The organism is Roseibium sp. FZY0029, from assembly GCF_036350355.1.
Classification (GTDB): Bacteria; Pseudomonadota; Alphaproteobacteria; order Rhizobiales; family Stappiaceae; genus Roseibium.
The window spans coordinates 456,176-512,525 of record NZ_JAZDVZ010000002.1 but is presented as its reverse complement, the minus strand read 5'-3'; the positions used below and the strand labels follow the sequence as shown (position 1 = coordinate 512,525).

Sequence of the window (56,350 nt, the reverse complement as noted above, 5' to 3'; positions counted from 1 at the left end):
TCGGTCAGACGCTTGTCTTCGACAAGGAGCCGACCGATCCGGTGATGATCAAATGCGGCAACATTCCACTGACCGAGGGAACACTCGGCAAAGTGGACGATTCCATCGCCATCCGTGTCGCAAAGAACTTGCGCAAGCCAAAAATGACGCTGGCGGCCTTCGAACGCGCCATGCAAAGCGAAATGGGGGACCAATGAGCTCTTTGCCACTCGGAATGATCATTGAAGGACTGGTCGCGGTTCTTCTCGTGATCACCATCGGCTACTGCTTCACACTCAACAGCCGCCTGCAGCGCTTGCGGGCCGATGAAGAGGTGCTGCGGGCAACCATTTCGGAGCTGATGACGGCAACGGAAATTGCCGAGCGTGCCATTCTCGGCCTCAAGACGACCGCCGCGGAAGCCGACAAGACCCTCGGGAGCCGTCTTAAGCAAGCGGAAACCATGTCTCACACTCTTGCCGAACAAGTCGGCGAAGGTGAGCTAGTATTCACGCGGATATCGCAGATTGCGGAGGCCGCCCGTTCGGCTGCACCGCAAAGAGAAGCGGTGACGAGAAGCGATCCCTATGTGGCTCCGACGCAACCGGAGCCGCAACAATACGCGCATCAGGCTGCAGGCTATGGCCAGGCAGCTCCGGCTGTCGAGCCGGAGCGCCGCAGAAGCAGCCGGGCTTCCGACATCCGCAGTGCTGCGGCGGAAGCGACAGCGCGGCTGGAACAATTCCGTAAAAGGAACGGTGCTGCTGCATGAATGTAAGACTGCTGCCTTTGTTGGGGATTTCGGCAAGCGCTCTGCTGGCCCTGAAGCTGCTTGGCTTCGCGCTGGGGCCGCAGAGCAGCAACCTGCCCATCAACGGCGCAGTCGCGCAGGAAACACCGGGGGACGGCAGCGGCGACGCGGCAGAGCCAACAGCGGAGATGGCCGCGGATGGTCCGCCGCCGCCACCGCCGCCACCAGGCGGTGGGGCCGATCAGCCGGTTTTGCCGGACAGTCTTGAAATCGGTGGCTCGGCCGCCGAACGCGCGGTTCTGGAGAGCCTCGGCAGGCGGCGTGAAACGCTGCAGGAGCATGAAGGCCAGCTCGACCTGCGCGAAAAGCTGTTGCAGGCCACGGAAGAGCGCATCCAGAAGCGGGTCAACGAGCTGAAAAAGCTTGAAGAGCGTATCGAGGCTGCGGTCGGGCAGAAGCAGGAGAAGGAAGAAAGCGAGATCGCCGGCCTGGTGACCATGTATGAGAGCATGAAGCCAAAGGATGCCGCGCGGATCTTCAACCGGCTGAGCCTGCCGGTCCTGCTGAAGGTGGTGCGTCAGATGAAACCTCGCAAGATGGCGGATATCCTCGGGAAAATGGATCCCGAAGCGGCCGAACGCCTGACCGTGGCAATCGCCAGCGCCTCGCCAATTCCCGCCGAGGACGCAAAACCGGTGCAGGCACAGGCGCAGGTGCCGGACACGCTGCCGAAAATTCCGTCAAACTGACCGGAAGGGCCGGATTCCCGCGTATCGCGTAAGGGCACGTTAACAAGACCTGACTAACAATAGTGTGTTGGCGTCATCCGAGGACAGAACATCTTGCCAGGACCTTTCCTGACATCCCAGACCGGCGGAATTCCCGCGTTTGCAGGCAGGGTGCGTGTTTTCGCACATCTGCTGGCTGCAATCTGGCTTGGTCTTGTCTGTCTGACAGGGGCCGCCTCGGCTCAATCCGAAAATCTGGAACCGGTTGATCTGAGCGTTTCTCAGGAAGAAGGCTATGGCCGAATCGTCCTGACGTTCAAGGATCGCACCTTGCTGCCGATCTATGATGCCGTCATTACCGGAGGCGTCCTGCGCATCTCCTTCGAAGATCCGATCGACATCAATGTCGATGATGTTCCGCTGGATCTCGGCAACTATGTCACCATCGCCCGCAGGGATCCGGACGGCAGCGCCATCCGGTTTGCGCTGAAGAACCAGTTTCAGATCAATACGCTGGAAGCTGGTGAAAAACTGTTCGTCGATATCCTGCCGCTGGACTGGCAAGGCCTGCCGCCGGGTCTTCCCGATGACGTTGTGCGCGATCTTGCCAAGCGCGCCGAAGAGGCGATGCGCAAGGTCCGTGCGCTCGAGCAGGCACGGCTGAAGGCACAGGAAGGTCCCGAAGTTACGCTGCATGTGGGCGAACATCCGACCTTCACCCGTCTGGTGTTCGACTGGTCGATCAAGTTCGACACGGCCTTCGTGCGGGAAAACGACATCATCAAGGTGACCTTCAATCATCCGGCACAGCTAGACATTGCCCATTTGCGCGCGCATCTGCCCCAGGGCGTTATCGATGCGACGTCCTTCCTGGACCAGGGCAAATTGAAATTCCTGATGCGTGTCGAGCCGTCCGTCGACATCCGGGCGTTCCGCGAGGAGCAGACCTACGTCATCGACGTGACGCCAGAAAACATGGAAGTCAACGATCCTGCGAATGCGCTGATCAACAAGGAACTGTCCGTCGAGGACAATGAAAACCGCACGAACATGATTACCGCGCCAGGCCTGCGGGACACGCGGGAGGTCAAGGACCCGCGCGGGAACCCGCAGACCGAGGCAGCTTCATCGACAAGCGGCGGGGCGCTGAAGGAATCAAGGGCCGATGAATCGCCGGCCTATATCGTGGTTCCGCTGGGAAGCAGCAAGCCGGACGAAGGCGCACAGGCGCCGCAAGCGCCGCAGTCGTCACCAGGCCAGGCTCCTGGCCCGTCCGCGTCGCTTCAGGCCGAGCCGGACCCGGAAGCGGGCCGGGCGGAAGGACCTGCCGACACACAGTTGGCCATGGTTCCAAGAGCCAAGCCGGTTCCGCAGGAGGATGCACCACCTGGGCCGGGTGAGGGGACCGTGATCGCAGCCGCTGCTGTTGACGACCTCACGACCGCTTCGGCGGTCGAAACGCTTCCTGCACCCGAGCTTGCCGCCGCCGTGCTGCCGGTCTCTGCCGATAGTGCGGCGGAAGTGCTGACGACAGCCGCCATTCCTGCAACAGCACCGGCAGCTGCACCAGCAACTGCACAGGCTGGCGAAACCGAGGCCGCGAACCAGTCCGGTGACGGCGCGGTTATTGTTGCCCAGGCCACCGAGCCCGGTGCTTTGCCGCTCAACGAAGTGCTTCCGGAAGATGGCGAAATCGTCCGGGAAGCCCCGATGCTGGACCTCTCGACCCAGCAGGTCGGTGATCAGCAGCAGGAGGCCGTCCCCGAAAACAACGGTATTCCGACCTTGCAGCCGGTTGAGGCAATCAACCGTGGCAGCCAGCCGAATGCGCCTTATGGCGCGGCGCCGGTGCAAATCCTCAACTCGCCGACACTGGGCGGCAGCGAGGTCCCTGCCGGAATACAGCTTCCAGGCCAGCAGCAATCCGCGCCGGAAACCTGGCGTGCCACCGGCGGTCAGGAATTGAAGGAGCGTCCGTCGCCGGAACAGCCGCCGGAAAATTTCGCCGAAGAAGTTCGCAATTTCGTTTCCGCCGAAGCCCGGCGCATCGGCAACACGGTCCGGGTGGTGTTTCCGTTCTCCGAGCCGGTTTCCAGCGCGGTGTTCCGCCGCAACGACAGTATCTGGCTGGTTTTCGATACTGATGCCACGATCGACACCAGAGGGATGGTGTCTGCGCTGGCTGAAACGGCGGAAACCATCGAGGTTCAGCAATTCGACGATTACCAAATCCTGCGCATGGATATGACCGATCCGGTGCTGGCCACCGTCGGGGTCGATGGAAATGCCTGGTCGCTTGTGATTGGCGATCTGATTCTGGAGCCCTCCATTCCGCTGCAACTGGAACGGAATGTGCGGGGCGACGGCGGCTCCGTGCTGCGCGTGCTCTATCAGGAGCCGCAGAACATCCGGCAGGTGACCGACCCGTTCGTGGGTGACACGATTTCGCTTGTTACCGGTTTCGGGCCGCCACGCGGTCTTTTGAAACAGCAGACGTTTGTGGATCTGGATGCGCTCAGTTCCGCGCAAGGCATCGCTGTCGTGCCGAAGTCCGACGGTCTGAAGATGAAGATTATCGGTGACGACGTGATCATCGAGAAGGAAGGCGGCCTTGCGCTCTCCAGCCAGCATCTGCGTGGCGGCACCGGGTCGAGCAGCACGATCGTCGATCCGGAGGAAAGCAACTTCATCGAATTCGTTTCGCTCAGCACCGAAGGGCCCGGTGCTTACCGCACACGGCTGCAGGAGCTTCAGGACAAGCTGGCGAAATCTCCGGCAGGCAAGCGTCGCAAGGCGCTGATGGCGTTGTCACGGTTCTATCTGGCACATCAGTTTGCCCAGGAAGCACTGGGATTGATGAAGCTTGCGCTGGAGGAAGAGCCGGCGTTGGCCGAAGACAGCTCCTTCAACCTTATGATGGGGGCTGCCCAGACCCTGGCAAACAGGCCCGACATCGCGTTTGCCCATTTGAACCGGCCAGACCTGAAGAACAGTCCCGACGCCGCAGTCTGGCAGACGATTGTCGATGTGAAACTGGGCAACTGGACGTCCGCGCGCATAGCCATGCCCAGAGGGCGGGCCGTGGTTGGCAACTATCCTCCGGCGATCCAGACGGAATTCAAGCTTGCCGCCGCCCAGGCCATGGTTGAAGTCAACGATTTTGGGGTAGCGAACGGCATGCTGGCGGAGATCGAGCCTGCCGAAGTGACGCGGACGCAGGCTGCCCGCTACGATATCCTGCGTGGCCGCGTTGCCGATGCGTCCGGCCGGTCGCAGGAAGCGCTGACCGTGTTCGACCTGGTGACCAGGTCCGATGACAGGCCGCGCGCAGCTGAAGCGGAGTACCGGGCCCTCCGGATCCGCTACCGGGACGGCGAACTTACCATTGATGAAGCCATCGACCAGCTTGCAGGGCTTGCAACGTCCTGGCGTGGCGATGAAATCGAATTGAAGACCTTGCGGTTTCTGGCACAACTCTATGCTGAACAGGGGCAATACCGCGAAGCCTTCGAAGCCATGAAGTCGGCCGTTCAGGCCGAGCCCGATGCGGACACCACGCGGTTGCTGCAGGAAGAAATGAACGGCCTTTTCAAAGCGCTCTTCCTGGACGGCAAGGCGGATGAAATGCCGCCGGTGAAGGCGCTGGCACTCTTCTATGATTTCCGGGAACTGGTGCCGATCGGTCGGCAGGGCGACGAGATGGTCCGGCTTCTGGCCAAGAGGCTGGTGGAAGTCGATCTGCTGGACCAGGCCACGGAACTGCTGCGCCATCAGGTCGATAACCGGCTGAAAGGTGCTGCCCGGGCACAGATCGCCGCGGATCTGGCCGCGATCTATCTGATGGACCGCAAGGCCGAAGAAGCCCTGCGCGTGCTCAACCGGACGCGGCAGGCGAGCTTGCCATCGACACTCGAGCGTCAGCGCAACATCGTTGAAGCCCGTGCGCTGACCGAAAGCGGGCGTCCTGACCTTGCGCTGGAACTGGTGCGCAACATGCGCGGGTCGGATGTCGACCGGCTGCGGGCGGATACGTTCTGGGCAGCCGAAAGCTGGCGGGACGCAGGTGAGCAGCTGGAAGCCATGCACGGCTCACGCTGGTCCGACAACATCCCGCTGGACGACCTGGAACGCCGAGACATCCTGCGGGCCGCCATCGCCTATTCCCTTGCGGGCGACCAGCTCAGCCTGGAGCGGCTGCAGACGAAATACATGAGCAAGATGTCCGACAGCCCGGAGGCCATGTCCTTCGAAGTCGTCACCCGGCCTATCGAGGCGCAGGGCGTCGAGTTTCTCGAGGTTGCCAACCGACTGGCCGACATCGATTCCCTGGAAACCTTCCTGAAGGAATACCGGCGCCAGTACATGTCGCCTGACCGCAGCCCGGATCAGTCCGCGGCTGCTCCGGTAACGGACGAAACGGCTGGTTGACGCGATCGCCTGATTGACGCGGATATGGTCGCGATTGCGGCACTGTCGCCAAGCCGTGGTTGGCCAGTTTCCGGCCAGAGGTTGCATCACAAGGGGCCGCCGACGTCTCCAGTCAGACGCCTGCTCGCAACGTGACGCAGCCGCAGACGACGAGCTGAATGCTTTCGGCGCAGCCCAATACCTGTGGTGAGCACAGGGGCAATGAATATCTTCAAGGAAGTTTAGGCTGCGTCAGGTAACGGCTTTCAGCAGCGCCTGGGATGGCGGCTGGCCGGGATTCTGGCGCGGTTTCTTGAGTTCGGACTTGTAGCGCATCACGAGTTCGGGAATGGAGCGGGTGCTCCGGTCCAGCCACTCGCAGCGTGCCTTCAGGAAATCGCGATAGGTCTTTTCGTGGATGCCGGTTTGAAGCATCAGGCGCATGATCGCACCGTCTGCATCGGACTTCAGCGTGTCGGAAACAACCTCGTCGGCGAGATTGATCTTGCGGCTGATCAGCCAGATGGCGGCATCAAGGCGGCCTTCTTCGAACAGTGTCCGCAGAATTGCATCGAAGGAAAGTTCCCCGTTGGCAATCTGGATGCTGGCCTCGTGGCGCGAATATGTAACGCCGTCGATATCGATGCTGCCGTCGTGCCGTTCTTCGATGGTTTTCGCCAGGCGCTGAAGTTCACCTGTTTCCAGTGCCTTCTTGAGAGGTGGCGGGATCAGCGGACAGTTGCTTTCCAGAATATCCATCTGGGTTTGCAGAAACTCTTCGTCCTCCATCGCGCGTCGTGCGATGCCGGCGAGCACATCGGCCTCGGTGTTCGCGAAAATCAGGAGAGCCAGCGTGCCGCGGACGGAAAAAGGGGCCTCCATATTGTGGAGGAGTTCGTGCACCACATCGCGGCTGGCCCGCGCGATCATGGTGTCGGTCATCTCTTCGGAAAGATCAGATCTCTTTGCAGCTGACTTGCGCTTGTCGTTACCGCCGCTTTTCGCGATCTGTATGAGGCCGTTCTGGCTGATCATCGGCGAGCATTCGATCACCGGCTCAGACAGTTCGTAGTCTTCCTGAGCAAGCCTGTCCGCAAGATCCGGGATGATGCGATCAGTCTTTGCAAGTCGTACCACGAGTTCGTAGCGTGCGGCGCGGTCGAGCTGGTCGAAGACCGAAAGAACAATATGCGAGAACAGTTCCCGCTCCATCTCGGTCGGTTCGTGTTCTTCCGAACGCGCATATTCACCGACGAGGGTGCGGATGAGCTTTGATCTCGCCTCCGGCTCTTTGATCCGGGCGAGCTGTTCTAACTGTTCTCTTAACACTGTCCTGCCGATATAAACGATGGGGCACAGATGTGGCCCGCACGGCTGTAACTATTACAGTCCTATCTTAATTTTCTTCTACTTTTAACGACTTGGCTTGCTGCTTCAGCCGCCGCCAAAGCTCTTCACCAGAGAGCCGGCAACGAGGTTCCAGCCGTCGACGAGCACAAAGAAAATCAGCTTGAACGGTAGAGAGATTACCACCGGCGGCAACATCATCATACCCATGGACATCAAAACGGATGCGATCACGAGGTCGATGATCAGAAACGGCAGGTAGAGCAGGAAGCCGATTTCGAAGGCGCGCCGCAATTCCGAAATCATGAAAGCCGGAACCAGCGTGGCCATGGAGAGATCTTCCGGGCTTTCCGGCGCTTCTTCCGCACCGGACAGTTCCTCAAACAGGGCAAGGTCCTTTTCGCGGACCTGGGACAGCATGAACGTGCGGAATGGATCGGACGCGCGTTCGAAGGCCTGTTCCAGTTCAATGTCCCCGTCTATGAGCGGCTGCACCCCGGCATCATAGGAGGCCTGCAGTGTCGGCATCATGATGAAGGCCGATAGGAACAGCGCAAGGCTGACCATGACCATGTTGGGCGGAGCGGTCTGAAGTCCGATTGCCGAGCGCAGCAGTGACAGCACCACCACGATACGGGTGAAGCTGGTCACCATTACGAGAATGGACGGCGCCAGCGACAGGACGGTCAGAAGGATGACCATCTGGACGGCACGTTCCGTCAATGTGGTGTCTTCGCCAAAACCGACAGAAATTTCCTGCGCGGCAGCCGGCCCGACCAGAACCGCAAGCAGTGCGGTCAATATTAGCATCAGGCGGACAAGGCCACCCGGGCGCCGGAGCGATTGGAAGCGTATCATCCGTTTGACTGTCCACCCAGTTCGTCCAGTATCTTCGCCATTTCTTCCTCGATGGGGTTTCTGTCTCCCAGACCGGCAGACGGCCTGACCGGAGCCTTCACCGGGGGAGCGGAGGTCATCACGGGAGTGCTGGAAACCGGCGCGGCCGGTGCAACCGTCGCGGCGGACGTTACGGTTACCGTCGTGGTTTTTTCCTGGGAGTCTTCACTCGTTTCGGCAGATGGTTCTTCGGACTGCGGCTCTGGCGTGCCGGAGGTTTCCGCCTGTGCCTGCGCTTGCACCGATGCCGGAGCGGGGTCCGGGCTCTGTGCCGGAGCTGGGGCGGAAGGTTCCGGAACATCTTCCAGAAGATCGCCGATATCCAGGGTTATCTCCCTGGACGGGCCATCCCCCTCGGCAGATTGAGCCACGCTCGAAGCGCCGTTTTCGACGGTTGGAGCAGCAGTCTGGGCCGTGTCTTCCTCTTTGTCCGCGCTGGCTTCGACAGCCTCTGCTTCTTCCGTCAACGAAAGCGCGTCGGATGCCTGCTGTTCAGATGCCGTCTGGTCATTCGCGCCTGCTGGTTCTTCCGGCTGCGGCGCGGCGAAAGTCGATTGGTCCGGCGTCGGTGTATTTTCCTCAGAAGGGGCTTTGCTTTCCTCTGAAGGCTGAGGGCTTGCGACTGCCACCGTGGCTGCTGCGAGCACCGGCTCCACCTTGTGGTCCGTCTGGAGCGGTTCAACAGGCTTTAAGAGCGCGGTCTTGGCGCGCGCGGCCGGGCCCGATGCCGGCGGTGAGATGGTGCCGCCATAGGACGGACGGTCCCGGGCAGTGAAAGGACGCGCCAGAGATTTCAGTGTGGAAGCGGCCCTGCTTTCCTGTGGTGCGGAGGCGGCCGAGACGGCAGGGCGCACTTCAGGAGCTTTTGCCATTGCTGCGGCCGGTTCGCTTGGCTGGATGTCTGTCTCCAGAGTCGCGGTGATATCAACCTTCGGCTCACTGGCACTTTGAGGCGCCTGAACCTCCTGAACCGGAGGAACGGGTTCGGCTGCTTTCGGCATTGCCCTGTTGAAGCCGTTCTGGGTCGCGGCGCGCAAGAGGTCACTCGCGCGGCTCAGCCCTCCACCTACTGTTGAACTGACTGCCGCACTGGCTTTGGGCGCGGTCGGCTGTTGAGCGGAGGGGGCGGCGGCGGTTGCCGCTGAAGGGGCAGGAGCTGGTTCCACGGCGCGCGCTGCCATCGGCCGGGCAACCGTGGGTTCAGCGTAGCTGCGTGTTGGTGCTGCCGGAGGTGGTGCTGCCGGAGGCGTGGTGGGGGCAGAAGGCGTTGCGGCTGCAGCGGACGGTGCCTTGTAGGCAGGGGCCACAGGTGTTGAAGCCGGGGCAGGTGCCGGCGAGACGGCTGCGGCTGGCTGCGGTGCTGGTTCGGGAGACTGCACAGGCGCGCGCGCCTGAACGGCGGGAGCAGCAACTTCTTCATCGGGGAGAAGTTCGTCCGGCCGCGCCGGAATTTCCGGCCCGGGGGCGAGTGCGGCCTTCACCGGCATGGGCATGCCGGAGGGAGCCGGGGCGTGGTGCCCTGGCCGGGCCTGGGTCAGGGGCGTGTTGCGGACGATGTTCTGTTCCACAACCACGTCGCTCGGACCGCCGACCAGGATGAGATGTTCAATGTTGTCCCGGCGAATGAGCAGCAACCGGCGCCGGGCATCGACCGTGGCACTGTCCATGATGGCGATCCGGGGTTGCCGGTTGCGGCTTTGCGGGGCGCTGGCGCCCATCAGGCGTTTGAGAATGAAAATGAAAAGGCCGAACAGCAGCAGCACGACGGCCAATGCCAGGATAACTGCGATTGCCTGCGTGATGCCCCCGCTCACGTTAAATGTGGTCTCAATCCAATTGTACATCTTATCCTCGTGCCGCCCCGCTTGCGGTTTGATCGCGTTTGCCGGTTACTCCGGTTTTTGGCCTCAATTGGGGAGGTTGGTCTTTATCCCCAGTAATTCCGGCTGTTGTGCCGGTGCAGGCTCCTATGCCGCAAACCTCTCGGCTTTTTCGTGTTTCCCGGTGACGGCGAGTGTGTTTTGCCCCATCGCCACTGGTTCGGCTGCTTGCTGATCCGCTTCGAATCTCTCTAGGACTTGAAGTTAACAGAAGCAGGCAAATTTTGCCTGTCGGCGGCACTGCTCTTTTTGCGAAATGCAAAGGAATGTTGCCTCCTCCACTGGTTTTTGAAGGGTTCTGGTCGCAAGAGGTAAACGGCTGTTAACTTTTCATTAACCATTTGAGCGGCAATCATTGCCGAGTTGGTTAACGAATGGTGAATCGGAATGGCCATAACGGATCTGCCGCTGTTCCAGGCATTGAAATCCAAGATGCAGTGGCACCAGACGAGACAGAGCGTGCTGGCGCAGAACATCGCCAATGCCGATACGCCCGGTTACATGGCGCGCGACGTGAAGGAGTACTCCTTCAAGGACCACATCGGCCGGCAGTCGCTGAACCTGTCAACGGAAACGACGGCGTCCGGTCATATCCGCGGCAGTCTGGGCGCGACCGGTAAGGCGAAGATCGAGGAAGACGACACCTTCGAAGTCACGCCGAGCGGCAACAGCGTCAATCTGGAAGAGCAGATGATGCATATCACCGAGAACCAGATGGACTATCAGGCCGCAACGACGCTTTACACCAAGGGATTGGGTCTGATCCGGACGGCACTTTCCAAAAGTGTATGAGGCAATGCAGCACAAGCTAAAGGACCGATAACATGGACCTGATCAAATCCCTGTTCATCTCGGCAAGCGGGCTGAGAGCGCAGAACGGGCGCATGCGGATCATCGCGGAGAACATCGCAAACGCGAACTCCACCGCGAAGACCCCGGAAGAACTGCCCTACCGGCGCAAGATTCCGACCTTCAAGAGCCATTTCGACAGGGAAATGGGCGCGGATATGGTCGAGTTGGGCAAGATTGCTGAAGACAACACGGATTTCCGTTCGGTGCTGATGCCTGGTCACCCGGCCGCCGATGCCAACGGCTATGTGCTTCAGCCCAACGTCAATACCCTGATCGAAACGACGGACATGCGCGAGGCGCAGCGGTCCTATGAAGCCAATCTGAACGTCATCGATTCCACTCGGAAGATGCTGCAGCGGACCATCGATATCCTGCGCGCCTGAGCGGCAGTCCTAAACCGGCAAGGGAGCCAAAGTCATGTCTACTCCGTCGATCGCAAATAACGCCTATCAGATGGCCGCCAAGCTGCAGCAGCAGGCACGGGCGATTGAGGACAAGGCGGGCGCTCCGGAAGTTGCCGGTCTCGATTTCGGTGCGTTGGTGAATGAGGCTGTCGGCGGCGTTGTCGACAAGGGTCGCGTGGCCGACGACAAGGCAGTCGGCCTTGTCGAGGGCAAGGCAGATGTGGTCGACGTGGTTACCGCCATCGCCGAAACGGAAGTTGCCCTGGAAACCATGGTCGCCGTGCGCGACAGGGTGATCTCCGCCTACGAGGAAATCATGCGGATGCCGATCTGATATGAAGCGGCATGGGGGCCTGTCATGACCGGTGGTGAAGTTCTCGATCTCGCCCGGGAAGGCGTCTGGACCATGATCCTGGTGGCCGGGCCCGTCATGATTGTCGGCCTTCTGGTGGGCGTCGTCATCGCCCTGTTCCAGGCGCTGACGCAGATCCAGGAAATGACGCTGGTTTTCGTGCCCAAGATCCTTGCGATCTTCGTGACAATCCTGATCTCGCTGCCCTTCATGAGCCAGGTTCTGGAAGCCTTCATGAGCAGGGTTGCCGAAATGATCCTGACCACAGGTTAGGACGTGGCCCTTCATGACCATTCAGCTCGATTATCTGCCGAACGTCGCTGCAATCTTCATGCTGATGTTCGCGCGTCTGGGCACGATGGTCATGCTGCTGCCCGCCCTTGGCGAAAGCACGATCCCGACCCGGTTCCGGCTGACCATCGCCCTGGCGCTGACCATGGTTCTTTATCCTGTCGGATCGCAGTATTATCCCGCCGACGTCACGTCAAACACCTACCGCATGATTGCGCTTCTGTTCGGGGAAGTAGCCATAGGCCTCGGCATTGGTCTGTGTGCCAAGATGATCACGTCCGTTCTTCAGATCGCGGGCATGATCATGGCCAACCAGTCGGGCCTCGCATTCGCGCTTGGCACCGATTTCGCCAACCAGGGCCAGCAGGGGGCGCTGTTCGGCAATTTCCTGTCGATCCTCGGCATCACGCTCGTTTTCGTCAGCGACAGCCATTACCTGGTGATTGCCGCGCTCCACGACAGTTTCACGATCTTTCCTCCTGGACTGGCGCCGCCTGTGGGCGACTTTTCCCAGAACGCGACGGAAACCGTCGCGCACGTGTTTTCCATAGCGGTGCGCATGAGCGCGCCTTTTCTGGTTGTCGGTCTGGTTTTCTATTTCGGCCTCGGCTTGCTCAACAAGCTGATGCCGCAGATGCAGATCTTCTTTATCGCCATGCCCGTGAATATCGCGATCGGGCTGTTCATGCTCATGGTGCTGATCACGACCCTGATGATGTTCTATCTGGACCATTTTCAGGAAGCGCTCGGCAAGTTCATCGTGGGGTAGCGCTGCGCAATGGCAGACGATAGCGACGACTCTGAAAAAACAGAGGACCCCACGCACAAGCGTCTGAAAGAGGCGCATGACAAGGGGGACGTACCGAAATCGCAGGAAGTCAGCACCTGGTTCACCCTGGCCGGGGCAACGCTGATGATTGCGATTTTCGCACCCAGCACCGCCGTGTCGCTGGGAGAGATGATGAAAGGCTATCTGGAGCATGCGCACCAGATCGCGGTGGACGGCTATGCGCTCAAAGCCTTGTGGCGGGACACCGGTCAGTCGGTCGCCCTCATCGTCGGCATTCCGCTTCTGGCGCTGGTGATCATGGCCGTTGCGGGAAATCTTGTGCAGCACCAGCCACTTCTGACGGCTGAGACGATCAAGCCGAAACTGTCCAAGGTCTCGCCGGCATCCGGGTTCAAGCGCCTGTTTTCATCCGAGAGCCTGGTGAACTTCGCCAAGGGCATGATCAAGATTTCGGTCGTCGGCGCCATCATGGTGGCCGTGATGTGGCCGCACCGCGACGAAGCGGAAGTGATGGTGTTTGCCGATACGAACATCATTCTGGAGGAAGCCAGGATCCTGATCCTGCAACTACTGTCTGCCGTACTGGCGGTGATGACGGTCGTTGCAGGAGCCGATTTCATCTACCAGCGCCACAAATGGTTCAACAAGCAGAAGATGTCGCTGCGCGAGGTCAAGGAAGAATACAAGCAGACGGAAGGCGATCCGCAGATCAAGGGCAAGATCCGTCAACTGCGCATGGAGCGCTCGCGCAAGCGCATGATGTCCGCCGTGCCGCAGGCAACGGTGGTGGTGACGAACCCGACGCACTATGCTGTGGCACTGAAATACGAAGAGGGCATGGGCGCGCCGCTCTGTCTTGCCAAGGGAACGGACGCGATCGCGCTTAAAATGCGTGAAATTGCCAAGGAAAGCGATATTCCGATCGTCGAAAACCCGCCCCTTGCACGCGCGCTTTATGCGACGGTCGAAATCGACCAGGAAGTACCAGAGGAACACTACAAGGCGGTTGCCGAAGTCATCGGCTTCGTCTTCCGCATGCGCAAGCGCGCTTCCTGGCGCTCCAACTAAGTTGCTCTCAAGGTAAGCGGACTGAAAAAGTCAGCCGCAAACAGGTGAATTTCAACAGGACTTGGTCGCATATCAGTTGAAATCGGTTATTAAGCACAGAATGCTTATGAACGGCCCCTTCAAGAACCGAATCGGGCCCGGGAGACAGGATTGATGAGTGACATGGACGGGGCACCGAGCGGGCCGATGATCAGCCGCCCGGAACGTTCCGGGAATATAGGCCTTCTCATAGGTCTCGCACTGCTGCTCGTCGGCGCTGCTGCTGCCTTTGCGGTCATGGATCGCGAAGTGGCGCAGCCATTTATTCTTGCGCTGCTCGGTATCCTGGCCGTCGTGGGTGTTTTCTGCCTGTTTGCCGGAGCCATCGGGTTTCTGCGTCTGTCCGCCCGCCCGGGCGAAGCCAACCCTCTGGCATCCGCTTTTGTCGATACGCTCGAGGACGGGGCCCTCATTACCGACCTGGACGGCCGGCTCGTCTATGCCAACAAGGCCTATGCGGACCTGACCGGCGCTGAAACCGCTGCCGACATCCGTGTGGTCGAGCGCGTGTTCTCGTCCGACCCGGATGCCACCGACGCGATTTTCCGCCTCTCCCAGGCCATGCGCGACAGCCGCAGGGCACAGGAAGAAATTCGCATGCCGTTCCCGCTCGGCCGGTCAGACGGCGCGGCGCGTTGGTACCGGGTGTCGGTGCGGCCGCTGCAAGTGCCCAAGGAGCGCGGTGGCGGCAAGCCCATGGCGGTGTGGCAACTGGCCGATATCACTCGCGACCGGGCCGAACAGGAAAACTCGTTCCAGGAACTGCAGCGCGTCATCAATTTCCTGGACCATGCACCGGCCGGTTTCTTCTCCTGCGATGCGGAAGGCCGCATCGTTTATCTGAACGCAACGCTTGCTGACTGGCTTGGCTATGATCTTGCCCAGTTCGATGCGGGCGATCTGGACCTGTCGAGCATCGTTCGGGGCGACGGCACCGAGCTGATCCGCTCCATCAAGGGGCAGGCGGGGGAGGTCAAGAGCGAAACCTTCGATCTCGATTTCGTCACCCGAAACGGCCGTGGTCTGCCGGTGCGCCTGCTTCACCGTGTGCCGTTCGGGGAGAACGGCCAGCCGGGCGACAGCCGCACGCTTGTGCTCAACAGATCACGCGGCGAGGAAGCCTCCGAGGCGCTGCGGGCGGCGGAGGTTCGTTTTGCCCGTTTCTTCAACAACACGCCGATTGCCATTGCCTCGCTCGACAAGGAAGGTCGGGTTCTGAGAACCAATGCGCCGTTCCTGAAACTGTTCGGCGCGGTCGATACGGACGACGAATCCCCCAAGCTGGAGGCCTATGTGGCCGAAAGCGGGCGCCAGGAACTGGCGAAGTCTCTGCAGGCAGCCGCAAACGGCATCGGCGAGATCGCGCCCATCGACATTCCGCTGGTCGAGGGCAACGATCCACGCTCCGCGACCTTCTACGTCTCCGCCGTTCAGGAAGGCGAGGGCGACGGCGAAGCGGCCATCGTCTACGCGCTGGAAACCACGCAGCAGCGGGCGCTGGAAGCCCAGTTTGCCCAGAGCCAGAAGATGCAGGCCATCGGCCAGCTTGCCGGCGGCGTCGCGCATGACTTCAACAACGTCCTGACCGCGATCATCGGGTTCTCGGATCTGCTGTTGGCCAGCCACCGGCCGACCGATCCGTCCTTCCAGGACATCATGAACATCAAGCAGAACGCCAACCGTGCTGCCGGCCTCGTGCGCCAGCTCCTGGCCTTCTCGCGCCGTCAGACCCTGCGTCCTCAGCAACTGGAGCTGAATGACGTTCTGGCGGATCTCTCCATCCTGCTCGACCGCCTGCTGGGCGAGAAGGTGGAGTTGAAGGTGATCCATGGCCGCGACCTGTGGCCGGTAATGGCCGATCTCAACCAGCTTGAGCAGGTGATCGTGAACCTGGCGGTCAACGCGGGCGATGCTATGTCCGACGGCGGCCGTCTGACCATCCGCACGCGCAACGTCAGCGAAGCCGAAAGCACTCAGTTCGAGAACATCCGGGGCATGCCTCCGGGGGAATATACCCTGGTGGAGGTCGACGACACCGGCCATGGCATTCCGCCGGACGTGATGGAAAAGATCTTCGACCCGTTCTTCTCCACCAAGGAAGTGGGCAAGGGTACTGGCCTCGGTCTGTCGACGGTTTACGGCATCGTCAAACAGACGGGCGGGTTCATCTTCTGTACTTCCGAGGTCGATGTCGGCACCACGTTCCGCCTGTTCCTGCCGCGCCACATCCCGAAGGTGGTGGAAAAGAAGAAACCGGAGCCGAAGGAAAGCGAACCGGAAAAGGTCAAGGATCTGACCGGCTCGGCGTCCATTCTGCTTGTCGAGGACGAAGAGGCTGTGCGGGCATTCGGTGCCCGCGCCCTCGCTTCACGCGGGTACACGGTCTACGAGGCGGGCTCGGGCAACGAGGCGCTGGAGGTCATGGAAGAGACCGACGGCAAGATCGATCTCGTCGTCTCCGATGTGGTCATGCCGGAAATGGACGGACCGACGCTCCTGGTCGAGCTGCGCAAGACACGGCCGGATCTGAAGATCATCTTCGTTTCCGGGTATGCAGAAGACGCCTTCGAGGAGAACCTCCCACCGGGCGAACAATTCTTCTTCCTGCCCAAACCGTTCACGCTGAAACAGCTTGCAACGACCGTGAAGGATGTCTTGAACGGATAGGACGCGATGGTCCAGACTTGCCTCGACATCAACATGCTTGAGGCAGGTCTTTCATGCAGCTCCCCGACTTCATTCGCAAATTCCCGTCGCTGGAAATCCCTTTTCCTGACGACGTGGTCAAAACCCACGCGGTGCGCTCCGATGCCGGGCTGGTGGTGTTCTTCGATTTCCAAAAAGACATGGTCCTGCCTCCGCATTCCCATCTGGCACAGTGGGGCACCGTGTTGAGCGGCGAGATCGAGTTCACCATCGCCGGCGAAACCAGAACGATGGGGCCGGGTGCCATCTACGATATTCCCAGTGGCGCCGAGCACAGCGCGGTCATCAAGGCCGGAACCAAGGTTATCGATGTCTTCGAGGAGCCTGACCGCTATCTCATAAAAGGGTGAGGACAGGCACTGGTTTGCGGCATGCGCCGGGAGTGCGCCTTGGGCTTCGCTGTCCGACGGCGGTCACGGCACAATTACGGTTACCCTTCCAGCCCGGATGCGCTAGAGGAAGGTCGCAACAGGGTGTCTCCGGGAAAAAAGGGCTGACGCGGTGACCGCACATCATGCATCTGGCGAAAGCGCTCCGGGCAACGATGCACCCGCTTTCGGCCAAGGGACCTCCTGGCGGCGGCTGATCTCCATCTTTGGCAGCATTGGCCTCCTGTCCTTCGGCGGTCCGGCCGCCCAGATTGCGCTTATGCACCGGAAGCTGGTGGATGAGACCGGCTGGCTTTCGGAAAAAAGCTACGTCAATGCTCTCGGGTTCTGCATGTTGCTGCCGGGGCCGGAAGCCATGCAGCTTGCAACCTATTGCGGCTGGAAACTGCGCGGGGTTGCCGGTGGGCTGCTGGCGGGCCTTCTTTTTGTCGTGCCCGGCGCACTCGCAATTTTCGCCCTTGCCGCGGTCTATGGGGCCTTCGGCAATGTGCCGCTGGTCAGCCAGCTCTTTCTTGGCATCAAGGCTGCCGTTCTGATCGTGGTTCTGGAGGCGTTGCTCCGTCTTTCCAAACGTGCGCTCACCATCAGGCGGCAATGGGCCATTGCAGCGCTCGCCTTTGTCGGCATCTTCTTTCTGTCGCTGCCATTCCCGCTAATCGTTCTGGCCGCCGGGCTCTATGGGGCGGCGTTCGGCGGGGCGCAGATGGCAGGTCACAGGGAGGCCGGTGTCGCGGTTGGCAGGCCGTTTGCGAAAACGCTTCGAACGGTTTGCCTCTGGCTGTTCATCTGGATCGCGCCGCTGGTGCTGCTGGATCTGGCTGGCGGCGTGCCGTTGCTGGCCGATATCGGCTGGTTCTTTTCCAAGCTCGCTGTCGTCACCTTTGGCGGCGCTTATGCGGTTCTTGCCTATATGGCCCAGGATGTGGTCGCCATTCACGGCTGGCTGAGTGCCGGGGAGATGATGGACGGGCTCGGCCTTGCGGAAACAACGCCGGGGCCGCTCATTCTGGTAACCCAGTTCGTCGGCTTTCTGGCGGCCTTTCACGAGGGAGGCCTGTTGCTTGGGATGGCAGGAGGGCTGGTCGCACTCTGGGCCACCTTTGCGCCCTGCTTTCTCTGGATCTTTGCCGGCGCGCCCTACATCGAATGGATCTCGGCGCAGCCAAGGCTCAAGTCGGCGCTGTCGGCCATCGTTGCGGCCGTGGTCGGTGTGGTTCTCAATCTTTCGGTCTGGTTTGCGCTGCATGTTTTCTTCAAGGAGGTCACTGCCTCGAAGTGGGGTGTCGTGACGCTCTGGATACCGGACCTTGCCAGCCTCGACTGGCGCGTGCCGGTGCTGGCAGTGCTATGCGGCCTGTTGCTGCTGCGCTTTCATTTCGGTCTGATCTGGGTGCTGCTGACGGCGGCACTTGGCGGGGTGCTGTTGTCGCAGGTGGGCTAGAGTGTTGACCCATTAATGAAGAGGACAGGCGGTAAAGCCATTTTCATGTCTTTCGGATTTGACCGGAATGGCCCGCCTCAAACCATTTCATCTTCATTTATGCGTCCCCACACTGGCGCTATTCCCAGGGCGCGAAAGTCTTTTCGGTCGAGAGCGCGTTAAAGCGCTCCTTCAGGTCGGTCATAAAATGAGTCCGGTTTCCGTCCCAAGTGACTGGTTCCCCGACAAAAATATCGCAGAAGAACGGTACCAGCAGGAACGAGCCCTTCGGCAAGGCCTTGCCAAGGCCGTGGGTGAAGACGGGGACCACCGGTGCGTCGGGAAACCGTTCTGCAAGAAAGGAGACACCTTTCTTGAGATCCGTCATCTGCTCGGGTTCACCGCGTGACCCTTCTGGAAACAGGATCAGAACCTTGCCCTGCCGCAGCACCTCGTAACAGCCGTCCAGCGGATCGGTGGTCCTATCCTTGCTGCCACGCTCTACCGGGATGATTCCAAGGACATGTTCCGACAGCCAGGCCTTGAGCGGTGAGGAGAAAAAATAATCGGCTGCGGCTACCGGCTTAATGTCCTTCAGTTTCGACAGCGGCATCAGGGCCATCAGCACCATCGTATCCAGATGGCTGTTGTGATTGGCTACGATGATGGCCGGACCATCCGCCGGCAGCAGCTCCTTGCGGCGCACGTTCAGCCCGAGCAGGAACAGGACCGTGATCTTGACGAAGATGTAGAAGATCTTCTGGAGCATCAATGGAGGTTCCCGGTCTTGGTCTTTCCTAAAACGCCAAGGCCCATTTCCGTCATCCCGGCCAAACGTAGCGCGAGCCGGGATCGGGGAGCCGCCGGACTCATCGAATTGAACGAAAGCAGTCTCGACGCTCTGGCTCGCCGGCCCCGGATCTCCGCTTCGCTACGTCCGGGGTGACGATGGAGAGGAGATTGACTGCGGTGACGAAGAGGCGACTGTGCGCGCAGCGTGAAGGCGGTCATCCTGACATCCCCTTCAGTAATAGAAATAACGGGTGAAGTGGAAGAACAGCGGTGCGGTGTAGGTCAGGCTGTCGATGCGGTCGAGTATGCCGCCATGGCCGGGGATCAGGCTGCCGGTGTCCTTGACGCCGAGATCTCGCTTCAGGGCGGACACGGTGACGTCACCGACAAAACCGGCCACCGGGATCAGCAGGCCAGCGGCAGCCGCGTGGATCATGTCAAAGGGTGTCACCAGCGGGGCGGTCAGAAGCGCCAGCACGAAGGTGGTCGCGACGCCGCCGACAAAGCCTTCCCAGGTCTTGTTGGGGCTCACGCCCGGGATGATCTTGTGCCGACCGAACAGCTTGCCCCAGGTGTATTGGGCAACGTCGTTGAACTGGGTCAGGAACAGAAGGAACAGCAGCAGGCCCGGCCCACCGGTGCTGTTGGTCTCCGTTGCCGGCAGGATCAGGAGAAAGGCTGCGTGGCTGATGGAGAAGACGCACAGCATCAGGCCCCAGTTGAGTGTGCCGACGGCTCTCAGAAACCCTACGGTCTGTTGGGTCAGCAGGCTGACAAAGGGCAGAAACAGGAACATGTAGACAGGGATGAACACGGCAAACATGCCGTAGTAATTGTCGTAGACCCAGAAATACTGCACGGGGATCGACAGATACGCCCAGAACAGCACCCGCCTGTCGGCCCGGCGGGTGGGGATCATCGAAAAATATTCCTTCAGCGCCAGGAAACTGATGAGGGCAAACACGATGATCGAGACCGTGTTGCTGACAAGAAACGAGACGGTAAAGATCGCCACCATTACCCACCAGCTTACGGTGCGCTGAACCAGTTCGTTCATGTTCTTGGCGGAGCGTTTCGAAATCACGAAGACAATCATGCTGGCAAGGCACAGCACGCCCCAGATGCCGATCAGGGCCCAATGGATGGTCAGGAGGTTCATGCGGATTGTTTCTCCCTGATCGCGGCTCTTGCACGGTTGAGGACGGTCGCGGCCGACAGCACAAGTCCGGCACCGAAGAGGATCTGGTAAAGGAGGGGGGCAGTCAGCCCAAAGGCGATCATGAACCCGCAGAGGCCGAAAAGGGCCGCGCGGTCGCTCTTGCCGAAGGGGCCGTCATACCGGCGGCTTGCACCAATCTGGACTGCGATCACGCCAGTCATTTCACCGATGAGGGCCAGCACCACCAGGCCGACGACAATCGCTCCTTCAACGAAGGGCAAGAGCGCAAAGGGCAGGTAGAGCGCGGCATCGGACAGAACGTCACCCAATTCGTTGAGCACCGCACCCAGGTCGGATTTCTGATCGTGCTCGCGCGCCAGCATTCCGTCGATGGCGTTAAGGCCCATGCGGATGAACAGGACCAGTGGCAGCAGGATCAAGGGCAGGAAAGCACCGGGAAAGACCCACAACAGCAAACCTTCGCCAACCGAAAGGCCGAGAGCTGCCAGCGTCACCTGATTGGCAGTCACCCCGTTTGCCGCGAGCGATCTGCATAAAGGGCGAAGCAGGTGCTGAAAGCGGGATTTCAGTTGGTAAATCGTTGGCATTGCGTGGACTTTCCCGTCTGGTTCCGGGAAAGATATAGGGACACGCCCGCAGACGCACGCCAGAATTTCAGTGACCTGCTGTCGGTTGCTGACACGGCTTTGCCATAGCAGGCGGTTCGGCTTTCTCGTTTCCTTTGGCTTGCTCAGGCATCGCTTTCTTCTGCGGAGGCGAGGATTGTCCGGGCGCGGATGCGAACGGGCTCATCAACCATCGCGCCGTCGACAGTAGCAGCGCCGTCTCCTGAGGCGAGAACACGCCGGGCCCACGCGATTTCGTCTTGGTTCGGGGCGAAGGCGCGTTTGATCTCGGCAATCTGTTTCGGGTGAATGCACAGCTTGCCGGTCATGCCGAGATCGCGCGCATGGGAGGCGTCTTCAAATGTCTGCACAGGGGCGTCGAGCTGAGCCGTAACGCCATCTATCGGGGCGGCAATGCCGGCTAGCCGGGAGGCCAGCACCAGTTCGCAGCGGACCGGCAGCAGCACGTCTTTCAAGTGCGCGCAGCCAAGATCCGCACAATAATCGATGGACCCGAAGGCCAATCGAACCACCCCATCAGCGCTTGCAAGGCTCCGTGCATTGGCAAGCCCGCGGGCGCTTTCAATGAGGGCGATGACCGGGACAGTACCACCGAGGGATGAGAGGAGGGTGGAAATCTCTCCGACGTCTTCCGCTTTCGGCAGCATGACCGCGCTGGGCATCAACTGGCGAACAGCAACGACATCTTCCGGGTACCAGGAGGATCCTGCCGCGTTGATGCGGACGATGACCGGTTTGCCTGTGAAGCCGGTCGTCATGTTGGTGCGGGCTGCGTGCTTTTCGGACGCGGGGACCGCGTCTTCCAGGTCCAGGATGATCGCGTCGGCTTCTGTCGCGGCAGCTTTTGCGAACCTGTCCTGCCTGTTTGCCGGCACGAACAGCGGTATTCTGACTGCCGTTACCATGCCGCCGCCGCCTCCATGGCAACCGGACCGCCAAGCTGCGCAGTCCAGAGCTTCATGGTGTTGCCTTCCGCTTGCGCATTCACCGTGAAATCCGCCGTGTCGAAAATGGCAGAGAGACTTCGGAACTGGAAGGTCTTCGGCGCCCGCCCTTTGAGATCAGCTGCGAATTGGCACAGCAGCGTCGCCTGCAAGGGGCCGTGAACAACAAGTCCGGGATAGCCCTCGACATCACGGACATAGTCCTTGTCGTAGTGGATGCGGTGGCCGTTGAAGGTCATGGCCGAATAGCGGAAGAGGTAGACAGCAGACGGCGTGATCTGTGCCGTGTGCACGCCGGCCGGTGCAGGCTCCGGAGGTGTTTTCGCCGTGGCAAGGCTCTCAGCCTCGCGGTAGACGATGTCCTGTCGCTCGCTCAGGACGGGACGGCCATTTGACGTGACCTCATGATCGACCGCGACGAAACAGAGCGTGCCCGTGCGACCCTGTTTCACGACCACGTCCCTGACGGTCGAGACCCGTCTGACCTCTTCGCCGATCCGGATGTCGCCGTGGAAGGTAAAAGCGCCGCCTGCCCACATGCGTCTGGGTAGGGGCACGGGCGGTAGAAACTCGCCGCGGGCGGCATGACCGTCCGGGCCGAGAGCGGCTGTCGGAGCAGTTGGCTGGGCGAGACAGAAATGGATCAGCAGGGGTGCAAGATCGCCGATATTTTCGCCTGATGTCCGGTCAAAGGTTGCGTTGAACTGGCGCACCAGCATCGGGCTCAAGATCTCCGAGGCGCTGTCCTCGTGCCCGTTCCAGCTCCGCAAATGGTCAATGTCGAGTTCCATGGTCAGGCCTCCAGAGGCTTGAGGGCGGGAACCGGGCCATAGCTGCGCGGCTCGCCTGAAAAGATGGCGGCAGGGGCGGGCAAGGAGACCGGCCCGTTCGGACTGCCTACGGTAATCCGCCTCAGATGCGGGTGGGTCGAGAGGCCCTCCATGTCATTGACCGAGGCCAGGGCTATATTGGCCTCCGTCAGCAGTCTGATGGCCGTTTCGGCGTCGATTTCCGCAAAGGCTTCGGCAACCGCGGCGTCCGTTTCGCTGCGGTTTTTGACCCGTGCCAGGTTGCTTGCGAACCGGGGATCGGTGCCGAGTTCCGGTTTTTTCATGAAGCTGCTGCACAGGGTTCGCCATTCCCGGTCGCTCTGAATGGAGATCAGGATTGCCGGGCCTTCCTTCGGCTGGAAGACGCCGTAAGGGGCAATCGACGGATGGGCGAGGCCAACCCGCTGTGGGCTTTTGCCGCCCTCATGGTTGAGGAGGGGCACCGTCAGCCAGTCGGCCAGAACATCGAACATGGAAACGGAGATCTGCGCGCCCTTGCCGGTGATGCCGCGCTGGATCAGAGCTTCCAGAATGGCGGTATAGGCGGTTGCCCCGGTTGCAATGTCAACGATCGAGATGCCGACCCGCGCCGGTTCTGTCGGTCCGCCGGTGATCGAGCAAAGGCCGGTTTCTGCCTGGATCAGCAGATCATAGGCCTTGCGGTCAGCCATCGGTCCGGTTTCGCCGAAGCCGCTGATGGAACAGGTGATGAGGCGTGGATAGTCCTGCCTCAGGCGCTCCGGATCAAAGCCGAGCCGGGCCAGGGCGCCGGGCTTGAGGTTCTGGATCAGGACATCGGCGTCGGCAATCAGGCTCGTCAGCTTTTGCCTGCCTGAATCGGAGGCAAGATCCAGCGTCAGGCTGCCCTTGCCCCGGTTTAGCCAGACGAAATAGCTCGATTGCCCCTTGGCGACATCGTCATAACCCCTGGCAAAATCGCCCTCCGGCCGTTCGATCTTGGTGACTTTCGCGCCGGCATCGGCCAGCCGGGAGCTAGCGTAGGGGCCAGCAACCGCCTGTTCGATGGCGACGACCTTCACGCCCTCCAGCGGCAGACCCATCAGAACGACCTCGGCAGGCCAAGCACATGCTCGGCGACATAAGACAGGATGAGATTGGTGGAGATCGGCGCCACCTGGTAAAGCCGCGTCTCGCGAAACTTGCGCTCAACGTCATATTCGCACGCAAACCCGAAGCCGCCATGGAACTGGATGCAGGCATTGGCCGCTTCCCAGCTTGCCTTTGCGGCCAGATATTTGGCCATGTTGGCCTCCGCACCACAGGGGGCGCCGGCATCGAACAGGCTGCAGGCCCTGTAGCGCATGAGGTTGGCTGCTTCGACCTCTATATAGGCTTCGGCAATGGGGAACTGCACGCCCTGGTTCTGGCCAATCGGACGGCCGAAAACTTCCCGTTCGCGCACATAGTCGGTCACCTTGTCGGTGAACCAGTAGCCGTCGCCGATGCATTCGGCCGCAATCAACGTGCGCTCGGCGTTGAGACCGGTGAGGATGTATTTGAACCCCATGCCTTCCTCGCCGATGAGATTTTCTTCCGGGATTTCCAGATTGTCGAAAAACAGCTCGTTGGTCTCGTGGTTGACCATGTTCAGGATTGGGCGAACCTCCATGCCAGATTTCATGGCCTGCCTGATGTCGACGAGGAAGATCGACAGGCCCTCCGATTTCTTCTGAACATCGGCAAGCGGCGTCGTGCGCGCCAGGAGGATCATCAGGTCGGAATGCTGAACCCGGCTGATCCAGACCTTCTGGCCGTTGACGACGTAACGGTCACCCTTCCTCACGGCGGTGGTCTTGATCTTGGTGGTGTCCGTGCCGGTGGTCGGTTCGGTCACGCCCATGGACTGCAGGCGCAATTCGCCGCTGGCGATCTTCGGCAGATATCTCCGCCGCTGTTCTTCCGAGCCGTGCCGCACCAGCGTGTTCATGTTGTACATCTGGCCGTGGCAGGCACCGGAGTTGCCGCCCGCACGGTTGATTTCCTCCATGATGACCGAGGCTTCGGTCAGCCCGAGACCCGACCCGCCGTAGTCTTCCGGGATCAGGGCAGCCATCCAGCCTTCGCGCGTCAGGGCGTCGACAAATTCTTCCGGATAGGCACGAGCCTCGTCGATCTTGCGGTGGTATTCAGCAGGAAACTGGGCACACAACGCACGGATACCGTCGCGAATATCCTGGTAACTGTCGGGTTGGCTGGTCATATCAGCTTTTCGTCCTGAGGGGCTGGTGACCGCAGTTAAGCCGGTGAGTTGATATTGAACAAATATATGTTTTGGATAGATCTCATATAATTTTTATATGTTAGTTTGGCCGCATGGATATCCGACAGCTTCGCTACTTTCAGGAAATCGTTGCGCAAGGCTCGCTGACACGGGCCGCGGAAAGCCTGCATGTGGCGCAGCCGGCCCTGTCATTGCACCTGAAGAATATGGAAGAACAACTGGGCACAAGGCTGCTGACGCGTAGCCGGTCCGGCGTCACACCGACGGAAGCAGGTGACCTGCTGCTGCAAAGGGCACGGGCGATCCTTGAGGATCTGGCACGTACGGAAGACGATATCCGCAATCTGGAAGCCGATCCGTCCGGCGTCGTGCGCATCGGCCTTCCTGGCACGATCAGCGCCATGGTGTCCCTGCCGCTGATCCTGGCAGCCCGTGAACGGTTTCCGCGGATCACGCTCAACATCAATGAGGCCATGAGCGGTTTCGTCGGCGACTGGCTGAGCGAAGGCAAGGTCGACCTTGCCGTACTTTACAGCCGGTCGAAAGATAAGCGCATCCTTTCCGAACTGCTGCTGGAAGAAGAGCTTGTGGTGCTTTGGCCGGGGGAGGGCGGGTGCCCGCCCGTCATGAGCCTTGGTGATCTGGAAAAGGTGCCGATGGTTCTGCCCAGTGGTGCCCATGGCCTCAGGGTGCTGATCAACAGCGAGTTCCAGGCGCTGGGCTTTGCGCCTGAAATCGCGATGGAAATCGATTCCTTCAATAATATCAAACGCCTGGTTTCTGCCGGGTTCGGCCCGTCGATCCTGCCGCTTTATGCGGTGACGGAGGAAGTGGCGGCCGGTGCGCTTTGTGTCAGCCGCATCGCGGCGCCGGGTCTTTGGCGAGGCGCTCACCTGATGTCGCCCGGCGGACGACCGGTGACACGTGCCGTCGAAGCCGTGCACACCCTGCTGCGCGACGTCATTCTGGACCTGCGCGACAGCAGCGCCTGGGCTGCCTCGCGGCCACCGCAGGAACCGCCACCATCGAATTGATGAAGACGCGCGTTTCTCAGTCCTTAAACTGGGGAAACTCGGTAAAGAGAGACGCCACCATTGCCTCCTGAACTTTTCCGATCGGGCGCATAGTTTCAGCGGAACAAAACACGCGGCTCTATCGTTTACCGGGCACTGCCCTATGGTGGCTTTACAAGCAGTCTGTCGATCCGCGGCAGGGCTTTCCTCTTTTCAAGAGAACCTATTGACGATGATCGACGCTCTCCTTCTGACCTCGCCCCGCATTTCCACATTTGACGACCAGACCTATCTGACGAACGCCAGCAGCTTCTTTTTCGAGCGTGATGAGCGCCTGTTTCTGGTTACCAGCCGGCACGTCATGGTGGACGATGACAGCGGGCACCATCCGTCGCGTATCGAAATCGAGCTGCATAACGATCCCGACAACCTTGCCGAGTCCATTGGCTTTTCGATCCCGCTTTTCCGGGACGGCCAGAGCCTCTGGCGTCAGGGAGGGGATACGGCAGGCGATATCGATGTTGCCGTGATCGAGATTGACCGCTCGGCCTTGCCTGAAAACATCCTGTACCAGGCCTTTACCCCGGAACACCTCGCCGACCCAGAGGAGCATGTAGAGATAGGCTCCTCCATTCTGGTTGTCGGTTTTCCGCTTGGATTTCATGACACGCTGCATCACATGCCGGTGGTTCGTCATGCGGTCGTGGCCTCGTCCTTCGGCTTCCGTTTTCAGGGAATGGGCTATTTTCTGACCGATGGCCGGACGCACCGGGGCACCAGTGGTGCGCCAGTAGTCATGCGCGACGGCGAGGGAACGCCTGGTGAATTGACATGGAAGTTGCTTGGCGTTCATTCCGCACGTCTTGACGTCGGCACCCGCGACCTCGTGCTGGACGAAGCGCTGGGCCTTAACTGTGCCTGGTATGCCGATATTCTGATGACCCTGACCAAAAATTGACGAGGATCCGGCAGCGTCAGGCGGGTTTGAACCTGTAGTGGCCGGTGATCTGAAATTCGAAGAGCCGGTCTTCAAGCTGCGTACCCGCGCCGATGTTGTGAACCACCATCGGTCGGTGTCCATCACGGGACGCCCGGTGACTGACAATGGCGATATGCGGCAGGTTGCCGGGCAGCATCTGGGAGACGATGTCGCCGGGCTGATAGTCCACCGCGTTTTCCGTGACGGCAAGTTCTGCACCCTGCCGCCTGAAGAAGGCCTGCAGGTTGGGGACGCGCCGATGGTCGATGTTTCTGTCCGGACGCTTGAGGCCCCAGATTTTGGGATACGCCGAAAAATTCGACTTCATGTCCGCATTGACGGCTGACTGGAGATCATAGCCGAAGGCGTCGCGATAGGCCCTGACGACCACATCTGTGCAGACACCCCGTTCACGCGGAAGGTCTCCATCGGGAAATGGCAGCGAGACATAGGCCGGATCGTAGATCACCGTGACGCCGATCTGGCTTTCTGCCGCCGCGATGAGCTCTCCAGCCCATGAAACAGCCGTGGAGAAACCCTTCGCGCCCGTTTCGGGCGGCGGCGGCGAAGAAGGTCCTGCGAGTGCCGTATTGACCAGCGTCAGACCTGTTTCCAGTCGATAAAGAGGCGTTGTGAACGTCGTGTAAGCACCGGCCGACGCCAGTAATCCGCCGGCCCCCATCAGGAATGTACGCCGCTTCATGTGAGACCTCCGAACAACATTTAGAGGGCATAACCAAGGAGTGGGACCGGAATACGGCGGTCAACATTCGCTTCGCTTTCCCTAAGGAAGCGGTGAGGCAGGTGTCGTTGGGGAAATTGGTGAATTGCATATTTTTTGTTGTCCAAAATTTAATTAGTGAAGGTTTAACTGCAGAAAAAAGGCGGTAAATGTTGACGACGTATTGGGGAAGACTGTTCGCATCGGTGCTGTTCGTCTGCTTGTCCTGGCTGGTCCTGCCCGCCCAGGCTGAGCAGGCATCACTGTCCTATGATCAGTTTTTCCTGCGCCACAGTGCAACGATGATGCTCATCGATCCGGGCACCGGGAATATTCTTGATGCCAACAACGCTGCGGCCCAGTTTTACGGATTTGACCGGGACACCCTGCGTGGCATGTCCATTCAGGATATCAACCAGCTAACCCCCGAACAGGTTGAAGCCGAGCGCCAGCTTGCCAGGAGCGAGCACCGCAATTTCTTCATCTTCCGTCACAAGCTGGCGAATGGTTCCGTCCGGAGCGTGGAAGTTCATTCGACACCAGTCGACTACGACGGAAGGAAGGCCCTGCTCTCCGTGGTGCACGATATTTCGGCTGACCGCGAGCGGCAGGAAGAACTCTGGCACTACAAGAACCGCCTTGAGGAAATGGTCGACAGCAAGAGCGCGGAACTTTCCTCCGCCTATCACGCCCGTAACCAGTGGATGCTCGGGTTGGTCGGCACGCTCGGTCTGTCTCTCGTCGTCGTTTCTTTCCTTCTGCTAGAGCGGCATACTGCTCACAAGCGCCTGCGGTCTTCAGAGCAGCGGTTGCGGGAGATCATCTTCGGGACCAACGTCGGGACCTGGGAGCGCAACATTCAAAGCAAAGAGGTGATCTACAATGACCGCTGGGCTGAAATCGTCGGCTATACGCTGGCGGAGCTGCAACCGGTCAGCATGGAAACCTGGCGGAAACTGACGCACCCGGAAGATGTTGAAAAATCGGAGCGGATCCTGGCTGAAGTCCTGTCCGGTGCGCGGGAATCCTATGACAATGAAATTCGCATGCATCACAAGGAAGGCCGGTGGGTCTGGGTGCTGGACAGGGGGCGCGTGGTCGAATGGACCAAGGACGGCAAGCCCCTGCGCATGTCGGGAACCCATACAGACATCACACGCCTGAAAAAGACCGAAGAGGCCGTCCGGCGCCTGGCGATGACGGATCATCTGACCGGGCTTTCGAACAGGGCACATTTCAGCCAGAGCCTTGCGGAGTGCATTGCCATCGCGGATCAGGAAAACCGCAAGTTCGCCTTGATGATGCTGGATCTGGACACCTTCAAACCGGTCAACGACCGCCACGGGCATCCGGTAGGAGACGCACTGCTGCAGGCTGTTGCCTCCACCATCAAGCGCTGCACGCGCGACGGGGATGTGGTGACACGGATCGGTGGTGATGAGTTTGCGGTGATTGTCAGCGACTACGCCCAGGAAAAGGACGTTCTGGCCTGTGCGGAGCGTATTTGCCGGGAAGTCTCCAGGCCGATGGACATCAAGGGCAACCAGATCAACATCGGCATCAGCATCGGCGTTTCCTTCTATCCCGATGATGCGGATGACGCGAAGTCACTGATCACACATGCCGACCAGGCCATGTATGAAGCCAAGAAGAGCGGCGTGAACGTTCTGACCTATGAAGCTTTCAGGCTCCGCGCGGCGAGCTAGTGTGTGAACTTCGGTCTTGCTTTCAGGCAGAACGAGCCCCGGCGAGGGGCTCGTCCTTTGGCGAGGCAAGGTATGATCAGAGGTCGTTGATCGCGGTCTCGCGGATTTCCGGCCATTTGGCGTAGGCACCGGCGAGAACCTCGTCCTTCTGCTCCAGGTATTTGTCGAAGATGACGGCATTGACGAAGAGGTACAGTTTGCCGTCGACGATATCGGCGAACCGGACGTCACCATCGAGTTTCTTGCCGACATAGATGCCGAAGGCGCAGAAGCCGCCGAACTGCGGCAGGAAACTTTCCGGCGCGGCGTCGAACTGTTCCTTGGTTTCGGCCGTGGCGAAGTAATAATCGACGCCGTCATGGCTGGAAGTGTGGACAGCGTCCCCTGCGCCCGGCGTTTTGCCAGCGAACATCGACACCGGGTCGATGCCGTGCATGCCGAGCGGGTTGCCGTTGAGCGTCAGGCCGTTGGCAACGTTGTATTCATCTGCGGCAAGGGCGGCGGTGGACAGAACAAGGGCTGCGGCCAGGGCCGGAAGGGCAAATTTGAGTTTCATCGGTTTGATCCAGTCTTGTGTTGGGTAAGTCGGTTTGGTGAAAAGGTGCCGGTCAGGCGGAACGGGCGATGCGTTCGACCGCATCGTCGGTCCACCAGACGCCATTGGCGACCATGCGGAAATTGATGATGGCGGCGAGATAACCGTCGCCCTCGGGCACCTTGGCGCCCGCGGTCGCATCGCGAACCACTGCCACTTCGAAGCCGAGTTCCAGCAATTCATAAAGATGGGCCTGCGTGCACAGGTTTGCGGACATGCCGGCGAGGATCACCTTGTCGATGCCGCGCTTGCGCAGTTGCAGGTTCAGGTCGTTCTGCGCCGGGCTGTAGACCTTGTGGGGCGAGCAGATGACGGTTTCGCCGTCCTCGATGTATTTCTTGTACTGCGGCATCCAGTCGGCGCCGGAGCCTTCGAAGTTTTCCAGGGAAAGGGGGCCTGGGCGATCGAACATGCCGATGGAATGCATGGTCTTTTCCAGGGTGCCCTCGAACTGCCACTTGTGGTCGTGCGGATAGTAGTAGTGGGGTGAGATGAACACCGGCATCGACGCGGCCTTGGCCGCCTTGAACAGGCGTTCGATGTTGTCGACCGTGCCCTGTTCGGTGACGCTTTCGCCAACGACACCCCAGGTGACGCCGTCTTCGGACAGGAAGTCGATCTGCGGATCGGTGACGACGAGCGCTGTGCGCCCGGCGGCAATTTCCATGTCGATCTGGGGCAGGCCGGGCTTTTCCGGATCGGCATAAAGGGCGCGGGCTTCTTCGGTTGCAGCGGTCGCCGAGCCGGTGGCCATGGCGACGGCTCCTGCCGTTGCCGCGCCCGCAGCCCCTGCAAGCAGGCGGCGGCGGGCGTGGTCGACCGTTTCCGGCGTTGCACAGCAGCCGCAGGCCTTGTCATCTTCGTTGTGCATGTGAAGTCTCCTTTGCTTGGGTTGGACGGTGCGTTTTGTTGAAACGCTGTCTGGTCCGCGGCCGGTCATCCCTGTGCCCGAAGGCATGCCTTTCCTGTTCCCGGCAAAGGTGCCGGGGCGGCGTTGGGCTTGGGCCACGTTCCATGGGGGCGGCACCGGTGCGCCGGTGCCGGAAGCTGAGGTCAGAGAGCGGCGAGGTCCCGCGCCTCGCCGGCACGCTCGGGAACCTTTCGGCGGATCGAAGCCGGTTTCGCATCATTGGCGGGTAGGGCCGGAAGACGCACGGTCAGAACTGCGCCGGTATCCTTGCCGCCGCCGCCGTTCTGGGCGGAAATCCTGCCGCCGTGGCGTTCGGCGATCAGCCGGGCGATCCAAAGCCCAAGGCCGGAGGAGGGGCCGGGGCGGGCGGCTTTTGCCGAAAGCTGGGTGAACGGGCGGAACGCCCGGGCAAGATCGGCGGCGGTGAAGCCCTGTCCCTGATCGCTGATGCGCACGGTGACAATGCCGTCCTCGTCATGGGCGACAGTGCAAAGAACGGTTCCGTTCTCCGGGCTGTGGCGCACGGCGTTGCCGATGAGATTGTCGAAGGCCTCGAACAACAGTTCCGCATCACCACAGATCAGGCATGGCGAAAGTGGTTCAATCTCCAGGTTGACCGCATGACGGCGGGCAAGGGGCTGGTTGACGGTGGCGGCCAGAGACAGGACCTGAGCCAGATCGACCGGGCGCAACACGCAGGACAGCGGATCGCGTCCCTCCCTGCCACGCCTGACCAGGGCGCTGAGACTGGCCGTCAGATGTTCGAGAATGCGGTCGGCCTTTGCCGCGTTTTCGGCAATGGCGGGCTGGCCTTCCCACATGGCGCATTGGGCAATGTCCTCGATCAGCAGAGAGAGGTTTGCCAGCGGGCCGCGCAAGTCATGGGCGACGATGGAAAGCGTTCTGCCGTAGGCATTGCTGTCGGCTGCCTCACCGGCTGACTTGGCGCCCGGTCCACCGGCGCTTCTGTCAGGCAGGTTTCGTGCTGCCGGGCGGGGCGATGCTGCAAATTCATGGCTGGCCGGACTGCGGGCCGTGATCTGTTCGATAATCATGAGGCGCTCCTTGTCTCAAAAGCCCTGGAGCGCTGTGGGTCAATGCCCGGGAATATCCGCTCCGTCGTTCGATGACCTTTGAATACGCGGGAATGGCCTTTGCGGTATCGGCCCGGCCTGCCACTGTTTTGGCCCTATCTGCCAAGCCCGGTGAAACCTGCCAAAAGCAGACAAACACGAAAAACCCGGCCAGTCTTGGCCGGGTCTTTACGCGTTCTTGAGGGGAGGGCTTTAAAGGGAGCTACGCGGGCTGATAGCCGCCGGTGGCATCAGGCGATGGCGGTCTGCTGGCGGAATTGCGCAGGCGGCTGGCCGACCCAGCGCTTGAAGGCGCGGGTAAAGGTGCTTTGTTCGGAAAAACCGGTCAGAAAGGCGATTTCGGCGATGGAACAACTGCTGCCGGCCAGCAGTTCACGGGCCAGTTTCGTCTGCGCTTCGCGCAGCATGTCGCGATAGGTCAGCCCTTCTTCTGCCAGGCGGCGATAGAGCGTGCGTTCGCTCATGCCGAGATCACGGGCGATGGCAGCTGCCGAAGGCACGCCGCTGCTGAGGGTTTTCGACAGGCGGTTGAGAAGATCGCGCGTCAAGGCACTGCCGGCCGGCAGCGCTTCGATTTCCGTTTCGAGGTGATCCGTCAGAAAGGTGCAGACTCCCTGATCGCCAAGGCGGTTCGGCAGATCCAGCATCGGCCGGGGCATCATAATGGCATCCTGCGCTGCGCCAAAGCGGACCGGGCAGCCGAAAAAGGCCTCGTAGCGCTCTGCCTCGCCCCGGCAGGGATGGCGAAAGGTGACAGCCTCAATCTGCAGGCTCGGGCCGATCTGGTTCACCAGATTATGGGCAAAGCCGGCAAGGGCACATTCGTTGCGAAGATGCAGTATGGGCTGGGGCGAGGTCTGCCCGGCAATGGAGAAGACTGCAAGCGGTTCGTCTTCCTCAAGGCAATAGACGGCCGTGTCGGTCACCAGCCGGAAGTAGCGCTCGATCAGTTGCAGCGTGTTGCGAAGGGTCGGCGCCGTTTTCAGGGCAAGACCCAGAACACCGAGATCGTCTGCCTTGATCTTCTGTGCATAGGCAAACACCAGCCCGGCTTCGTCCGGGTACCAGCTGCGGATCCAGTCGAGCAACTCGAAGTGGGCTGTGTCCGGTATCCGCCCGTCCTCGGTTCGCACCACGTAGCGCACGGTTCCGTCTGATGCCAGCAGTTTGCCGTCACCTGTCATGGTCAGGCCGGCGGTGGCGGCCATGGTGAGTGCGAAGGAGGCAATGACACTGGGCATCTTCAGTCCCCTTGTGCTGCGGGATGCATCAAGGCAAAGTTTGAACCCTGCGGTGTTGAAAAGCGCACGCCGGCACAAGGTGCGGTGGCGGCTTCCGCGCACGTGCAATGCATTTGGCGTTCGCGACGAATGCCAGTTCCGGCAAGGGCGTGTATCGCGATCTCATTTCCGGACATGAGCACTCCCCCTAACTCAAAACGTGACGTTAAGAAATTTATACAGACAGGTCTGTCTAGGTGTCAATATCCTGTGATAACCTTTTGTGAGGATGGACGGGGAGGGGGGAACGAGATAGGGAAATAGACAAACCTGTCTGTATATGGAGATGATGGTGCAATCACGCCGAGACGAGCTCGTGGATACGGCCCTCAGGCTTTTCTACACCCGCGGGTTCAATGCGACCGGAATAGACAAGATCCTCGCCGAAGCGGGGGTGGCCAAGATGACGCTCTACAAGCACTTTCGCTCGAAGGAGGAGCTTATCCTGGCCGCGCTCAACCGCCGGGACGAGCAGTTCCGCAACTGGCTGATGAGCGAAATGGAAAAAGCCTCGCCCAACCCGAGGGAGCGGCTTCTGGCCATGTTCGACGCGCTGGAGGAATGGTTCAACGGCCGTGCCTTCAAGGGGCTCGGCTTCAACGGCTGTGCCTTCATCAACGCGGCGAGCGAATTCGGCGACCATCAGCATCCGATCCACCGCACCGCGGCCGAGCACAAGCAGAGGATCGTCGATTATCTGGAACCGCTCTGCCGGCAGGCGGGTGCGGAAGATCCCGTGGCTCTGGCCGAGCAGCTCGCCCTTTTGAAGGAAGGCGCCATCGCCACCGCCCAGGTGCGCGGCATGCCGGCGGCCTCCAGAACCGCGAAGGCCATTGCCGCAACGCTGATACCCGCCTGACGGCGGGTGTTCGTCAGCTTAGCCCCGAACCCAGCAGATGCGGCAAGGGAAGGGGTAACGCGAAAACATCTTCGGCACCCCAGGTCCGATCAGATGCGGAAGGCGATGCCGGTCTGCTGTTCGGCCAGTTTGCCGAAATGCAGTTTCAACAGCTTGTGGTCATCCTCGGTCGAGGTCTGAAAACTGCGCCGTTCGGTGTCCTTGACGATCAGGAAGGCGGCGGCCCAGATGCCGATCAGGAAGCCGGTGTTGTCCCGCAGCTCAAGCCGGTGGCCGATCAGGTCGCTGCCATCCAGCCCCACCGCATCCTTGCTGCCGCAGACCTCAAGGCAGATCAGCCCGTTCTCGTAGAACCGCCAGGAAATCTTGTGCAGGACACAGTCCTTGATGGTCTGGTCAGATGTCCAGACGAACTCCTTCCAGGTGACCGGCTCTTTCTCCGGACCGATCTCGCCGGTGTTGTGGATGTCGGACGCCATCTGCCGATGGGTGGAAAAATCGAGTGTCGCGGAAGGGCGCGACAGCGGAATCCAGGCTGTGCCCGTATCCCCGGTCACCGCCTTCTGCAACGCCACAAACCGCTCCCTGGCCTCATCACTGACGCCAAGCTTCCCCAAAAGGGGTTTTGCAAAAACCGAAGCAAGCTGAATCACGACCGCCTCCCATGGTGGGCGTTACCGGATCATCCCGTTAGAGGGACGAATGGCAGGGTACAGGGGAGACGGGATTGTGACGAGAGGGCGTGGAGTTGGGTTGGGCTGGGGGAGCGAAGAGACTGGCGGCTTTCGTCTTGAAAGCCGTTGAAGTGGACGCGCGTTCAGAGCGAGCTGTCTGTAGCTTTCGGCCCTGAGCCGACATTCATCCGCTGAAAGGGCGCTGCGACGCAACCCGTTGAAGCCGCTATTCGTTGCGACCGCCAAGACGATTGTCTGCCGGATGCCTGAAAAACGAATTGGTGGCGCGGATTTCAGTGCGCGCCACCTAGAGCTGTCGTTTCATGAGTTTGTTTCAAGCCGCCTGCGCAGCAGCTCCGGCCAATTCGGCGGCCAAGTCGCTGGTGCGGGCCTCTGCCATTTCAACTGAAGCCCGGTGACGATCGTCTTTAAACTCTTGGTATTCGATGGCGATAGTATCGATATGTCCCGGCGCAACGCCGAAGTAATGCGCACAAGCTGCCAGACCAAGGTCAAGCGCGTTGAGGTGAGCCCTTACACCCCCCTGAGCAAAACCAAATTCACCGCGCGCTGACAGCACCACCAGCCGTTTTCCTGATAGGATCGGCTCGATCGGCGTATCGCCGCGAGCAAGATCAAAGGAAAAGGTCTTGCCGATCCGTGCAACCTGGTCAATCCAGCCTTTTAATGCGGTAGGCATCCCGTAATTGTACATCGGCGCTCCCATGACGAGGATATCCGCCGCTTGCACTTCCTCGATCAGTTCGTCGGACAGGGCTAGGCGCTCGTTCATCCACGGCTCACGATCGTCAGGCGGGGTAAAGGCGGCATGAATGAATTTCTGGTCAATCGCGGGAATGGGGTTCAACCCGACATCCCGGGTGATTACCTTCGTTTCCGGTGCGTTGGCCAGAAACGTACTGGTGAATAACCTGGTCAGGTGTCGTGTCAGAGAGCGTTCTTCAAGCTGGGCGCTTGCATCAATTCGCAGCAGAGTAGGCATTGGCAATCTCCTGAGGTTTCGCACTACACCTTTTGCCTACCAAGCGGCTTATACTCTGGCGAAGGCGAATTTTTCAGGGCATGGATGAATGAGATTCATCTAAGTGCAAAATCGAATGGAAGAGATAGAACCGATGCGGCGCTTGCCTCCACTTCACGCACTACGCGCCTTTGAAGCTGCGGCCCGGCATCTGCATTTCGCCCGTGCCGCGGCAGAGCTTCACCTAACACCGACCGCGATCAGCCACCAGATCCGCCAACTTGAAGAGATCTTGGAAGTGAAGCTCTTTCACCGCTACCCTCGACCAATCCGCCTTACGGCGGAAGGCGAGGCATTATACCCGGTGCTGTGCGAGAGTTTCGACCGTATGGCTCAGGCCATCTCAGGTCTTTCCCAGTTGGATCAAGGCCGGCCGTTGACGGTTTCCGTAACTGTGGCATTCGCCAGCTTCTGGCTCATGAGGCGCCTGCCGGAATTGCACAGTCAGACCGGGTTGAATCTGAAAATCGAGGCTGACAACCGACCGGTGGACCTGTCTGCCAGCGATGTCGACTTCGCGGTTCGCTATGCAGGTCAAGCGGGCACGGAAAATCAGTGGTTGCCGCTATTTAGTGACAGCCTGATTCCGCTCTGTGCGCCGGACGTGCTGCGTCGGCATCAGGTCAACGAAGACGCCGATATTCTTCGCCTGCCGCTGATCGAATACCGCTGGAATTGCGGCGCGGAAGCGCCACCCAACTGGCAACGCTGGTCGCACGCAGCCCGGCTTACAGGCGAGGTGCCGGAGGTCACTCAGTATTTCTCCGAAGAAATCAATGCTATCGACGCGGCGCTTGCAGGTCAGGGTGTGGTACTGGCTTCCAGCGTATTGGCCGCTTCCGCTGTCGCAGCCGGGCACCTGGTACGCCTGTCTGAAGCGAAATTGCCCGGCAGAACTTTTTGGGCTGTGAGCCTCAGCGAACATCCGCGTTTTCCTGAAGTGGAGCGCTTCGCTTCATGGGCACGGTCTTGCGAGTAAGATTGCCGAAACGTCAATTTTCAATGAACTAGCCAACCTGAAAAAGTGTTTCCTACGCCTTTCGGTTTGACAAAGGTAGCAGTCTGAACGGCAGTTACCCATGCTATCGTCGCCATTCGTGTCTGGCGCAGCCTTTGGTATTATGGGCTCGGAGCAGACTTGCGGCGGCGCAGGGGCGCTGACTCTGATCTTGGTGTGTGCCTGGTGGACGCAAACGGCCCGAAGCGGTCATTCGCCTGCTGATAGGATGCTGCGTTGCAGCCCTCTGAAACCGCCATTCATTGCAACTGCGAAGGCGGCTGGCTACCTGACGCCGGCAATGCGGACTTTGCTGACCTTCAGCGAACGGCAACTTTCGGGAATTCCTCGGTCCAGCTATACTTGTCAGATGCAACGGTCAGGTCGACTTCTTCAACTTCTTCAATCCCTTCGAGAACGGCGCGGAGCCGTGACCGCGAAAGCCTTGGCAGAGCAGTTTGGCGTCTCCGAGCGCACTATCTATCGGGACATGGAAACACTGCTGGAACTGGGCGTGCCGGTCGAAGGCGAGCCCGGCATCGGTTTCATTCTGCGACCAGGTTTTTTCCTGCCCTCAATGGCATTCACAAGAGACGAGGCTGATGCCGTTTTGTTGGGTTTGCGCTTCGTGCTTGCGCGAGGTGACCGCGAGATCGCGAAAGCGGCTGATACCGCCTTGCTAAAGATAGCGGATGGAATGGGAGACCAAGCTGAAGCGCAGATGCTGGGGAACGGACTGACCGTCGGTCCAGCTGAAACCGAGCGGCGCGAGGAATTGAAGACGATCCGACGCGCGATGCGGGATCGTCGGAAGCTCCAAATCGCATACCGGACCGATGGTCGAACTCCGACCGACAGGGTCGTCTGGCCTGTCGCACTCGGCTTTTTCGATCAGGTTGAAATGCTCGCTGCCTGGTGCGAGCTACGGGATGCGTTCCGCCATTTTCGCATTGATCGGATCGAAAGCCTAGCCTTGTGCGACGGAAACATACCCCGATCCCGCAACACCCTTCTGGCTGACTATCGCAAGCTCGAACCGGGCGCCAACGTTTGACCCGGAGTCCTGACACTTTCTGTCAAACCCGGCTGCTAAACCTCGGTCGTGAGTTAGAAAGGAGATTGGGATGTATGTGATACTTGGTGGAACCGGGCAGGTTGGATCGGCAACGGCGCGGGCGCTTTTGGGTGAAGGAGAGGAAGTCACTATCGTCACTCGCGACAAAAGCCATGGCGAAGACCTCAAGAAAGCCGGGGCGAGCATTGCCGTTGTGGATGTTCGCGACGTGGAGGCGCTGAGGGGCGTTCTTAAGTCCGGCAAGCGTGCCTTTCTTCTCAACCCGCCAGCGGACCCGTCAAACGACACGGACAAAGAAGAACGTGAGAATGTCGCTGCGATCATCGCGGCGCTTGATGGCTCGGGACTCGAAAAGGTTGTTGCCGCCTCGACCTATGGTGCCTTCGAGGGCGAACGCTGCGGCGACCTGACTGTCCTGTACGAGTTCGAGCAGGCCCTGAAAAGCCAATCCATACCAGCCGCGATCAATCGGGCGGGATATTACATGAGCAACTGGGCCGGGATGGCGGAACCCGTGCAGGAGAACGGCACCCTTCCCAGCTTCTTTCCGGCCGATCTGTCAATCGCGATGGTGGCCCCGGCCGACCTCGGAAAAGCCGCCGCTCGGCGGTTGATGTCGGGAACCGAAGATGTTGGCATCCAATATGTTGAAGGACCAGAGCGCTATTCCGCCAAAGATGTCGCCATTGCCTTTGCAGAAAAGATGGATCGCAAAGTAGAGGTTCAGGAAGTTCCCCGAGATGCGCTCGAAGACACGTTCCGCGAGTTCGGATTCTCGGACGAAGCCGCAGCATCTTATGCCTGCATGACCCGCCGCTTGATCGATGGAAAAACGATGCCAGCGCATGAACCGATCCTCGGGACTACCTCTTTGAAGAGCTACATCGCCGCGATCTTGGGATAGCAGGCTGGTAGAACCGGACATTCGCCGCACCCTGTCGAGTGGACGCGTTGGACTCAAAGCGGTCTTGCGGCGGCACGGCGCCCCGGTCCTGACGGCTGGTTCCACGTGAACACAAACGGCCCATAGCTGCCATAGGCTATGGTCTCAATCAATGACAGCTTCGCGCCCCTCATTTCGGCCGTACAACGGCCTGTGACCAAACTCCAATACCGGACATTCGCTGAGTGCAGGACAAACAGCCAAGGCACGTTCCGGACACCTGATAAATCGTGCATAGTACTTTCGGTACGTTGCTAACGCCGCAATTGGACATAAGCGATGGAGTGTCGATAGTCAAAATGGCAATTGATCAAGTAGCTCGCACCTTAATAATTGAAGCATTGGCCATGCTACGGAAAACGGATCTTCCAAAAAGGTGGAGCTATTCCAGAGAAACTCGACAGCCCGGCGGACAAACGTCTCGAAGCTTCTCGACTGAACCGGATTTTTCACTTCACCTGGGCTTAATTCTCGAAAAACTTGGGGCATTCGAAAATTTCAGAGTGCAGTTAACTACGGATGACAACTATCGCGCAGTACAAAGGGAATTAAGTAATGATCAGAAGGAAAAATTCTGGACAAGACCGAAGAATCTGGCATTCGCAATTATTGGCGATCACCTGAAACACCACCCAACTCTTTACCCTAAGGCAGCTTTGATTGACGAGATTGTGTCAAATTTTAGCTACTGCATTGCAAATGGCGTATTAGGTGTGCGGATCGTCAGCCCGTTGGAAGGATTTTCAAGCAGCGCGCGAAGCGTACAAGTAGATGACGGCCTTCTTATTACAAAGCTTACGCCAAACAAATTTTTAAAGCTGTTTCCGATCAAATCAGTGGAACAAGCCATGGAGCATCAAACGTGGGGGCATCTTATTGAATTCTCAGCGGAACACCCGATCACCAACGTGCCGCATGATGAAATAAATAGGAAGGCAGATTTTAAAAAGCTTGTCCATGCGCTTAGGCTTCTTAAGCCAGGAAAAATTGCTGCTCCATATTCAATGTGGCTTCCGCTAAAGCCGGGATTTATAAACGCACAGCGGGGCAGAAGGTATTCAGCCTTTAAAAACCCTATTCTTCGGCCAGAATATCGTTTGCTTCCAAAGGAAGCCAATATACTAAGAACTATTTATGCGGCTATGGGCAACGAGTTTCCGAGAGCCGTTAGCATTGCCGCTGATCGCATTGATGTGTCCGTTGAGCGTAGAACAAAAGAAGATGAATTCATCGATCACATAATAGCTTTGGAGGCATTATTTGGTGATACAAATAACGCGACGGGAAGTATTAGCTATAAGATTGCGCTGCGCGCTTCAATGCTCATGCACAACGACAAGCTGTCTCGCGAGAGAACGTTCTCAAAACTAAAGAGAGTAATTGGAATTCGAGGGAAGGTGGTTCACGGTGCCACAACTCTGAGCGCAATGAGGCAAAATGATCAGGAGTTGGCTTTCTGGCTAGGTGTCTTCGCGCGCCATGCGGTAACTGAGATTTTGTTGCATTATCCTGACTATGCCGAAGCAACCGCGGATGAGCACATATTGAGTCTGGTTCGGCCTTAACCGATCTCAGATGCGCAAACCGATGACTTTTGAATGACCTAGTCGGCGAGGGAATTGCTATGTGGCCAAGTATCATCCAGACTATTTCTGTAATAGTTGCCGCTCTCTCCGTCACAATTGGGGTGAGCGCATGGCGGCGATCACTGATTGGTCAGAAGCGAATAGAACTCGCTGAGCAAGTGATCGAAGGCTTTCATGAAGCACGAAATGCGCTCCAGGCGATTAGGTCTCCAATGGGGACTGCTAAAGAGGGGATGACAAGAGTTCGAAAAGAGGGGGAGGACGCAGCCGAGAGCCGTATTCTCGATCAGGCCTACGTTGCTTTTGAACGTTATGAGGCGAGGTCTGAAATTTTTTCGAAATTAATGGCTAAGAGATATCGTTTCGCACTCTACTTTGGTGACAAGGCAGCAGAGCCTTTTGAAGATTTGAACGACATCCTAAAGCAAATTTTTCTTGCATCGCACAAACTAGCCAGATTGTGGAAGGCACAAGGGACTGCAATGGAACAAGACGTTTTTGAGAAACATCTCAAAAACATGCATGCTGCCGAGGCTATATTTTGGGAGGGTGCAGAGGACCCTGATCCCCTCAATCCAAAGATTGAAACGATGCTAAACAACATAACCGAAACGTGTCGTAAAATTGTGAACCCGCGAAGAACACTATGCGAAGACCTTCAAAATAATTGGCATTCGGTGTTGAACTATCTGCAATGCAAAGTACGCTGAAGTTTAGAAGTCGAGAGAATTTATGTAATTTATCGAGAGATTTTGCGCTCCAAAGCAAGATTTAAATTATTTTAAATTTACATTTGAGGCCATAGAATGTCCGCAGTAGTCGCACTGAACTCCTAAGGCCTCCATTCCCCTCCCGGGCCCGTTGCAGCCGTTGGTGGGTTCTGCAACAAATGACCGCTTCCCGCCCTTCCCGGACCTTGGTGAGCTCCGCAACGAAAGCCCGCTCCCCGCCCTTCTCAAACCTTGGTGAGCTCCGCAGCGAAAGTTCGCGCCCTGCCCATTACGGAACTAGCCCCGCTCGGCATGAATGTCGGCGATTGAGACAAGAACTCAGTTCTTAGAATGCCTAAAATGGCGGCGCATGGCTGCCCTGTCTCTCTCATCAAACGGCGCTAGTGATCCAGAGCCAGGCTGTTACCGACTTGTCGTTGCAGCCGGTTGCCGAACGATCTGTTGCAGGGATCGACGCTGGTTTCATCGCCGACACTGCAGGGGGCTACCTGGGCTTTGCCAGCGCAACGCTGTCTGTGGCCTGAACACGGGTTCTCGGACCAGTGTTTCCCGGCCCGGAATGTCCCGGCCTTCGTGCCGGGGGAGTGATGTTGCGGCCGTCGGTAACGCGGCGCAGAAGGGGGGCGGGGTGTGACCCGGTGGGGTAGAAGGCAGGCCAGGGGCGAACCATGGCCTGCCGATACGTAGGTTAGAGCGCGGGAATGCGCAGGACCTGGCCGGGGTAGATCTTGTCCGGGTCGGACAGCATCGGCTTGTTGGCTTCGAAGATTGCCTGGTACTTGGCGCCGTTGCCGTAGACTGTTTCAGCGACCTTCCAGAGCGTGTCGCCCTTGACCACCGTGTGGAACCTGGCTTCCGGTTCGCTGCTCTCGACGGTGATTTCTTCCTCGACCTTGGAAATGCCGAGCACGTTGCCGGCGGCAAGGATCAGTTTTTCACGGGCTTCCTGGCTGGGCGCTGCGCCTGCGATCTTGACGGTGTCGCCGCTGACTTCAACCTTGACGTCGCCGTCGAGACCGAGGTCGGCAACTTCCTTTTCGATGGCTTCCGCGCTTGCTTCCGGCGCATCGTCGTCGCCAAACAGCTTCTTGCCCGCATCCTTCACGAAATCAAAGAAACCCATGTCTTTTATCCTTTAAGTCATTTTAGCCGAAATCTGCCGGCGCGCCCTGGTGGAGGTCATTTCACGCAGCGGAACCATATTGCAAATTTCCCCGGGCGGCGGAAGCAAAATCCGGGGCGGCGAGGGCAGACTTGGGAAGAGGGATCGGGTTCGACATGGGCTGGGCTCAGGCGAAGCGCTTGGCTCCGGCAACGCAGCCGACCACCAGCGTGGTGACGAGGATCATGGTGGAGGATACCGGTTCATGCAGCAGCAGGCCGGCCAGCATCAGGCCGAAAAAGGGCTGCAGCAACTGCAATTGACCGACACTGGCAATGCCGCCGATGGCAAGGCCCCGGTACCAGAAGATAAAGCCGACCAGCATTGAGAAAACGGAGACATAGCCGAGCCCCGCCCAGGCGGCGGTATCGATGCCGGTCCAACTGTCCGGCCATGTGAGCAGCGCAAGCGTGCCCATGACCGGGAGCGAGAGGGCAAGGGCCCAGGAAATGACCTGCCAGCCGCCAAGGCGGCGGGACAGTACGCCGCCTTCCGCATAGCCGAAGCCGCAGACGATGACCGCCGCCAGCATCAGTAGATCCCCTTTCGGGGAAAGATCGGCCCCTTGCGATAGCGCATAGGCAGCAACGGCGGCACTGCCGGTGCAGGAAAACACCCAGAAGAGCGGCCTCGGCCTTTCCATCCCGCGCAGCAGGCCGAAGAGGGCGGTCGCAAGCGGCAGGAGGCCGATGAAGACAATCGAATGGGCGGCTGTGACATGCTGCAAGGCGAGCGCCGTCAGCAATGGAAAGCCGACAACGACGCCAAGGGCGACAATCAGCAACGAGGTCAGATCGCTCCGCTGCGGCCGCGCCTGCCGAAGCAGCAGCAGCACAGCCATGCCGAGAAAGGCTGCAACCACAGCCCGGGCCGAGGTCAGAAACAGCGGACTGAAGCCACCAAGCGCAACCCGCGTCGCTGGCAGTGAGCCGCTGAAGATGAGAACGCCCAGGAGCCCGCTGCCCCATCCTGCCATCGATGCCTGCATGTCCGGTCTTTCTGCTGTCTTTTTTCGAATGTTCCCGTTTGGTGGAACATGTTGCTCGATCAGGACTAGTCCGGCGGGGCTGGTCGGGACAGACACAATACAGTACAATTTGTAAAAACTGTACTGATTACGCTTGCCATACACTTTAGCGGATCTACCCATGGAGCAGGACACACGCACGGCGACGGTGATGGAAGCCGTCAAGCGAAAGATCGTCAGCCGGGGGCTCGAACCTGGCGAAAAACTGCCGTCCATCCGCGGGTTCGCCGCCACCATGCGGGTGTCGCCGTCCACCGTGGTGACCGCCTATGACAGGCTGGCGGCCGAAGGCATCATCTATGCCCGCCGCGGGGCCGGCTTCTTTGTGGCCGATGCCGCCCGTCCATTTTCGGTTGCGGAGGTCGGGCCGCAGCTCGACCGGGAGATTGACCCGTTCTGGGTGTCGCGCCAATCGCTTGATGCCGGGCCGGATGTTCTGAAGCCCGGCTGCGGCTGGATGCCGGCGGACTGGATGCCCAACGAGGCCATGCAGCGCGGTCTGCGCGCGCTTGCCCGGACGGGCGGTGGTCACTTGTTCGACTATGGCGAAACGCGGGGGGCGGCGAACCTGCGCCACCTGCTGGCGCGGCAGTTCTCGGATGAAGGGCTTGACGTGAGCCCGGACCAGATTCTGCTGACACCTTCCGGAACGCAGGCCATCGACCTGATCTGCCGGTTCTTTCTGCGGCCGGGAGATACGGTGCTGGTCGATGACCCGTGTTATTTCAACTTTCAAGCCCTCTTGAAGGCCCACAGGGTGGAGGTAGCCGGTGTGCCGTTCACGCGCCGCGGACCGGATACCGGGCTCTTTGAAGAAGCGCTCAACCGGCACAAACCCAAGCTCTACATCACCAATTCTGCCCTTCACAATCCAACCGGCGCGACGATCTCGCCCCAGGTCGCGCATAAGGTGCTGAACCTGGTGGCGGCTCATGGCCTGGTGGTGATCGAGGACGATATTTTCGGCAGTTTTGCGCCAGAACCCCTGCCGAACCTTGCCGTTCTGGACGGGTTGGAGCGGGTTATCCGCATCGGCAGCTTTTCCAAGACCCTGTCTGCCTCTGTGCGCTGCGGGTACATCGCAGCACGGGCGGACTGGATCGAGGCATTGGTCGACCTGCAGGTAGCCACCAATTTCGGCGGACCGGGACCGGTCGCGAGCGATCTGGTTCATGGCGTCTTGAGCGACGGCAGTTATCGCAAGCACATGGACGCCCTGCGGGGGCGCCTTGCAAAGAAGAGGCGCGAGGTCGCTGCCAGGCTGGAGCCGCTCGGGATAAGACCCTGGGTCAGCCCAAAGGGCGGCTTTTACCTCTGGTGCCGATTGCCCGACAGGCAGGACGCCGCCGCCATTGCCCGCGCGGCACTCCGCCGGAACGTGGTTCTGGCCCCCGGCAACGTTTTCAGCGTTTCGCAATCGATGACCGGGTTCCTGAGGTTCAATGTCAGCCAGATGGGCGACGGACACGTGTATGACGTTCTGGAAAGCGCGATGAAGCCCGAGGCAGCCTGAGTTCCGGCAACTATCCTGCGCCTGCAGCGTTTGCCTCAAATATGGTTGCATCTGGCTGGTGCGAGTGACGGCTGCTTCGGGCGGCGAGACTCCTGTTCACAACGGCGGGCTCATCCGGCCAGACCCCCTTTCGATGAAGGAGCTCTTTCCCGATGAATGGCACCGCCGCGCAAAAGACGGATGCGAAGACAGCCAGGCTTTACCGCATGGTCATGCCCAAGCATATCTGTCCCTATGGTCTCAAATCGAAAGACCTTCTGGAGCGGCAGGGCTATGAGGTCGAGGACCATCACCTCACGACACGTGAGGAGACCGATGCCTTCATGGAAAAGCACGATGTGGAGACGACACCGCAAACCTTCATCGGTGACGCGCGGATTGGCGGTTATGACGATCTGCGCGTCTATTTCAAGCTCGATCCGCCAGAAGAGGAGCGCAGCGACACGACCTATCGGCCCGTGATCGCCATCTTTGCCGTTGCCTTGCTTCTGGCCCTCGGCCTGTCCTGGCATCAATATGGAACGCCTGTCACCCTGCGGGCTGCGGAATGGTTCGTGTCGCTTTCGATGACGATCCTGGCGATCCAGAAGCTGCAGGACGTGGAGAGCTTCTCCACCATGTTTCTGAACTACGATTTGCTGGCCATGCGCTGGGTTCCCTATTCCTGGATCTATCCCTATGCGGAGGCCTTCGCAGGTATCCTGATGACGGCCGGTGCGCTGGTCTGGCTGTCTGCCCCGGTGTCCTTCTGCATCGGCCTGATCGGCGCTGTCAGTATTTTCAAGGCGGTCTATCTGGAAAAACGAGAGCTGAAATGTGCCTGCGTTGGCGGCAGTTCCTCAGTTCCGCTCGGTTTTGTCTCGCTGACCGAAAGCCTGATGATGATGGCCATGGGCCTGTGGATGCCGTTTCGTGTGTTTGTTCTACAGGGATAAAAGGCAAAAACGCGTCCGCTTCGGGGAGCGGGCGCACACCTTTTCGGTTTCTTCCTGACTGGCTGTTTCCGAGGCTCTGTTCCAACTATCTGAATTTAAAAGTGTTTGTTTGGATCATAAGAACGCTACGAGAGAAAGCTTAGCCAATCATCAAAGTTTTCTCTTGCGCTTTTCGCGCGCCTCGAAATACTTAGCAATATGGCTAAGCATGATCCTGATCTTTCCCTGTTGTTCCACGCGCTGTCCGACCCGACGCGCCGGGCAATGCTGACAAGGCTCGCCAGTGGCCCTGCGCGGGTGACGGACCTTGCCGAACCCACCGGGCTGAAACTGCCGACGGTGATGCGGCACCTTTCCGTGCTGGAGGAGGCGGGGTTCATCACCACCGCAAAGGATGGGCGCATACGCACCTGCGCCATCGTTCCGGAAGCCATGGAGCCGGTGCGGACATGGATCGATGAACAGCGTGCCATCTGGGAGGCTCGCCTCGACAGGCTGGACGCATTTGTCATGAACGTGATGAAGGAGACCGGAGAATGACGCAGAACGTGGTTCCGCAAAGCGCAGCCTCCACCGCCGCTGGCGAGGCAAGAGACGGATTTGCGACGCTCACCTTCGAGCGCGACATGGCTGCTCCTGCTGAAACTCTCTGGCAGGCGTGGACCGCTCCGGCGGCACGGGCGGTCTGGGCTGCACCTTCCCCTGCCGTCACGGTGGAGTTTATTGAAGCCGACACCAGGGTGGGCGGACGGGAGATCTCGCTCTGCAAAGTGGACGGTCAGCCGGACATCCGCTGCGAATGTGGTTGGCTGGACCTGCAACCACCGTTGCGCAGCGTGAACTACGAGGTGACCTCGAGCGAGGGCGAAACGCAGTCCGTCGCGCTTGTGACCGCAGCAATCGCAGATTTGGGGGAGCGCAGTCGGTTGTCCGTGACGCTGCAGCTTTCCTCGCTCGGTGCGAATATGCAAGAAGGCTACCGGGACGGCTTCAATGCGGCCCTCGACAATCTTGCCGGGGTTGCCGAACGCACGATGATCCTGCAGCGGGTGATCCGCGCACCGCGATCCGTTGTCTGGGGCGCCTGGATGAACCCCGAAACTCTTCCACAATGGTGGGGGCCGGACGGCTTTTCCTGCCACACCACGCGGATTGATCTGCGCGCTGGCGGTGAATGGGTGTTCGACATGATCGCCCCTGACGGCACGGTGTTTCCCAACCATCACCTCTATGGAGAAGTCCGACCGGGCGAACGTCTCACCTATACGCTGCTGTGGGGAGAGAATGGTCCGAAGCATGCCGACGCCTGGGCCTCGTTCGAGGAGGAGGACGGCGCAACGAAGGTCACGCTCGGCATGGTCTTCAGCACCGCCGCGGAATTCCAGGAAGCCAAGGGTTTTGGCGCTGTGGAGCTGGGGCGGCAGACCCTGGGCAAGCTGGAAAGCTATATCAAGGCGGGCTGAAGAGGCGCGGTCTTGCTATCTTCCTTGGCCTTTCGGAAGGAGGGCAAGGGAGACCTCCTGTGAGGGGCTCAGTGTCTGAAGATTGAGACAATCAGGTGGTGCGATCGGGTGGAGAACACCTTTTCGCTGAAACCGGCTTGCCCTAATGCTCAAACTCCGCAAGTCTCCGCTGGAACGTTCCTGCCACCAAGCTCCGCGGAGACCCTCCATGCATATTCTCATCATCGGCGCAGCCGGTATGGTTGGCCGAAAGCTGGTTGAAAAGCTGGCTGCGGAACCGGACGTGCTCGGGTTCGAGGTTTCGCGGCTGACCCTGGCCGACGCCAATCAGCCAACGGTTCCGGCGGCACTGCCCGGTGTTGCCGAGGCGGTGACCGTGGACCTTTCGACGCCTGGATCGGCACAGACGCTGGTTGCTGCGCGCCCGGATGTCATCTTCCACCTTGCGGCCATCGTCTCCGGCGAGGCGGAGCAGGAATTTGAAAAGGGATATGCGGTCAATCTCGACGGCAGCCGCGAGCTGTTCGAGGCCATCCGGCTCGAAGGCGCGCGCGAACCGTATTTTCCAAAGGTGATCTTCGCGTCGTCAATTGCCGTGTTCGGCCAGCCGTTTCCTGAAAAGATCGGCGACGAATTCTTTATAACGCCTCTGACCAGCTACGGCACGCAAAAGGCGATCACCGAACTGCTGCTGGCCGACTATACCCGCAAGGGTTTCTTCGACGGCATCGGTCTGCGCCTGCCGACGATCTGCATTCGCCCGGGCAAGCCTAACAAGGCGGCCTCCGGTTTCTTTTCCAACATCATGCGCGAACCCCTTGCCGGGCAGGAGGCCGTGCTGCCGGTGGACGAAGGCGTGCGCCACTGGTTCGCAAGCCCGCGCGCCGCAGTTGGCTTTTTCGTTCACGCAGCGCGGCTCGACACGGGCCGCATGGGCCCCCGGCGCACTGTTACGCTGCCGGGGCTTTCCGCCACCGTCGGGGAGCAGATCGAGGCACTGCGACGGGTTGCCGGGGAAAAGGCTGTCAGCCTGATCCGCCGGGAGCCGGACGAAACCATCGTTCAGATTGTTGACGGCTGGCCGAGAAACTTCGACGCCAGAAGGGCTCTGGATCTCGGGTTTCAGGCGGAAACCAGCTTTGACGACATCATCCGCATACATATCGAAGACGAATTGGGAGGCAGATATCCATGACCGCAGAGGGGTTTGACGTGAAGGGCAGGATCGCGCTCGTGACCGGTGGCGGCACGGGGGTCGGCAAGGCTGTTGCCGCTGGCTTGAGCCGGGCCGGCTGGCGGGTTGTGATCAGCGGTCGCCGCAAGGATGTCCTGGAAAAGACGGCGACCGAGCTCTCCGGCGATACCGGCAACGACGTGTCGTGGATTGCCGCGGACGTCGGTGATCCTGCATCGGTAAAGTCTCTCTTCGACGAGATTTCGAAGACCTTCGGCAGGCTGGATCTTCTGGTCAACAATGCGGGCATCTCGAACGCGTCCGTCCCGCTGGAGGACATCTCGTTCGAGGAGTGGAGCGCAGTCGTGTCGGCGAACCTGACCGGGGCCTTTCTTTGCACCCAGCAGGCCTTCCGGCTGATGAAGGCGCAGGAGCCGCGCGGCGGACGCATCATCAACAACGGCTCGATCTCGGCGACGACGCCAAGGCCGAATTCTGCCCCTTATACCTCGACCAAACATGCGATCACTGGCCTGACGAAGTCCGCCGCTCTGGATGGACGTCCGTTCGATATTGCCTGCGGCCAGATCGACATCGGCAATGCGGCCAGTGACATGACGGCCAAAATGAGCGGCGGTGTGCTGCAGGCCAACGGCGAAACAGCCTCGGAGCCGACCATCGATCCGGTGCATGTTGCCAATGCGGTTACCTATATGGCCAGCCTGCCGCTGGATGCCAATGTGCTGACATTGACGGTGATGGCAACCGGCATGCCGTTCGTGGGCCGGGGCTAGGCTGACTGCCTTCGCTGCCCGGATTTCAACTTTGGGCAGCGGCTTGCAGGTCATTGCCGAGGCCGGAAAGACATGCTGCCCGAATGTCTTCGGCAAACAGGCGCATGCGACGGTTGAGGCGGCGTTCCCGGGCATGGAGCAGATAGATGCCCCATGCCGGCACAGCGATCTCCGGTAACAGGGGTACCAGCTTTCCGGCAGCAAGTGCCTGCGTCACGATAAAATCCGGCAGCCGGCTGATGCCATGTCCCTGAATAGTTGCGTCCAGCAGGAACGTCCCGCTGTTGGAATTGAGGGCGGGCTGAAACTCAAGTCGCTGGCGCTTGCCCTTTTGCGTCTGGAACTCCCAGACAGTCCGGCGTGCCCAGCCGAAATGAAGTAGCCGATGCTTCAGCAGATCTTCGATCGATTGCGGTGCGGGATGGCCGCGCAGGTAGTCTGGGCTGGCAAAGAGGCAATGCTCCACGGTGCCCAGTTTCATCGTGATGGCATCTTCGGGCCGCGTTTCGGTGATGCGGATCGCAAAGTCATAGTTTTCTCTGGCAAGATCGACCAGCCGGTCATCGAAATCGACGGTTAGCTGGATGTCCGGGTGCCGGGCCTGGAAGTCGATCAGCGCCGTGTTGAGGAAGCCGTGGCCGAAATCCCTCGGGATTGAGATCGACAGGGGCCCGGAAGGCGCGGTCCCGCTGCTCAGGAAATCGTCCTCGATTTCGTCGGCATCGCTGACAACGCGGCTCGCACGCTGAAAAAGTTCGCGTCCGGGTTCGGTCAGGTTCCAGTAGCCGGGAGAGCGATCGACCAGCCGGGTCCCATAGCGATCTTCCAGCAGCGACAGGCGGCGGCTGACCGCTGATTTTGCGATGCCGAGTTCCGCAGCAGCCTTCGAAATGCTGCCGCTGGCAACCACCTGAACGAACAGCCGCAGGTCTTCCATTTGACCCATATTGTTCTCCAAATCAGAACGACAGGTCCTGATTTTGATATCTGGTTATGAAATTTGCAACTTCCTATCTGTTGGAGAACCTGAAGTGCTGGCCCATTTCACCACGGGTGACCTACGATCTTGCCCGCTCAAAAGCAGATTGGAAACGCCATGAACGCAGAGATTGACATTCGCACCACGGCAATGCCCGCGGACATGCGCATTCTGCTGGATGCGTATCCGCGCGATACCTGGGAAGCTCATCCAGGCTTCAAGGAGAAAACCAGCAACTGGCTGGGGGCACATGTGATGTTCCGGCAGTTGGCGGAACTGGTGCACCTCGAAACGCAGGCCTATCTGGAGAAGCTGAGAGATCCGGACGCTTTTGCAGCCAGACTGTCTCGCTATGGCGACCTTCTGGTGCGCAATCTCCACGGCCACCACACCTGGGAAGACAAGAGATACTTTCCGGAACTCTGCGAGGCCGACCCGCGTTTCGAGAAGGGATTGGAGATCCTAGAAAAGGACCACGAAGCGCTGGACACGATGTTGTTCGGCTTCTCACGAACCGCCAACCGCGCGATCAAGCTGGTCCAGCTTGACGAAGCGCAGGCGCGCGAGGAGGCTGGAAAGCTGCAGCCGGTAACCGAGACGATAGAAAAACTGCTGTCGCGCCACCTGAGCGATGAAGAGGAGTTGGCAGTGCCAATCATTCTTCACCATCGCCTGCGCGGATAGCTGCAACACACGGCCGGGCGCGGTTTTGCTTCCGGCCGTGTGCTGGTTTCAGGGGGGAGCCCCATAAACGATGACGGAATGACCCGGAGAAAGACGATGCCCAAGCCGACTGCCGACTTGTCGAAGGAAGAAAACCAGACTGATGCTGCCGACCGACGTGCGCAAGGGGAATTCGTTCGCGGTGTCAGCGGGTTTCGCTCTGCCATCGGCGATGCGGATTTTCCGGCAGAAACCGGGCGCTATCATCTCTTCGTCGCGCTCAACTGCCCCTGGTGTCACCGTGTGACGCTTACGCGAAACGTCCTCGGGCTTCAGTCCGGTGTTTCCATGGATGTTGCCTTTCCGGGGCGGACGGAAAAAGACGACCCGGCAGGTGAGAACCTCTGGGAATTCAATCCTGAAAGAGTGGCCAGCCTGACAGGTGAACCCTTGCCGGAATGCACGGAGGAAACGGCGACGGGGGAGGGGCTGCGGCTGGTGAAACAGATCTACCAGGCAGAAGGGTCAGATGAACGATCCGTCCCGGTTCTCTACGACAAGAAGCAAAAGCGAATCGTCAACAATGAAAGCGCCGAGATCATTCGCATGTTGAACGCGCATGCCGGGGCGCTGGGCAGCACGATTGCCCAGGAAGCGCGGCCTGACCTTTATCCGGACGATGAAGATCTGCAGGCGCAGATCGATGCCTTGAACGAAGCGATCTATACGCGGATCAACAATGGCGCCTACAAGGCTGGATTTTCATCCGATCAGAGTGTCTATGCGGCGGCTTACGAGGGGTATTTCACCCAGCTGGCAGAACTGGAGGATCGGCTTGGTGCCGATGGTAGACCGTTTCTGACCGGCGACAGATTCACTGAAGCCGACCTGAGGCTGTTCCCGACGCTTTACCGGCACGATCCGGTCTATTTCGTGCGCATGAAGCTGAACGGGGCCCGCATTCTGGACTATCCAAATCTGTGGCGTTGGCTGTGCCGGGTGCATGCCCTGCCGGGTGTTGCCGAGAGTTCGTCACTGATCCATTGCAGACAGGGTTATTTCGGCCGGTCGTGGAACAACGTCGTACCGCTGGGGCCTTTCCGGCCGATGCCCTATCCGCAAGCCTATGGTCATCCCGAACTTGCAGAGCAGCAGTAACGGGGCTGAGGCAGGGCGCGCACGCTTTGGGTCAATCTCGCAGAAGACTTGCTAGCGCGTTGGCGTTCGCCCATAGCTTTGCCTGTACTGTTTCGGCGTCATGCCGGTCTTGCGCTTGAACGCCCGCTCGAAGGCGGTCTGGTCGGAGTAGTCCAGCTCGAAGGCGATCTGCGCCAGTGAGTGACTGGTGTCGACAAGGGCGTGGCGTGCGATACGATAGCGACAGTCGTCCAGAAGGGTGGAAAAGCGCAGGCCTTCCTCTCCAAGGTGCCGGTGCAGGCTGCGGCGGGAGAGGCCAAGCCGTCGGGCCACGGCCTCCTGATCGGAAGATCCGGTGCCAAGCCCTTCGTAGATGGCCGTGCGGGTGCGGGCGGTCAAAGACTTGGGTCGAGCTCTACTCGCAAGAGCCTGGCTCAAACTGGCAAGGGCATTGCGATGCCCGCCGCAGGTGTCGCGCGGCATTGGTGCGCTCAGAACCTTTTCAGGAAAACTGAGCGCATTCGTTTCACAGTCAAAGAGGCAGAAACTGCCTGCGGTTTCCGCCCAGATGGAAAGCGGGCGCGCGGCGGTGTGTTCGAAGCAGATCAGGTCCGGCTGCCAGTCGGCGCCAGCCCCCCGCCGAATGAGTTCCGTCAGCACGGACAGCGTGAATTCGGCATCCTGCCTGCGCGGCCAGATATCCGGGTTGAGGATGCGGTAGGTGAGTGTTGCGACACCCTCTTCGACGGTGAGCTGGAGATCCGTTTCGCTCTGGATGAATTTTATGAAGCGTTCGAACGTCCTTAAGGCGGAGCCGACAGTGGATGCGGTCAGAAGCGCGTCGCCAAGTTCGCCAAGGTCTTGCAGGTTCAACCTGGGGCCGGATTGCCAGCCGATACCCGGTTGACCGAGCATCGCCGCCCCGTGCTCGTAAATCTCTACAAAGGAATACAGTGGAATTTCGACTTGCGTATCCTGCCAGGCGTCAACCGGCACGCCGCTCTGGCGTCCCAGAGCCGCTGGCTCCAGGCCCTTGTCGATCAGCATTGCCTGCAGACCGCTCAAGGCACCTGAGATGATCGTTGCACCTCTTGGCATGACCCCCGCCTCTCCCGAAAGCCCCGCTTGGCCCACCTGACGCAGGTGACGCCAAGTGGAAGCAGCAAGTACAGCAGAGTTCTGGAGCTGTTGCAATTGAGGCTCACGGGATTTCAAGGTCGTCGCAAAGATTGGCCAAAATTGTCGAGAAGTACGCAAAAGCCCTCTCTCTAATGGCAGGCACAGAGAGATCCGGTTCAGCACCTTGAAAACTTGGGCGTCCGGACGAGGGAACAGATTTGGTGACCTGCATCGATGTGGCAGTGGCCGGCGGTGGACCCGCTGGTGCCTTCACAGCGCGTGAGCTGGCTCGTGCCGGGCTCAGCGTGCTCCTGATCGACCCGGCAACCTGCCGTCCCAGGCTGGAAGGCCTTGGCGAGCGGGTGGCGCAGCTTCTCGTAGCCAAGGGACTCGATGAAGCCCTGGCGGCTGCCAGCAATCCTTTACCCCGTTATGTGACATGGGCGGGCCTCACAGGCACGGCCAATGGCGAGCGGCTGGTCCGCCGTCATGTCTTCGATGAAGCCTTGAGGCGTGCAGCCCTTGAAGCCGGAGCTCAAACCCGGCGGGCGCGTCTCGGCCGGCTTCTGAAATCCGACGCCCAGCGGGGCGTGCTCTTGAAGCTTTCCACCGGGGAGGAGGTCAGTGCACGGCTGCTGATCGACGCGCGCGGGCGGCAAGCCACATCCGCCCAGCGCCTCAAGGGTCCGCAAACCCTAGCAATTGCAGGGCTGACACAGGGAACTGCAGGTGTTGCCGGTACCCACGTGGAAGCGACACCGCAGGGCTGGCTCTGGGTGGCGGAAGATCCGGATTTTGGCCGCTGGCTGCAGATTTCCATCGCAGCGGAGGATCTCTCCGGCTCCGGTCAAGCGGCCTTGCAGGACCGGATGGCCCGATTTCTTGCCCAGGAACAACTTGCCGGACGGTTCTCAGATCTTTCCTTCCGGGGGCCGTTGATCGCCCGGGCTGCCGGTCTGGTTCTGGCAGCTCCTCGATTGCAGCTTCCGGTCATTCCGGTTGGCGATGCAGCGGTTGCGATCGACCCCTTGTCCGGTCACGGGCTGTTCTGGGCCCTTTCCTCTGCACTGTCTGCGGTGCCGAGCGTGTTGACTATCCTCGAAAATCCGGAAGAGGGGCAGCGGCTTGCGGCCCGGTTTTACCGCGACCGTGTGGTGGAAACCTTCTGGCGTCAGGCACGCACCGGCCGTGACTTCTACCGGCTGGAAACGCGCCTTTCGGGCAATCCTTTCTGGATGGAGCGGGTCTGTTGGCCGGACGACGCACCATCCCATCCGAGCGTGTCCGAAACCTTCCTGCAGCAGCGCGTTGTCGTCGACAACAACCGGTTGGTTGAACGGGACGTTTTGGTGACGCCGCAGGATCCCGGCGGTGTTGCCTATGTCGCGGGCATCCCGGTTGGCGATCTCAAGCCGTTCTTTCCGTCTTCCGCCATGGCACAGCCGCCGCCGTGCGCGCCGTCTCCCGCGCTCAAGGCCGCCTTCGGTTGGCTTGAGAGCCGCGGACTTCTGCAAGGCTCGCTGAGCCGCACGCAACACTACCAGACCAAAACGAGGGAAACAGCATGATCAAACGAATGCGAAAGGGGCATCTGGCCGGCCTTGCCGGGCTCATGCTTCTGCTGCCTCTTCCGGCGGGGGCGCAGGACGGTGCCAAGCTTCTGGAAGAAAATTGCAGCGGCTGTCACATGGCAGATGACAGCGGCGCTCTCAGCCGTATCAGCGGCCAGCGCAAGACGCCCGAAGGCTGGCTGATGACCATCGTGCGCATGCGGCTCTTCCACGGCATGGAAATCGATCCTGCCGTTCAGAGCGAGCTGGTGCACTATCTTGCCGATACGCAAGGCCTTGCCCCAAGCGAGACCGAAGGGCTGCGGTACGTTCTGGAACGCGAACCGGCACATATGGAAGAGGTGGAGGCCCCACTTGGCGAAATGTGCGCCCGTTGCCATTCGGCGGCCCGGTTCAAACTTCAGCGGCGGACACCGGAAGAATGGGCCCTGCATATCGATTTCCACCTCGGCCAATGGCCAACCCTGGAATATCAGGCCCTTGCCCGCGACCGGGAATGGCTGAAACTGGCCCGCGAGGAAGTTGTACCGCTTCTGGCAGAGCGCTATCCGCTGGAGACAGATGCCTGGAACAAATGGCTGGAGGCACAAAAGCCGCAGGCCACCGGCAGATGGGTGTTTGCAACCAGCCTGCCGGAAAAGGGCGACGCCTATGGTGCGCTTGAGGTTACCGGCGACAGCCAGCCCTATTCGGTGTCCGGCACCTTGATGACCGTCGACGGGGAGGAGCTGACCCTTGAGGGTAAGCTGAACGTCTATACCGGCTACGAATGGCGCGCCAATCTCGACATTGGCGGCGAGAAATACCGGCAGATCCTGGCAATTTCGGAAGATGGCAGCAGCCTGATCGGCCGTCAGTTCCTGCATGCCGAAGATAGCCTCGGAGGCTCCTTCAAGGCGGCCAGGGCAGGTGGTGACCCCGCCATTGTCGGCGTGGTGCCTTCCATTGTTCCTGCTGGCAGCAGCGCAAAGGTCCAGATCGTCGGCACCGGGCTTGGCGAAGTCGCCCTCAGTGGTGCGCTGGAAGTCACCGGCGGTGAAGCCAACGCCTATGGCGCTGTTATCGACGTGGCGCCTGCGGCAGATACCGACGGCCTGGTCACGATTGCGGCAGGGGATGCGGCCACTGAAGACACGCTTGCGGTCTACAGCCACATCGACAGCCTGAAAGTGGAACCGGCCTTTGCTGTTGCCCGTGTCGGTGGCGGTGGCGGCTCTGCCGGGAAGGTTCCGGCGCGCTTCGACGCTGTCGGCTACTGGAACGGGCCGGACGGCCAACCAGGGACGGAGGACGATATCCGCATCGGCTCCGTGCCGGCCACCTGGTCGCTCGCGCCCTTCAACGAAGAGGCAGAGCACCTGAAAGACACCGAATACGCAGGGTCGATGGACGAAACGCTTGGCATCTTCATGCCTGCCGTTGCGGGTCCCAATCCCGAGCGTCCCTTCTCCACCAACAATGCGGGCAATCTGAAGGTGCTGGCAACCAGCGGCGAGGCGACCGGTGAAGGTCAGCTCATCGTCACGGTGCAGCGCTGGAACGATCCCCCGATCCGCTGAAACAGGAGTTTGAAACCATGGGATATCTCTTTTTTCAGCCGCAGAACGCGCATCGGGTCGAAGTGGACGGGCGCCACCTGCTTTTCCATGTGCCGACGACATCTCTGTTCGAGATCGACCGGCTCGACAACGACG

The 56,350-nt window shown here is 59.9% G+C and carries 55 protein-coding genes (2 of these 55 cut by a window edge); 34 read left to right on the top strand and 21 right to left on the bottom strand.

Annotated features, from left to right (window positions below):
* From fliM to V1T76_RS06905, 4 genes are all read left to right on the top strand, one after another.
* Positions 1-197: the final stretch of a flagellar motor switch protein FliM gene (gene fliM, locus V1T76_RS06920; protein ID WP_229597946.1), read on the top strand. 1,000 nt of this gene lie to the left of the window's left edge; only the last 197 of its 1,197 coding nucleotides appear in the window; the start codon falls outside the window, past its left edge; it ends in the stop codon at positions 195-197.
* A complete protein-coding gene (locus tag V1T76_RS06915) occupies positions 194-751 on the top strand; it encodes a DUF6468 domain-containing protein (RefSeq protein WP_330559891.1) in 558 nt (185 codons plus the stop codon). Before fliM ends, V1T76_RS06915 begins: the two co-directional genes overlap by 4 nt.
* Positions 748-1,479 carry a MotE family protein gene (locus V1T76_RS06910; protein WP_330559889.1) on the top strand — a complete coding sequence of 244 codons (732 nt, stop codon included), beginning with the start codon at positions 748-750 and terminating at the stop codon, positions 1,477-1,479. Before V1T76_RS06915 ends, V1T76_RS06910 begins: the two co-directional genes overlap by 4 nt.
* A gap of 93 nt (positions 1,480-1,572) precedes the next feature.
* Entirely contained in the window at positions 1,573-5,886 is a 4,314-nt protein-coding gene (locus V1T76_RS06905; RefSeq protein ID WP_330559887.1) for a hypothetical protein, read from the top strand.
* Positions 5,887-6,117: 231 nt separating this feature from the next.
* Here V1T76_RS06905 and V1T76_RS06900 read toward each other — a convergent pair whose 3' ends face one another.
* The 3 genes from V1T76_RS06900 to V1T76_RS06890 all read right to left on the bottom strand — a co-directional run bounded on the left by V1T76_RS06900 (position 6,118) and on the right by V1T76_RS06890 (position 9,953).
* Positions 6,118-7,194 carry a DUF2336 domain-containing protein gene (locus V1T76_RS06900; RefSeq protein WP_330559886.1) on the bottom strand — a complete coding sequence of 359 codons (1,077 nt, stop codon included), beginning with the start codon at positions 7,192-7,194 and terminating at the stop codon, positions 6,118-6,120.
* A 105-nt stretch (positions 7,195-7,299) separates the two neighbouring features.
* Positions 7,300-8,022, bottom strand: coding sequence for a flagellar type III secretion system pore protein FliP (fliP, locus tag V1T76_RS06895; protein ID WP_330560226.1), 723 nt, complete (start codon positions 8,020-8,022; stop codon positions 7,300-7,302).
* Between the two features lie 44 nt (positions 8,023-8,066).
* Positions 8,067-9,953, bottom strand: a complete 1,887-nt coding sequence (locus V1T76_RS06890; RefSeq protein ID WP_330559885.1) for a hypothetical protein — start codon at positions 9,951-9,953, stop codon at positions 8,067-8,069.
* Between the two features lie 423 nt (positions 9,954-10,376).
* Here V1T76_RS06890 and flgB point away from each other — a divergent pair, with 423 nt between their 5' ends.
* The 9 genes from flgB (at position 10,377) to chrA (ending at position 18,321) form a co-directional block, all read left to right on the top strand.
* Positions 10,377-10,781 carry a flagellar basal body rod protein FlgB gene (flgB, locus tag V1T76_RS06885; protein ID WP_330559883.1) on the top strand — a complete coding sequence of 135 codons (405 nt, stop codon included), beginning with the start codon at positions 10,377-10,379 and terminating at the stop codon, positions 10,779-10,781.
* Positions 10,782-10,813: 32 nt separating this feature from the next.
* Positions 10,814-11,224, top strand: a complete 411-nt coding sequence (flgC, locus tag V1T76_RS06880) for a flagellar basal body rod protein FlgC (protein ID WP_006932653.1) — start codon at positions 10,814-10,816, stop codon at positions 11,222-11,224.
* 34 nt (positions 11,225-11,258) lie between these two features.
* The gene (locus V1T76_RS06875) at positions 11,259-11,579 is read left to right on the top strand and encodes a flagellar hook-basal body complex protein FliE (RefSeq protein WP_006932651.1); all 321 of its coding nucleotides are present in this window, start codon (positions 11,259-11,261) and stop codon (positions 11,577-11,579) included.
* Between the two features lie 24 nt (positions 11,580-11,603).
* A complete protein-coding gene (gene fliQ, locus V1T76_RS06870; protein ID WP_006932649.1) occupies positions 11,604-11,870 on the top strand; it encodes a flagellar biosynthesis protein FliQ in 267 nt (88 codons plus the stop codon).
* Between the two features lie 13 nt (positions 11,871-11,883).
* Positions 11,884-12,657, top strand: coding sequence for a flagellar biosynthetic protein FliR (gene fliR, locus V1T76_RS06865; protein WP_330559882.1), 774 nt, complete (start codon positions 11,884-11,886; stop codon positions 12,655-12,657).
* 9 nt (positions 12,658-12,666) lie between these two features.
* Positions 12,667-13,746, top strand: a complete 1,080-nt coding sequence (gene flhB / locus V1T76_RS06860; RefSeq protein ID WP_330559881.1) for a flagellar biosynthesis protein FlhB — start codon at positions 12,667-12,669, stop codon at positions 13,744-13,746.
* A 153-nt stretch (positions 13,747-13,899) separates the two neighbouring features.
* Positions 13,900-16,452, top strand: a complete 2,553-nt coding sequence (gene cckA, locus V1T76_RS06855) for a cell cycle histidine kinase CckA (RefSeq protein WP_330559880.1) — start codon at positions 13,900-13,902, stop codon at positions 16,450-16,452.
* A 53-nt stretch (positions 16,453-16,505) separates the two neighbouring features.
* Positions 16,506-16,841 carry a cupin domain-containing protein gene (locus V1T76_RS06850; protein ID WP_330559879.1) on the top strand — a complete coding sequence of 112 codons (336 nt, stop codon included), beginning with the start codon at positions 16,506-16,508 and terminating at the stop codon, positions 16,839-16,841.
* A 151-nt stretch (positions 16,842-16,992) separates the two neighbouring features.
* The gene (gene chrA, locus V1T76_RS06845; protein WP_330559878.1) at positions 16,993-18,321 is read left to right on the top strand and encodes a chromate efflux transporter; all 1,329 of its coding nucleotides are present in this window, start codon (positions 16,993-16,995) and stop codon (positions 18,319-18,321) included.
* 118 nt (positions 18,322-18,439) lie between these two features.
* Here the strand turns inward: chrA and V1T76_RS06840 are convergent, their stop codons facing one another.
* From V1T76_RS06840 to V1T76_RS06810, 7 genes are all read right to left on the bottom strand, one after another.
* On the bottom strand, positions 18,440-19,069 hold the full coding sequence (locus V1T76_RS06840; RefSeq protein ID WP_330559877.1) for a lysophospholipid acyltransferase family protein: 630 nt from the start codon (positions 19,067-19,069) through the stop codon (positions 18,440-18,442).
* A 255-nt stretch (positions 19,070-19,324) separates the two neighbouring features.
* Positions 19,325-20,251: a phosphatidate cytidylyltransferase gene (locus V1T76_RS06835; RefSeq protein ID WP_330559875.1), complete on the bottom strand. Its 927-nt coding sequence runs from the start codon at positions 20,249-20,251 to the stop codon at positions 19,325-19,327.
* A complete protein-coding gene (locus V1T76_RS06830) occupies positions 20,248-20,859 on the bottom strand; it encodes a CDP-alcohol phosphatidyltransferase family protein (protein WP_330559874.1) in 612 nt (203 codons plus the stop codon). The genes V1T76_RS06835 and V1T76_RS06830 overlap by 4 nt, the downstream gene beginning before the upstream one ends.
* Before the next feature lie 143 nt (positions 20,860-21,002).
* Positions 21,003-21,803 (bottom strand): HpcH/HpaI aldolase/citrate lyase family protein, encoded by an 801-nt coding sequence (locus V1T76_RS06825; RefSeq protein WP_330559872.1) that lies wholly within the window; start codon positions 21,801-21,803, stop codon positions 21,003-21,005.
* Positions 21,797-22,633: an FAS1-like dehydratase domain-containing protein gene (locus V1T76_RS06820; protein ID WP_330559870.1), complete on the bottom strand. Its 837-nt coding sequence runs from the start codon at positions 22,631-22,633 to the stop codon at positions 21,797-21,799. Before V1T76_RS06820 ends, V1T76_RS06825 begins: the two co-directional genes overlap by 7 nt.
* Positions 22,634-22,635: 2 nt before the next feature.
* Positions 22,636-23,733, bottom strand: a complete 1,098-nt coding sequence (locus V1T76_RS06815; RefSeq protein WP_330559869.1) for a CaiB/BaiF CoA transferase family protein — start codon at positions 23,731-23,733, stop codon at positions 22,636-22,638.
* Entirely contained in the window at positions 23,733-24,893 is a 1,161-nt protein-coding gene (locus V1T76_RS06810) for an acyl-CoA dehydrogenase family protein (protein ID WP_330559867.1), read from the bottom strand. Before V1T76_RS06810 ends, V1T76_RS06815 begins: the two co-directional genes overlap by 1 nt.
* Positions 24,894-25,006: 113 nt before the next feature.
* On the opposite strand from V1T76_RS06810, the gene V1T76_RS06805 reads away from it, so the two are divergent.
* Positions 25,007-25,948 (top strand): LysR family transcriptional regulator, encoded by a 942-nt coding sequence (locus V1T76_RS06805; RefSeq protein ID WP_330559866.1) that lies wholly within the window; start codon positions 25,007-25,009, stop codon positions 25,946-25,948.
* 211 nt (positions 25,949-26,159) lie between these two features.
* The gene (locus V1T76_RS06800) at positions 26,160-26,885 is read left to right on the top strand and encodes a S1 family peptidase (protein WP_330559864.1); all 726 of its coding nucleotides are present in this window, start codon (positions 26,160-26,162) and stop codon (positions 26,883-26,885) included.
* A gap of 16 nt (positions 26,886-26,901) precedes the next feature.
* Here V1T76_RS06800 and V1T76_RS06795 read toward each other — a convergent pair whose 3' ends face one another.
* Positions 26,902-27,609 carry a DUF1287 domain-containing protein gene (locus tag V1T76_RS06795; RefSeq protein ID WP_330559863.1) on the bottom strand — a complete coding sequence of 236 codons (708 nt, stop codon included), beginning with the start codon at positions 27,607-27,609 and terminating at the stop codon, positions 26,902-26,904.
* Positions 27,610-27,797: 188 nt separating this feature from the next.
* On the opposite strand from V1T76_RS06795, the gene V1T76_RS06790 reads away from it, so the two are divergent.
* Entirely contained in the window at positions 27,798-29,333 is a 1,536-nt protein-coding gene (locus tag V1T76_RS06790; protein WP_330559862.1) for a diguanylate cyclase domain-containing protein, read from the top strand.
* A gap of 76 nt (positions 29,334-29,409) precedes the next feature.
* On the opposite strand, the gene V1T76_RS06785 is transcribed toward V1T76_RS06790, so the two are convergent.
* From V1T76_RS06785 to V1T76_RS06770, 4 genes are all read right to left on the bottom strand, one after another.
* The gene (locus tag V1T76_RS06785; RefSeq protein WP_330559861.1) at positions 29,410-29,889 is read right to left on the bottom strand and encodes a YHS domain-containing (seleno)protein; all 480 of its coding nucleotides are present in this window, start codon (positions 29,887-29,889) and stop codon (positions 29,410-29,412) included.
* 52 nt (positions 29,890-29,941) lie between these two features.
* Positions 29,942-30,799, bottom strand: coding sequence for a cysteine hydrolase (locus V1T76_RS06780; RefSeq protein WP_006932615.1), 858 nt, complete (start codon positions 30,797-30,799; stop codon positions 29,942-29,944).
* Positions 30,800-30,981: 182 nt separating this feature from the next.
* Positions 30,982-31,893 carry a sensor histidine kinase gene (locus V1T76_RS06775; RefSeq protein WP_330559858.1) on the bottom strand — a complete coding sequence of 304 codons (912 nt, stop codon included), beginning with the start codon at positions 31,891-31,893 and terminating at the stop codon, positions 30,982-30,984.
* A 269-nt stretch (positions 31,894-32,162) separates the two neighbouring features.
* Positions 32,163-33,173, bottom strand: coding sequence for an AraC family transcriptional regulator (locus V1T76_RS06770; protein WP_330559857.1), 1,011 nt, complete (start codon positions 33,171-33,173; stop codon positions 32,163-32,165).
* Positions 33,174-33,501: 328 nt separating this feature from the next.
* Here V1T76_RS06770 and V1T76_RS06765 point away from each other — a divergent pair, with 328 nt between their 5' ends.
* Positions 33,502-34,071, top strand: coding sequence for a TetR/AcrR family transcriptional regulator (locus V1T76_RS06765; RefSeq protein WP_330559855.1), 570 nt, complete (start codon positions 33,502-33,504; stop codon positions 34,069-34,071).
* 89 nt (positions 34,072-34,160) lie between these two features.
* On the opposite strand, the gene V1T76_RS06760 is transcribed toward V1T76_RS06765, so the two are convergent.
* Both V1T76_RS06760 and V1T76_RS06755 read right to left on the bottom strand, forming a co-directional pair.
* Positions 34,161-34,724 (bottom strand): hypothetical protein, encoded by a 564-nt coding sequence (locus V1T76_RS06760; RefSeq protein WP_330559854.1) that lies wholly within the window; start codon positions 34,722-34,724, stop codon positions 34,161-34,163.
* Between the two features lie 355 nt (positions 34,725-35,079).
* The gene (locus tag V1T76_RS06755) at positions 35,080-35,748 is read right to left on the bottom strand and encodes an FMN-dependent NADH-azoreductase (RefSeq protein ID WP_330559853.1); all 669 of its coding nucleotides are present in this window, start codon (positions 35,746-35,748) and stop codon (positions 35,080-35,082) included.
* A 115-nt stretch (positions 35,749-35,863) separates the two neighbouring features.
* Here V1T76_RS06755 and V1T76_RS06750 point away from each other — a divergent pair, with 115 nt between their 5' ends.
* From V1T76_RS06750 to V1T76_RS06725, 6 genes are all read left to right on the top strand, one after another.
* Positions 35,864-36,766 (top strand): LysR substrate-binding domain-containing protein, encoded by a 903-nt coding sequence (locus tag V1T76_RS06750; RefSeq protein WP_330559852.1) that lies wholly within the window; start codon positions 35,864-35,866, stop codon positions 36,764-36,766.
* Between the two features lie 100 nt (positions 36,767-36,866).
* A complete protein-coding gene (locus V1T76_RS06745; protein ID WP_330559851.1) occupies positions 36,867-37,838 on the top strand; it encodes a helix-turn-helix transcriptional regulator in 972 nt (323 codons plus the stop codon).
* Between the two features lie 70 nt (positions 37,839-37,908).
* Positions 37,909-38,763: an NmrA family NAD(P)-binding protein gene (locus V1T76_RS06740; protein ID WP_330559850.1), complete on the top strand. Its 855-nt coding sequence runs from the start codon at positions 37,909-37,911 to the stop codon at positions 38,761-38,763.
* 338 nt (positions 38,764-39,101) lie between these two features.
* Entirely contained in the window at positions 39,102-40,367 is a 1,266-nt protein-coding gene (locus tag V1T76_RS06735) for a hypothetical protein (RefSeq protein ID WP_330559849.1), read from the top strand.
* Between the two features lie 59 nt (positions 40,368-40,426).
* On the top strand, positions 40,427-41,098 hold the full coding sequence (locus V1T76_RS06730) for a hypothetical protein (RefSeq protein WP_330559848.1): 672 nt from the start codon (positions 40,427-40,429) through the stop codon (positions 41,096-41,098).
* A 404-nt stretch (positions 41,099-41,502) separates the two neighbouring features.
* Positions 41,503-41,643 (top strand): hypothetical protein, encoded by a 141-nt coding sequence (locus V1T76_RS06725; protein WP_330559847.1) that lies wholly within the window; start codon positions 41,503-41,505, stop codon positions 41,641-41,643.
* Between the two features lie 164 nt (positions 41,644-41,807).
* Here the strand turns inward: V1T76_RS06725 and lysM are convergent, their stop codons facing one another.
* Positions 41,808-42,242 (bottom strand): peptidoglycan-binding protein LysM, encoded by a 435-nt coding sequence (gene lysM, locus V1T76_RS06720; RefSeq protein WP_330559845.1) that lies wholly within the window; start codon positions 42,240-42,242, stop codon positions 41,808-41,810.
* A gap of 166 nt (positions 42,243-42,408) precedes the next feature.
* Positions 42,409-43,269 (bottom strand): DMT family transporter, encoded by an 861-nt coding sequence (locus tag V1T76_RS06715; RefSeq protein ID WP_330559844.1) that lies wholly within the window; start codon positions 43,267-43,269, stop codon positions 42,409-42,411.
* A gap of 160 nt (positions 43,270-43,429) precedes the next feature.
* Here V1T76_RS06715 and V1T76_RS06710 point away from each other — a divergent pair, with 160 nt between their 5' ends.
* The 6 genes from V1T76_RS06710 to V1T76_RS06685 all read left to right on the top strand — a co-directional run bounded on the left by V1T76_RS06710 (position 43,430) and on the right by V1T76_RS06685 (position 49,187).
* Positions 43,430-44,821 (top strand): aminotransferase-like domain-containing protein, encoded by a 1,392-nt coding sequence (locus V1T76_RS06710; RefSeq protein ID WP_330559843.1) that lies wholly within the window; start codon positions 43,430-43,432, stop codon positions 44,819-44,821.
* Positions 44,822-44,973: 152 nt separating this feature from the next.
* Positions 44,974-45,756 (top strand): glutaredoxin family protein, encoded by a 783-nt coding sequence (locus tag V1T76_RS06705; protein ID WP_330559842.1) that lies wholly within the window; start codon positions 44,974-44,976, stop codon positions 45,754-45,756.
* 198 nt (positions 45,757-45,954) lie between these two features.
* A complete protein-coding gene (locus V1T76_RS06700; RefSeq protein ID WP_330559841.1) occupies positions 45,955-46,296 on the top strand; it encodes an ArsR/SmtB family transcription factor in 342 nt (113 codons plus the stop codon).
* Positions 46,293-47,219, top strand: a complete 927-nt coding sequence (locus V1T76_RS06695) for an SRPBCC family protein (protein ID WP_330559839.1) — start codon at positions 46,293-46,295, stop codon at positions 47,217-47,219. Before V1T76_RS06700 ends, V1T76_RS06695 begins: the two co-directional genes overlap by 4 nt.
* Positions 47,220-47,427: 208 nt before the next feature.
* The gene (denD, locus tag V1T76_RS06690) at positions 47,428-48,414 is read left to right on the top strand and encodes a D-erythronate dehydrogenase (RefSeq protein WP_330559838.1); all 987 of its coding nucleotides are present in this window, start codon (positions 47,428-47,430) and stop codon (positions 48,412-48,414) included.
* Positions 48,411-49,187 (top strand): SDR family oxidoreductase, encoded by a 777-nt coding sequence (locus tag V1T76_RS06685; protein WP_330559837.1) that lies wholly within the window; start codon positions 48,411-48,413, stop codon positions 49,185-49,187. The genes denD and V1T76_RS06685 overlap by 4 nt, the downstream gene beginning before the upstream one ends.
* A 25-nt stretch (positions 49,188-49,212) precedes the next feature.
* Here V1T76_RS06685 and V1T76_RS06680 read toward each other — a convergent pair whose 3' ends face one another.
* The gene (locus V1T76_RS06680) at positions 49,213-50,133 is read right to left on the bottom strand and encodes a LysR family transcriptional regulator (RefSeq protein ID WP_330559836.1); all 921 of its coding nucleotides are present in this window, start codon (positions 50,131-50,133) and stop codon (positions 49,213-49,215) included.
* 150 nt (positions 50,134-50,283) lie between these two features.
* On the opposite strand from V1T76_RS06680, the gene V1T76_RS06675 reads away from it, so the two are divergent.
* Together V1T76_RS06675 and V1T76_RS06670 are read left to right on the top strand one after the other, a co-directional pair.
* On the top strand, positions 50,284-50,850 hold the full coding sequence (locus V1T76_RS06675; RefSeq protein WP_330559834.1) for a hemerythrin domain-containing protein: 567 nt from the start codon (positions 50,284-50,286) through the stop codon (positions 50,848-50,850).
* A gap of 96 nt (positions 50,851-50,946) precedes the next feature.
* Complete coding sequence (locus tag V1T76_RS06670; RefSeq protein WP_330559833.1) at positions 50,947-51,987, top strand: glutathione S-transferase C-terminal domain-containing protein; 1,041 nt, start codon at positions 50,947-50,949, stop codon at positions 51,985-51,987.
* Between the two features lie 51 nt (positions 51,988-52,038).
* On the opposite strand, the gene qhpR is transcribed toward V1T76_RS06670, so the two are convergent.
* Positions 52,039-53,064, bottom strand: coding sequence for an AraC-like transcriptional regulator QhpR (qhpR, locus tag V1T76_RS06665; protein ID WP_330559832.1), 1,026 nt, complete (start codon positions 53,062-53,064; stop codon positions 52,039-52,041).
* 242 nt (positions 53,065-53,306) lie between these two features.
* On the opposite strand from qhpR, the gene qhpG reads away from it, so the two are divergent.
* The 3 genes in view from qhpG to peaB are tightly spaced (at most 17 nt apart) and all read left to right on the top strand, a layout consistent with a single transcriptional unit that may run on beyond the window.
* Positions 53,307-54,653: a flavin-dependent monooxygenase QhpG gene (gene qhpG / locus V1T76_RS06660; RefSeq protein ID WP_330559831.1), complete on the top strand. Its 1,347-nt coding sequence runs from the start codon at positions 53,307-53,309 to the stop codon at positions 54,651-54,653.
* Positions 54,650-56,215, top strand: a complete 1,566-nt coding sequence (peaA, locus tag V1T76_RS06655) for a quinohemoprotein amine dehydrogenase subunit alpha (RefSeq protein ID WP_330559830.1) — start codon at positions 54,650-54,652, stop codon at positions 56,213-56,215. The genes qhpG and peaA overlap by 4 nt, the downstream gene beginning before the upstream one ends.
* 17 nt (positions 56,216-56,232) lie before the next feature.
* Positions 56,233-56,350, top strand: the beginning of a protein-coding gene (peaB, locus tag V1T76_RS06650) for a quinohemoprotein amine dehydrogenase maturation protein (RefSeq protein WP_330559829.1). The gene runs 1,319 nt beyond the window's last position; the window shows 118 of its 1,437 coding nt (coding positions 1-118); the start codon lies at positions 56,233-56,235; its stop codon lies off the right edge, out of view.

Bases quoted from the DNA above. Each gene is read 5' to 3' on its own strand.
- V1T76_RS06915 (WP_330559891.1), top strand. From the start codon at position 194: ATGAGCTCTTTGCCACTCGGAATGATCATTGAAGGACTGGTCGCGGTT.
- V1T76_RS06910 (WP_330559889.1), top strand. From the start codon at position 748: ATGAATGTAAGACTGCTGCCTTTGTTGGGGATTTCGGCAAGCGCTCTG.
- fliP (WP_330560226.1), bottom strand. From the start codon at position 8,022: ATGCTAATATTGACCGCACTGCTTGCGGTTCTGGTCGGGCCGGCTGCC.
- V1T76_RS06890 (WP_330559885.1), bottom strand. From the start codon at position 9,953: ATGTACAATTGGATTGAGACCACATTTAACGTGAGCGGGGGCATCACG.
- flgB (WP_330559883.1), top strand. From the start codon at position 10,377: ATGGCCATAACGGATCTGCCGCTGTTCCAGGCATTGAAATCCAAGATG.
- flgC (WP_006932653.1), top strand. From the start codon at position 10,814: ATGGACCTGATCAAATCCCTGTTCATCTCGGCAAGCGGGCTGAGAGCG.
- V1T76_RS06875 (WP_006932651.1), top strand. From the start codon at position 11,259: ATGTCTACTCCGTCGATCGCAAATAACGCCTATCAGATGGCCGCCAAG.
- fliQ (WP_006932649.1), top strand. From the start codon at position 11,604: ATGACCGGTGGTGAAGTTCTCGATCTCGCCCGGGAAGGCGTCTGGACC.
- fliR (WP_330559882.1), top strand. From the start codon at position 11,884: ATGACCATTCAGCTCGATTATCTGCCGAACGTCGCTGCAATCTTCATG.
- flhB (WP_330559881.1), top strand. From the start codon at position 12,667: ATGGCAGACGATAGCGACGACTCTGAAAAAACAGAGGACCCCACGCAC.
- cckA (WP_330559880.1), top strand. From the start codon at position 13,900: ATGAGTGACATGGACGGGGCACCGAGCGGGCCGATGATCAGCCGCCCG.
- V1T76_RS06850 (WP_330559879.1), top strand. From the start codon at position 16,506: ATGCAGCTCCCCGACTTCATTCGCAAATTCCCGTCGCTGGAAATCCCT.
- V1T76_RS06840 (WP_330559877.1), bottom strand. From the start codon at position 19,069: ATGCTCCAGAAGATCTTCTACATCTTCGTCAAGATCACGGTCCTGTTC.
- V1T76_RS06835 (WP_330559875.1), bottom strand. From the start codon at position 20,251: ATGAACCTCCTGACCATCCATTGGGCCCTGATCGGCATCTGGGGCGTG.
- V1T76_RS06830 (WP_330559874.1), bottom strand. From the start codon at position 20,859: ATGCCAACGATTTACCAACTGAAATCCCGCTTTCAGCACCTGCTTCGC.
- V1T76_RS06825 (WP_330559872.1), bottom strand. From the start codon at position 21,803: ATGGTAACGGCAGTCAGAATACCGCTGTTCGTGCCGGCAAACAGGCAG.
- V1T76_RS06820 (WP_330559870.1), bottom strand. From the start codon at position 22,633: ATGGAACTCGACATTGACCATTTGCGGAGCTGGAACGGGCACGAGGAC.
- V1T76_RS06815 (WP_330559869.1), bottom strand. From the start codon at position 23,733: ATGGGTCTGCCGCTGGAGGGCGTGAAGGTCGTCGCCATCGAACAGGCG.
- V1T76_RS06810 (WP_330559867.1), bottom strand. From the start codon at position 24,893: ATGACCAGCCAACCCGACAGTTACCAGGATATTCGCGACGGTATCCGT.
- V1T76_RS06805 (WP_330559866.1), top strand. From the start codon at position 25,007: ATGGATATCCGACAGCTTCGCTACTTTCAGGAAATCGTTGCGCAAGGC.
- V1T76_RS06800 (WP_330559864.1), top strand. From the start codon at position 26,160: ATGATCGACGCTCTCCTTCTGACCTCGCCCCGCATTTCCACATTTGAC.
- V1T76_RS06795 (WP_330559863.1), bottom strand. From the start codon at position 27,609: ATGAAGCGGCGTACATTCCTGATGGGGGCCGGCGGATTACTGGCGTCG.
- V1T76_RS06790 (WP_330559862.1), top strand. From the start codon at position 27,798: ATGTTGACGACGTATTGGGGAAGACTGTTCGCATCGGTGCTGTTCGTC.
- V1T76_RS06785 (WP_330559861.1), bottom strand. From the start codon at position 29,889: ATGAAACTCAAATTTGCCCTTCCGGCCCTGGCCGCAGCCCTTGTTCTG.
- V1T76_RS06780 (WP_006932615.1), bottom strand. From the start codon at position 30,799: ATGCACAACGAAGATGACAAGGCCTGCGGCTGCTGTGCAACGCCGGAA.
- V1T76_RS06775 (WP_330559858.1), bottom strand. From the start codon at position 31,893: ATGATTATCGAACAGATCACGGCCCGCAGTCCGGCCAGCCATGAATTT.
- V1T76_RS06770 (WP_330559857.1), bottom strand. From the start codon at position 33,173: ATGCCCAGTGTCATTGCCTCCTTCGCACTCACCATGGCCGCCACCGCC.
- V1T76_RS06765 (WP_330559855.1), top strand. From the start codon at position 33,502: ATGGTGCAATCACGCCGAGACGAGCTCGTGGATACGGCCCTCAGGCTT.
- V1T76_RS06755 (WP_330559853.1), bottom strand. From the start codon at position 35,748: ATGCCTACTCTGCTGCGAATTGATGCAAGCGCCCAGCTTGAAGAACGC.
- V1T76_RS06750 (WP_330559852.1), top strand. From the start codon at position 35,864: ATGGAAGAGATAGAACCGATGCGGCGCTTGCCTCCACTTCACGCACTA.
- V1T76_RS06745 (WP_330559851.1), top strand. From the start codon at position 36,867: ATGCTATCGTCGCCATTCGTGTCTGGCGCAGCCTTTGGTATTATGGGC.
- V1T76_RS06740 (WP_330559850.1), top strand. From the start codon at position 37,909: ATGTATGTGATACTTGGTGGAACCGGGCAGGTTGGATCGGCAACGGCG.
- V1T76_RS06735 (WP_330559849.1), top strand. From the start codon at position 39,102: ATGGCAATTGATCAAGTAGCTCGCACCTTAATAATTGAAGCATTGGCC.
- V1T76_RS06730 (WP_330559848.1), top strand. From the start codon at position 40,427: ATGTGGCCAAGTATCATCCAGACTATTTCTGTAATAGTTGCCGCTCTC.
- lysM (WP_330559845.1), bottom strand. From the start codon at position 42,242: ATGGGTTTCTTTGATTTCGTGAAGGATGCGGGCAAGAAGCTGTTTGGC.
- V1T76_RS06715 (WP_330559844.1), bottom strand. From the start codon at position 43,269: ATGCAGGCATCGATGGCAGGATGGGGCAGCGGGCTCCTGGGCGTTCTC.
- V1T76_RS06710 (WP_330559843.1), top strand. From the start codon at position 43,430: ATGGAGCAGGACACACGCACGGCGACGGTGATGGAAGCCGTCAAGCGA.
- V1T76_RS06705 (WP_330559842.1), top strand. From the start codon at position 44,974: ATGAATGGCACCGCCGCGCAAAAGACGGATGCGAAGACAGCCAGGCTT.
- V1T76_RS06700 (WP_330559841.1), top strand. From the start codon at position 45,955: ATGGCTAAGCATGATCCTGATCTTTCCCTGTTGTTCCACGCGCTGTCC.
- V1T76_RS06695 (WP_330559839.1), top strand. From the start codon at position 46,293: ATGACGCAGAACGTGGTTCCGCAAAGCGCAGCCTCCACCGCCGCTGGC.
- denD (WP_330559838.1), top strand. From the start codon at position 47,428: ATGCATATTCTCATCATCGGCGCAGCCGGTATGGTTGGCCGAAAGCTG.
- V1T76_RS06685 (WP_330559837.1), top strand. From the start codon at position 48,411: ATGACCGCAGAGGGGTTTGACGTGAAGGGCAGGATCGCGCTCGTGACC.
- V1T76_RS06680 (WP_330559836.1), bottom strand. From the start codon at position 50,133: ATGGGTCAAATGGAAGACCTGCGGCTGTTCGTTCAGGTGGTTGCCAGC.
- V1T76_RS06675 (WP_330559834.1), top strand. From the start codon at position 50,284: ATGAACGCAGAGATTGACATTCGCACCACGGCAATGCCCGCGGACATG.
- V1T76_RS06670 (WP_330559833.1), top strand. From the start codon at position 50,947: ATGCCCAAGCCGACTGCCGACTTGTCGAAGGAAGAAAACCAGACTGAT.
- qhpR (WP_330559832.1), bottom strand. From the start codon at position 53,064: ATGCCAAGAGGTGCAACGATCATCTCAGGTGCCTTGAGCGGTCTGCAG.
- peaA (WP_330559830.1), top strand. From the start codon at position 54,650: ATGATCAAACGAATGCGAAAGGGGCATCTGGCCGGCCTTGCCGGGCTC.